This is a genomic window from Streptomyces sp. NPDC012835 (assembly GCF_042900885.1).
GTDB lineage: Bacteria > Actinomycetota > Actinomycetes > Streptomycetales > Streptomycetaceae > Streptomyces.
Genome location: NZ_JBIBBW010000008.1, coordinates 172,304 through 228,837, shown reverse-complemented (window position 1 = coordinate 228,837; position 56,534 = coordinate 172,304). Strand labels below are relative to the sequence as shown.

The 56,534-nt window shown below is 71.4% G+C and carries 52 protein-coding genes and 5 tRNA genes (2 of these 57 running past the window's edge); 20 read left to right on the top strand and 37 right to left on the bottom strand.

Annotated elements, in window-relative coordinates; translation table 11 throughout:
- Positions 1 to 132, top strand: partial view of a purine-cytosine permease family protein gene (locus tag ACFY6S_RS28265; RefSeq protein WP_388814578.1) — the 3' end only. 1,335 nt of this gene lie to the left of the window's left edge; 132 of the gene's 1,467 nt are visible here — the last part of the coding sequence; the start codon falls outside the window, past its left edge; it ends in the stop codon at positions 130 to 132.
- A gap of 4 nt (positions 133 to 136) precedes the next feature.
- On the opposite strand, the gene ACFY6S_RS28260 is transcribed toward ACFY6S_RS28265, so the two are convergent.
- From ACFY6S_RS28260 to ACFY6S_RS28245, 4 genes are all read right to left on the bottom strand, one after another.
- Complete coding sequence (locus ACFY6S_RS28260; protein WP_388814579.1) at positions 137 to 1,558, bottom strand: sugar porter family MFS transporter; 1,422 nt, start codon at positions 1,556 to 1,558, stop codon at positions 137 to 139.
- A gap of 262 nt (positions 1,559 to 1,820) precedes the next feature.
- A complete protein-coding gene (locus tag ACFY6S_RS28255; RefSeq protein WP_388814580.1) occupies positions 1,821 to 5,525 on the bottom strand; it encodes an AAA family ATPase in 3,705 nt (1,234 codons plus the stop codon).
- A gap of 199 nt (positions 5,526 to 5,724) precedes the next feature.
- Positions 5,725 to 5,943, bottom strand: coding sequence for a hypothetical protein (locus ACFY6S_RS28250; RefSeq protein WP_388814582.1), 219 nt, complete (start codon positions 5,941 to 5,943; stop codon positions 5,725 to 5,727).
- A gap of 381 nt (positions 5,944 to 6,324) precedes the next feature.
- Positions 6,325 to 6,606 (bottom strand): acylphosphatase, encoded by a 282-nt coding sequence (locus tag ACFY6S_RS28245; protein ID WP_388814583.1) that lies wholly within the window; start codon positions 6,604 to 6,606, stop codon positions 6,325 to 6,327.
- Positions 6,607 to 6,753: 147 nt separating this feature from the next.
- Between ACFY6S_RS28245 and ACFY6S_RS28240 the strand changes: the two genes are divergently transcribed.
- Complete coding sequence (locus ACFY6S_RS28240; RefSeq protein ID WP_388814585.1) at positions 6,754 to 7,719, top strand: CAP domain-containing protein; 966 nt, start codon at positions 6,754 to 6,756, stop codon at positions 7,717 to 7,719.
- Between the two features lie 117 nt (positions 7,720 to 7,836).
- On the top strand, positions 7,837 to 8,244 hold the full coding sequence (locus ACFY6S_RS28235) for a winged helix-turn-helix transcriptional regulator (protein WP_388814587.1): 408 nt from the start codon (positions 7,837 to 7,839) through the stop codon (positions 8,242 to 8,244).
- Here the strand turns inward: ACFY6S_RS28235 and mutM are convergent.
- From mutM to ACFY6S_RS28190, 9 genes are all read right to left on the bottom strand, one after another.
- Positions 8,234 to 9,094 carry a bifunctional DNA-formamidopyrimidine glycosylase/DNA-(apurinic or apyrimidinic site) lyase gene (gene mutM / locus ACFY6S_RS28230; protein WP_388814589.1) on the bottom strand — a complete coding sequence of 287 codons (861 nt, stop codon included), beginning with the start codon at positions 9,092 to 9,094 and terminating at the stop codon, positions 8,234 to 8,236. The two genes, ACFY6S_RS28235 and mutM, sit on opposite strands and share 11 nt — an antisense overlap.
- Before the next feature lie 94 nt (positions 9,095 to 9,188).
- A complete protein-coding gene (gene rnc / locus ACFY6S_RS28225; RefSeq protein ID WP_388814591.1) occupies positions 9,189 to 10,064 on the bottom strand; it encodes a ribonuclease III in 876 nt (291 codons plus the stop codon).
- 19 nt (positions 10,065 to 10,083) lie between these two features.
- On the bottom strand, positions 10,084 to 10,257 hold the full coding sequence (gene rpmF / locus ACFY6S_RS28220; protein ID WP_053675094.1) for a 50S ribosomal protein L32: 174 nt from the start codon (positions 10,255 to 10,257) through the stop codon (positions 10,084 to 10,086).
- A 2-nt stretch (positions 10,258 to 10,259) separates the two neighbouring features.
- The gene (locus ACFY6S_RS28215; RefSeq protein ID WP_388817791.1) at positions 10,260 to 10,895 is read right to left on the bottom strand and encodes a YceD family protein; all 636 of its coding nucleotides are present in this window, start codon (positions 10,893 to 10,895) and stop codon (positions 10,260 to 10,262) included.
- 194 nt (positions 10,896 to 11,089) lie between these two features.
- Positions 11,090 to 12,292 (bottom strand): ATP synthase F0 subunit B, encoded by a 1,203-nt coding sequence (locus ACFY6S_RS28210; protein WP_388814593.1) that lies wholly within the window; start codon positions 12,290 to 12,292, stop codon positions 11,090 to 11,092.
- Positions 12,293 to 12,392: 100 nt separating this feature from the next.
- Positions 12,393 to 12,872, bottom strand: coding sequence for a pantetheine-phosphate adenylyltransferase (coaD, locus tag ACFY6S_RS28205; RefSeq protein ID WP_388817794.1), 480 nt, complete (start codon positions 12,870 to 12,872; stop codon positions 12,393 to 12,395).
- Positions 12,873 to 12,898: 26 nt separating this feature from the next.
- Complete coding sequence (gene rsmD, locus ACFY6S_RS28200) at positions 12,899 to 13,483, bottom strand: 16S rRNA (guanine(966)-N(2))-methyltransferase RsmD (protein WP_388814595.1); 585 nt, start codon at positions 13,481 to 13,483, stop codon at positions 12,899 to 12,901.
- Between the two features lie 218 nt (positions 13,484 to 13,701).
- On the bottom strand, positions 13,702 to 15,891 hold the full coding sequence (recG, locus tag ACFY6S_RS28195; RefSeq protein WP_388814597.1) for an ATP-dependent DNA helicase RecG: 2,190 nt from the start codon (positions 15,889 to 15,891) through the stop codon (positions 13,702 to 13,704).
- A gap of 36 nt (positions 15,892 to 15,927) precedes the next feature.
- Complete coding sequence (locus tag ACFY6S_RS28190) at positions 15,928 to 17,625, bottom strand: DAK2 domain-containing protein (RefSeq protein WP_388814598.1); 1,698 nt, start codon at positions 17,623 to 17,625, stop codon at positions 15,928 to 15,930.
- 324 nt (positions 17,626 to 17,949) lie between these two features.
- On the opposite strand from ACFY6S_RS28190, the gene rpmB reads away from it, so the two are divergent.
- Positions 17,950 to 18,135, top strand: coding sequence for a 50S ribosomal protein L28 (gene rpmB / locus ACFY6S_RS28185; RefSeq protein ID WP_078877327.1), 186 nt, complete (start codon positions 17,950 to 17,952; stop codon positions 18,133 to 18,135).
- 113 nt (positions 18,136 to 18,248) lie between these two features.
- Here rpmB and thiD read toward each other — a convergent pair whose 3' ends face one another.
- Both thiD and ACFY6S_RS28175 read right to left on the bottom strand, forming a co-directional pair.
- Complete coding sequence (thiD, locus tag ACFY6S_RS28180) at positions 18,249 to 19,088, bottom strand: bifunctional hydroxymethylpyrimidine kinase/phosphomethylpyrimidine kinase (RefSeq protein WP_388814600.1); 840 nt, start codon at positions 19,086 to 19,088, stop codon at positions 18,249 to 18,251.
- A 58-nt stretch (positions 19,089 to 19,146) separates the two neighbouring features.
- A complete protein-coding gene (locus ACFY6S_RS28175; protein WP_388814602.1) occupies positions 19,147 to 20,118 on the bottom strand; it encodes a thiamine-phosphate kinase in 972 nt (323 codons plus the stop codon).
- A gap of 205 nt (positions 20,119 to 20,323) precedes the next feature.
- Here ACFY6S_RS28175 and ACFY6S_RS28170 point away from each other — a divergent pair, with 205 nt between their 5' ends.
- Together ACFY6S_RS28170 and ACFY6S_RS28165 are read left to right on the top strand one after the other, a co-directional pair.
- A complete protein-coding gene (locus ACFY6S_RS28170; RefSeq protein WP_388814604.1) occupies positions 20,324 to 20,557 on the top strand; it encodes an Lrp/AsnC family transcriptional regulator in 234 nt (77 codons plus the stop codon).
- Between the two features lie 144 nt (positions 20,558 to 20,701).
- Positions 20,702 to 21,187 carry a DUF3515 domain-containing protein gene (locus ACFY6S_RS28165; RefSeq protein ID WP_388814606.1) on the top strand — a complete coding sequence of 162 codons (486 nt, stop codon included), beginning with the start codon at positions 20,702 to 20,704 and terminating at the stop codon, positions 21,185 to 21,187.
- Positions 21,188 to 21,241: 54 nt separating this feature from the next.
- Here the strand turns inward: ACFY6S_RS28165 and ACFY6S_RS28160 are convergent, their stop codons facing one another.
- Genes ACFY6S_RS28160 through ACFY6S_RS28150 form a run of 3 tightly spaced genes read right to left on the bottom strand, consistent with a single transcriptional unit; the run spans position 21,242 to position 24,209 of the window.
- Entirely contained in the window at positions 21,242 to 22,408 is a 1,167-nt protein-coding gene (locus tag ACFY6S_RS28160) for a D-alanine--D-alanine ligase family protein (protein ID WP_388814607.1), read from the bottom strand.
- A 56-nt stretch (positions 22,409 to 22,464) separates the two neighbouring features.
- A complete protein-coding gene (locus ACFY6S_RS28155) occupies positions 22,465 to 23,466 on the bottom strand; it encodes an NAD(P)H-dependent glycerol-3-phosphate dehydrogenase (RefSeq protein WP_388814609.1) in 1,002 nt (333 codons plus the stop codon).
- Positions 23,463 to 24,209 carry a lysophospholipid acyltransferase family protein gene (locus ACFY6S_RS28150; RefSeq protein WP_388814610.1) on the bottom strand — a complete coding sequence of 249 codons (747 nt, stop codon included), beginning with the start codon at positions 24,207 to 24,209 and terminating at the stop codon, positions 23,463 to 23,465. The genes ACFY6S_RS28155 and ACFY6S_RS28150 overlap by 4 nt, the downstream gene beginning before the upstream one ends.
- Positions 24,210 to 24,378: 169 nt before the next feature.
- Between ACFY6S_RS28150 and cofC the strand changes: the two genes are divergently transcribed.
- Together cofC and ACFY6S_RS28140 are read left to right on the top strand one after the other, a co-directional pair.
- Positions 24,379 to 25,068, top strand: a complete 690-nt coding sequence (gene cofC / locus ACFY6S_RS28145) for a 2-phospho-L-lactate guanylyltransferase (RefSeq protein WP_388814612.1) — start codon at positions 24,379 to 24,381, stop codon at positions 25,066 to 25,068.
- A 42-nt stretch (positions 25,069 to 25,110) separates the two neighbouring features.
- Positions 25,111 to 25,314 carry a hypothetical protein gene (locus ACFY6S_RS28140; RefSeq protein ID WP_388814614.1) on the top strand — a complete coding sequence of 68 codons (204 nt, stop codon included), beginning with the start codon at positions 25,111 to 25,113 and terminating at the stop codon, positions 25,312 to 25,314.
- Between the two features lie 122 nt (positions 25,315 to 25,436).
- On the opposite strand, the gene ACFY6S_RS28135 is transcribed toward ACFY6S_RS28140, so the two are convergent.
- The 4 genes from ACFY6S_RS28135 to leuC form a co-directional block, all read right to left on the bottom strand.
- Positions 25,437 to 26,081, bottom strand: a complete 645-nt coding sequence (locus ACFY6S_RS28135) for an HU family DNA-binding protein (protein WP_388814616.1) — start codon at positions 26,079 to 26,081, stop codon at positions 25,437 to 25,439.
- 143 nt (positions 26,082 to 26,224) lie between these two features.
- Positions 26,225 to 26,452 (bottom strand): hypothetical protein, encoded by a 228-nt coding sequence (locus ACFY6S_RS28130; RefSeq protein ID WP_388814618.1) that lies wholly within the window; start codon positions 26,450 to 26,452, stop codon positions 26,225 to 26,227.
- A gap of 104 nt (positions 26,453 to 26,556) precedes the next feature.
- A complete protein-coding gene (gene leuD, locus ACFY6S_RS28125) occupies positions 26,557 to 27,165 on the bottom strand; it encodes a 3-isopropylmalate dehydratase small subunit (RefSeq protein WP_388814620.1) in 609 nt (202 codons plus the stop codon).
- Positions 27,166 to 27,167: 2 nt separating this feature from the next.
- A complete protein-coding gene (gene leuC / locus ACFY6S_RS28120; RefSeq protein WP_388814622.1) occupies positions 27,168 to 28,607 on the bottom strand; it encodes a 3-isopropylmalate dehydratase large subunit in 1,440 nt (479 codons plus the stop codon).
- A 181-nt stretch (positions 28,608 to 28,788) separates the two neighbouring features.
- Between leuC and ndgR the strand changes: the two genes are divergently transcribed.
- Complete coding sequence (gene ndgR, locus ACFY6S_RS28115; protein WP_388814624.1) at positions 28,789 to 29,505, top strand: IclR family transcriptional regulator NdgR; 717 nt, start codon at positions 28,789 to 28,791, stop codon at positions 29,503 to 29,505.
- Positions 29,506 to 29,602: 97 nt separating this feature from the next.
- Here the strand turns inward: ndgR and ACFY6S_RS28110 are convergent, their stop codons facing one another.
- Positions 29,603 to 30,091 (bottom strand): DUF4188 domain-containing protein, encoded by a 489-nt coding sequence (locus ACFY6S_RS28110; protein WP_388814626.1) that lies wholly within the window; start codon positions 30,089 to 30,091, stop codon positions 29,603 to 29,605.
- 94 nt (positions 30,092 to 30,185) lie between these two features.
- Here ACFY6S_RS28110 and ACFY6S_RS28105 point away from each other — a divergent pair, with 94 nt between their 5' ends.
- Positions 30,186 to 30,845, top strand: a complete 660-nt coding sequence (locus ACFY6S_RS28105; protein ID WP_388814628.1) for a MerR family transcriptional regulator — start codon at positions 30,186 to 30,188, stop codon at positions 30,843 to 30,845.
- Positions 30,846 to 30,910: 65 nt separating this feature from the next.
- Here the strand turns inward: ACFY6S_RS28105 and ACFY6S_RS28100 are convergent.
- The 8 genes from ACFY6S_RS28100 to ACFY6S_RS28065 form a co-directional block, all read right to left on the bottom strand.
- Positions 30,911 to 30,983, bottom strand: a tRNA-Glu gene (locus tag ACFY6S_RS28100).
- An 18-nt stretch (positions 30,984 to 31,001) separates the two neighbouring features.
- Positions 31,002 to 31,073 (bottom strand) — tRNA-Gln (locus ACFY6S_RS28095).
- Positions 31,074 to 31,089: 16 nt separating this feature from the next.
- A tRNA-Glu gene (locus tag ACFY6S_RS28090) sits at positions 31,090 to 31,162 on the bottom strand.
- A gap of 61 nt (positions 31,163 to 31,223) precedes the next feature.
- A tRNA-Glu gene (locus ACFY6S_RS28085) sits at positions 31,224 to 31,296 on the bottom strand.
- Between the two features lie 18 nt (positions 31,297 to 31,314).
- A tRNA-Gln gene (locus tag ACFY6S_RS28080) sits at positions 31,315 to 31,386 on the bottom strand.
- Between the two features lie 216 nt (positions 31,387 to 31,602).
- Complete coding sequence (gene gltX / locus ACFY6S_RS28075; protein WP_388814630.1) at positions 31,603 to 33,093, bottom strand: glutamate--tRNA ligase; 1,491 nt, start codon at positions 33,091 to 33,093, stop codon at positions 31,603 to 31,605.
- Positions 33,086 to 33,871 (bottom strand): fumarylacetoacetate hydrolase family protein, encoded by a 786-nt coding sequence (locus tag ACFY6S_RS28070; RefSeq protein ID WP_388814632.1) that lies wholly within the window; start codon positions 33,869 to 33,871, stop codon positions 33,086 to 33,088. Before ACFY6S_RS28070 ends, gltX begins: the two co-directional genes overlap by 8 nt.
- A 196-nt stretch (positions 33,872 to 34,067) precedes the next feature.
- On the bottom strand, positions 34,068 to 34,244 hold the full coding sequence (locus ACFY6S_RS28065) for a hypothetical protein (protein ID WP_388814634.1): 177 nt from the start codon (positions 34,242 to 34,244) through the stop codon (positions 34,068 to 34,070).
- A gap of 573 nt (positions 34,245 to 34,817) precedes the next feature.
- Between ACFY6S_RS28065 and ACFY6S_RS28060 the strand changes: the two genes are divergently transcribed.
- From ACFY6S_RS28060 to ACFY6S_RS28025, 8 genes are all read left to right on the top strand, one after another.
- On the top strand, positions 34,818 to 38,843 hold the full coding sequence (locus ACFY6S_RS28060; RefSeq protein WP_388814636.1) for a nitrate- and nitrite sensing domain-containing protein: 4,026 nt from the start codon (positions 34,818 to 34,820) through the stop codon (positions 38,841 to 38,843).
- A 9-nt stretch (positions 38,844 to 38,852) separates the two neighbouring features.
- Positions 38,853 to 39,266: a roadblock/LC7 domain-containing protein gene (locus tag ACFY6S_RS28055; protein ID WP_030351794.1), complete on the top strand. Its 414-nt coding sequence runs from the start codon at positions 38,853 to 38,855 to the stop codon at positions 39,264 to 39,266.
- A gap of 109 nt (positions 39,267 to 39,375) precedes the next feature.
- Entirely contained in the window at positions 39,376 to 39,783 is a 408-nt protein-coding gene (locus ACFY6S_RS28050; protein ID WP_114621845.1) for a DUF742 domain-containing protein, read from the top strand.
- Complete coding sequence (locus ACFY6S_RS28045) at positions 39,764 to 40,351, top strand: ATP/GTP-binding protein (RefSeq protein ID WP_388814638.1); 588 nt, start codon at positions 39,764 to 39,766, stop codon at positions 40,349 to 40,351. The genes ACFY6S_RS28050 and ACFY6S_RS28045 overlap by 20 nt, the downstream gene beginning before the upstream one ends.
- A gap of 348 nt (positions 40,352 to 40,699) precedes the next feature.
- Positions 40,700 to 43,942, top strand: a complete 3,243-nt coding sequence (locus ACFY6S_RS28040; RefSeq protein ID WP_388814640.1) for a nitrate- and nitrite sensing domain-containing protein — start codon at positions 40,700 to 40,702, stop codon at positions 43,940 to 43,942.
- Positions 43,943 to 43,952: 10 nt separating this feature from the next.
- Positions 43,953 to 44,366, top strand: a complete 414-nt coding sequence (locus ACFY6S_RS28035) for a roadblock/LC7 domain-containing protein (RefSeq protein ID WP_010984131.1) — start codon at positions 43,953 to 43,955, stop codon at positions 44,364 to 44,366.
- Between the two features lie 102 nt (positions 44,367 to 44,468).
- The gene (locus ACFY6S_RS28030; protein ID WP_388814643.1) at positions 44,469 to 45,149 is read left to right on the top strand and encodes a DUF742 domain-containing protein; all 681 of its coding nucleotides are present in this window, start codon (positions 44,469 to 44,471) and stop codon (positions 45,147 to 45,149) included.
- The gene (locus tag ACFY6S_RS28025) at positions 45,130 to 45,711 is read left to right on the top strand and encodes an ATP/GTP-binding protein (RefSeq protein WP_388814645.1); all 582 of its coding nucleotides are present in this window, start codon (positions 45,130 to 45,132) and stop codon (positions 45,709 to 45,711) included. Before ACFY6S_RS28030 ends, ACFY6S_RS28025 begins: the two co-directional genes overlap by 20 nt.
- Positions 45,712 to 45,796: 85 nt before the next feature.
- Here the strand turns inward: ACFY6S_RS28025 and ACFY6S_RS28020 are convergent, their stop codons facing one another.
- From ACFY6S_RS28020 to ACFY6S_RS28010, 3 genes are all read right to left on the bottom strand, one after another.
- The gene (locus ACFY6S_RS28020; RefSeq protein WP_388814647.1) at positions 45,797 to 46,009 is read right to left on the bottom strand and encodes an acyl-CoA carboxylase subunit epsilon; all 213 of its coding nucleotides are present in this window, start codon (positions 46,007 to 46,009) and stop codon (positions 45,797 to 45,799) included.
- Between the two features lie 70 nt (positions 46,010 to 46,079).
- On the bottom strand, positions 46,080 to 47,663 hold the full coding sequence (locus ACFY6S_RS28015; protein ID WP_388814649.1) for an acyl-CoA carboxylase subunit beta: 1,584 nt from the start codon (positions 47,661 to 47,663) through the stop codon (positions 46,080 to 46,082).
- Between the two features lie 252 nt (positions 47,664 to 47,915).
- Entirely contained in the window at positions 47,916 to 50,327 is a 2,412-nt protein-coding gene (locus tag ACFY6S_RS28010; protein WP_388817796.1) for a polysaccharide lyase 8 family protein, read from the bottom strand.
- 244 nt (positions 50,328 to 50,571) lie between these two features.
- Here ACFY6S_RS28010 and ACFY6S_RS28005 point away from each other — a divergent pair, with 244 nt between their 5' ends.
- A complete protein-coding gene (locus ACFY6S_RS28005; RefSeq protein WP_388814650.1) occupies positions 50,572 to 51,777 on the top strand; it encodes a glycoside hydrolase family 64 protein in 1,206 nt (401 codons plus the stop codon).
- Between the two features lie 183 nt (positions 51,778 to 51,960).
- On the top strand, positions 51,961 to 52,581 hold the full coding sequence (locus ACFY6S_RS28000; protein ID WP_388814652.1) for a YceI family protein: 621 nt from the start codon (positions 51,961 to 51,963) through the stop codon (positions 52,579 to 52,581).
- Positions 52,582 to 52,647: 66 nt separating this feature from the next.
- Here ACFY6S_RS28000 and ACFY6S_RS27995 read toward each other — a convergent pair whose 3' ends face one another.
- From ACFY6S_RS27995 to ACFY6S_RS27985, 3 genes are all read right to left on the bottom strand, one after another.
- Positions 52,648 to 54,003 carry a hypothetical protein gene (locus tag ACFY6S_RS27995; RefSeq protein ID WP_388814654.1) on the bottom strand — a complete coding sequence of 452 codons (1,356 nt, stop codon included), beginning with the start codon at positions 54,001 to 54,003 and terminating at the stop codon, positions 52,648 to 52,650.
- Between the two features lie 423 nt (positions 54,004 to 54,426).
- Positions 54,427 to 56,034: a citramalate synthase gene (cimA, locus tag ACFY6S_RS27990; RefSeq protein WP_388814656.1), complete on the bottom strand. Its 1,608-nt coding sequence runs from the start codon at positions 56,032 to 56,034 to the stop codon at positions 54,427 to 54,429.
- A gap of 326 nt (positions 56,035 to 56,360) precedes the next feature.
- On the bottom strand, positions 56,361 to 56,534 hold the 3' portion of the coding sequence (locus ACFY6S_RS27985) for a branched-chain amino acid aminotransferase (protein ID WP_388814658.1). The gene runs 918 nt beyond the window's last position; the window shows 174 of its 1,092 coding nt (coding positions 919-1,092); its start codon lies beyond the right edge, outside the window; its stop codon occupies positions 56,361 to 56,363.

Here is a 56,534-nt window from a genome sequence, read left to right as displayed (position 1 = left end):
GCCGTGACGATCCTGGTGGCGGCGGCGCTGTACGCGGTGCTGCCGCGCGAGCGCGCGAAGACCCCGGCGCCCGACGCCGGTTCGGCGGCGGGCGCCGGGGCCGGGGAGGGTACGGAGAGCCTCCCGGTGTGACGGCTCAGCCCATCTCTTCCAGCGTCTTGCCCTTCGTCTCCTTCACGAACAGCAGCACGAAGGGAACGGAGAGCGCGGCGAAGCAGGCGTAGATGACGTACGTCCCCGACAGGTTCCAGTCGGCCAGGCTCGGGAAGCTCGCGGTGATGGCCCAGTTGGCGATCCACTGCGCCGAGGCGGCGACGCCGAGGGCGGCGGCCCGGATCTTGTTGGGGAACATCTCGCCGAGGAAGACCCAGACGATGACGCCCCAGGACAGCGCGAAGAACAGCACGAACACATGGGCGGCGATCAGGGCGACGGTGCCCTCGGTGCTGGGCAGCTTGCCGTCGACCAGCTTCGCCGAGAAGGCCCACGCCTCGCAGGCGAGCGCGACCGCCATACCGAGGGAACCGGTCAGCGCGAGCGGCTTGCGGCCGACCCGGTCCACCAGGACCATCGCGATCACGGTACCGATGATGTTCACGATCGAGGTCGTGAACGAGTAGAAGAACGAGCTGGACGGGTCGATACCGACGGACTGCCAGAGCGTCGCCGAGTAGTAGAAGGCGACGTTGATGCCGACGAGCTGCTGGAAGACCGAGAGCCCGATGCCCACCCAGACGATGGGCAGGAAGAGGAAACCGCCGCCGCCCAGCAGGTCCTTGAAGGTCGACTTGTGCTCCCGGCGCATCGCGTGCTGGATCTCGGCGACCCTGGCGTCCAGGTCGACGCCCTTGCTCTCGACCTCCGCGAGGACCTCCTTGGCGCGGTCCACCCGGCCGACCGAGATCAGGAAGCGCGGCGACTCGGGGATCGCGAGGGAGAGCAGGCCGTACAGCAGCGCCGGGACCACCATCACGCCGAGCATCCACTGCCAGGCTTCCAGCCCGAGCAGCTTGCCGCGCTGGTCGCCGTCGGCCAGCTGGAGGATTCCGTAGTTCACCAGCTGGGAGACGGCGATGCCGACGACGATGGCAGCCTGCTGGAAGGAGCCGAGCCGGCCGCGGTAGGCGGCCGGGGAGACCTCGGCGATATAGGCCGGGCCGATCACCGACGCCATGCCGATCGCGAAGCCGCCGATGACGCGCCAGACCGCGAGGTCGTAGATGTTGAACGGCAGCGCGGAGCCGACCGCGCTGATGGTGAAGAGCACGGCGGAGATCTGCATGCAGCGGATACGGCCGATCCGGTCGGCGATCCGGCCCGCCGTGGCGGCGCCGATCGCACAGCCGATCAGGGCGATGGCGATGACCTGGGCGAGAGCGGCGGAGCCGATGTCGTACCGGCTGCGAATGGCTTCGACAGCGCCGTTGATCACCGAACTGTCGTAGCCGAAGAGGAAACCGCCCATCGCGGCGGCCGCCGTGATGAAGATGACATGGCCGAGATGGTCCGGATGAGCCGCCCGGCCTCCGGGCGGCGGAGCCTGCGCTGTGCTGGTCACGTGTTCTCCTGGGGCCGCCCGGCTGCGTCGCCGGGCGTGGGGGGGCGAGCCCTTCCAGTGGTACATAACTCGCCGTCAGGCACCACCTGAAGGGAAAAGCAACGCGAACGAGGTTATGCCTTCACTTCATGAAGCGATATTCGTGGCCGCCTCGGACATATTTCCCACCACACTCCCCACAGAATGTTCAAGTCTCGGCGGCACGCGCGCTCGACGCGGTGGCTCACGCCCTGGGCGCGACGAAGGCCGACGCGACCCCGGCTCACCGGAGTCGCTGGCTGATGACCTTGGACACTCCGTCACCCTGCATGGATACCCCGTACAGCGCGTCGGCGACCTCCATGGTCCGCTTCTGATGCGTGATCACGATGAGCTGGGAACTCTCCCGCAATTCCCGCATGATGCGGATCAGCCGCTGGAGATTGGTGTCGTCGAGCGCCGCCTCCACCTCGTCCATCACGTAGAACGGGCTCGGCCTGGCCTTGAAGATCGACACCAGCAGTGCGACGGCCGTCAGCGAGCGTTCGCCGCCGGAGAGCAGCGACAGCCGCTTGACCTTCTTCCCCGGCGGCCTGGCCTCCACGTCCACTCCGGTGGTGAGCATGTTCGCCGGGTCGGTCAGGATCAGCCGGCCCTCGCCACCGGGGAAGAGGCGGGAGAAGACGCCCTCGAACTGCTCGGCGGTGTCCCGGAACGCCTCGGTGAAGACCTGCTCGATCCGCTCGTCGACGTCCTTGACGACCAGCAGCAGATCGGCCCTGGTCTTCTTCAGGTCGGCCAGCTGCTCGGAGAGGAACCGGTGCCGCTCCTCCAGCGCCGCGAACTCCTCAAGAGCCAGCGGATTCACCTTTCCGAGCTGCTGATACGCCCGTTCGGCCGCCCGCAGCCGCTTCTCCTGCTCGGACCGGACGTAGGGCACCGGCCGGTGGCGCGGGTCGGCCGGATCGTCCGGCAGCTCCTCGCCCTCGGCGGGCGGAGACGGCGGTACGGGCTGATCGGGGCCGTACTCGGCGATCAGCCCGGCCGGCTCCACGCCGAGTTCCTCCAGGGCCCTGGCCTCCAACTGCTCGATCCGCAACCGCTTCTCGGCGCCGAGCACCTCGCCCCGGTGGACGGAGTCGGTGAGCCGGTCCAGCTCGCTCTTGAGGGCGCGGCCCCGGTCGCGCTCGGCGGTCAGCTCCTGGTCCCGTACGGCCCTGACCTCCTCGGCGGCGGCCCGCTCGGTCGCGGCGCGTACGACCGACACCTCGACGTGCGCCAGCAGTTGCCGGGCGCCGGCCGCGACCGCGCCGGCCACCCGGGCCTCGTGGCGCAGCCGCGCCCGGCGCCGCTCCGCGCGGTCCCGCGCCTCGCGCTCGGCGCGGGCGGCCCGGTCGAGCCCGTCGGCCCGGCCCGCGAGCGCCTTCACCCGCTCCTCGTGGGTGCGCACCTGGAGGCGCGCCTCCATCTCGGTCTGCCGGGCGTTGGCGCCGTCGGCCGCGAGCCGGTCCCGTACGGAGGTGTCGGGCTCGTCGTCGTCCTCCCCGGAGGGGGAGGACTCCTCGGCGTTCAGCAGCCGTTCGGCCAGTTCCTCCGCCTCGGCGGTGGCGCGCTCCAGGGCCTCTTCCGCCCGGGCGACGGCCGCGGCGGTGCGCTCGGCCTCTCCCTCGGCGCCCCTGGCCTGCCCGGAGAGCCGTCCGAGCCGCCCGGAGACCGCGGACCTCTCCCGGTCGGCCGCCCGGCGCAGGGAGTCCAGTTCCTCCGCGTGCGCGGCGCACTCGGCCCGCCGCGCGGTGGCGGTGCGCTGCGCCCCGGCCAGTTCGGCGCATCGTACGTCCAGCTCCGCCAGTTCGGCCGCCGCCTCGTCGACGGAGGCCCGTACCTCCAGCAGACTCGGCGCTCCGGCGGAGCCGCCGTGCGCGAAGTGGGTGCCCAGCACGTCGCCCTCCGCGGTCACGGCGGTCAGCTCCGGGTGGGCGTCGAGCAGTTTCTCGGCGTCTTCGAGCGTCGCGACCACCACCGTGTCGCCCACCAGCCGGGCCACGGCCGCCATCAGCCGGTCCGGCCCCCGGAGGAGGTCGACGACGTACGGCGCGGCGGTCGCGGTGCGTACGGAGCCGGGCGGGTCCTGCGGACGGGGGCCGGTGCGGCCGGCGTCGGGGGCGGCGCTCTGCGGGGGAACCCCGGCCGGGGCGGGCGCTGCGGTGGGGTCGGGCCCGCCCGGCTCCTCGGTGGCCTGGCCGGGAACGCCCGCCACCGGCTCGGCCGGCGGGCCGCCCAGCAGGAGGGCCGCGCGGCCCGCGTCCTGCCGGCGCAGCAGGCGGATGGCGTCGGCGGCGGCCGCGGGGTCCGAGACGGCGATGGCGTCGGCGGCGGCGCCGAGGGCGGCGGCCACCGGGATCTCGTGCCCGGGGGTGACGGTCAGCAGCTCGGCCGCCGGGCCGAGGAGTCCGGTGAGGCGGTCGCGGGCGTCGAGCAGCGCGCCGGTGCCGTCCTTGCGGCGCAGGCCGAGGGCGAGGGCGTCGTGGCGGGCGGTGAGCGCGGCGCGGGCGCGCTCGGCAGTGGTGGCGGCCTCGCGCGCGGCGGTCAGGGCGCTCTCGGCGTCGGACAGGGCGCGCCGGGCCGTCTCGTACCGGCGTGCCAGTTCCTGGTCCTCGGCGTCCAGGCCGGCCACTTCGGCCTTGAGCTGTTCGTACTCCGCCCGCGCGGTGGCGGCGCGGGCGGCCGCGTCGTCGTGGGCGGCGGCGAGGCGCCCGATCTCGGCGCGGGCGGAGGCGGCCCGGCCGCGGGCGGCGGTGACCTGGCCGGAGAGCCGGGCGAGCCCCTCCCGGCGGTCGGCGAGGGCGCGGGCGGCGTCCTTCAGCCGGCGTTCCTCGGCGGCGAGTCGCCGTTCCAGCTCGGCGCGGTGCGCGACGGTGTCCTCGCGCGCGTGCTCGGCGGCCTCCAGTGCGGCGGTCAGCTCGGCCTCCTGCTCGCGGATCCGGGCGGCCTCGCGCTCCAGGTCCTCGGGGTCGCGGCCCCTGGGCTCCTCCGGGGGCGCGGCGGTGGCGCTGGTGACCCGCGCGTCGGCGAGCGAGATCGTGCCGCGGACCCGTTCGGCCAGCTGGGACAGCTCGTACCAGGTCTGCTGGGCGCGCTGGAGCCGCGGCGCGAGCCGCCGTACCTCGTCCTCCAGCTCGGCCTCGCGGATCAGCGCGGCCTTCAGCCTGCTCTCCGCCTCCTCCTTGCGGCGCTTCAGCTCCGCCTCGTCGGCGATCTCGGTGCGCAGAGCGTCACGGAGCGTCACCAGGTCGTCGGCGAGCAGGCGCAGGCGCGCGTCGCGCAGATCGGCCTGGATGACGGCGGCCCGCCGGGCGACCGCGGCCTGCCGTCCGAGCGGTTTGAGCTGACGCCGCAGTTCGTCGGTCAGATCCTGGACGCGGGCGAGATTCGCCTTCATCGCCTCCAGCTTCCGCAGGGCCTTCTCTTTCCGTTTGCGGTGCTTCAGAACTCCCGCGGCCTCCTCGATGAAGGCGCGGCGGCCCATGGGGTCCGCGTGCAGTACGGAGTCGAGCCGCCCCTGGCCGACGATCACGTGCATCTCGCGTCCGATGCCGGAGTCGGAGAGCAGTTCCTGGATATCGAGCAGCCGGCAGGTATCGCCATTGAGCTGGTATTCGCTGCCACCGTTGCGGAACATGATCCGCGTGATGGTGACCTCGGCGTAGTCGATGGGAAGCGCGCCGTCGGAGTTGTCGATGGTGAGGGAGACCTCGGCGCGGCCGAGCGGTGGTCTTCCGGTGGTACCGGCGAAGATCACGTCTTCCATTTTTCCGCCGCGCAGGGATTTCGCGCCCTGCTCCCCCATCACCCAGGAGAGCGCGTCGACGACATTCGACTTGCCGGACCCGTTCGGGCCCACGACGCAGGTGATACCCGGCTCGAAGCGCAGCGTCGTGGCGGCGGCGAAGGATTTGAACCCGCGCAGGGTCATGGCCTTGAGGTGCACGCCGCCGGACTCTACCCGGCGCGGATCGTCCTTCGTCGGTTTCACCGGGGAACGCGCTGGGCACATCAGTCGTTAAGAAAGAGCCCGGGCCGCCAACAATGCTTCGTGGAACGGAAGATGGAAAGAAAGAAGGGACGCCGAAGCGTCCCTTGCATATCTTGCGAAAGTGTCTCTCACCTGACCCCGACGGGGGCTGTCGTCAGGTGAGCGCAGGCTCCGCCTGGGGTACGTCCATGTCGATGCTGTCGAGCAGCGACTCTCCGGGGTGCTGTGCGACGGCGGCGTTCAGTACGTCATTCTCGGACTGAATCCGTACGAGTTCGGATTCGAGGTCCTGGACGCGCTGCTGAAGCCGTCGCATCTCGGCGAGGAGTCGCGGGTCGGAGCCGCCGACATAACCGAGAAGCGCCTTTGCCATGATGAATGGTCCTCCACAATGAGTGACCGACCGGATGCGGTGTGGGTCGTGAGGGAAATCGCACCCGCGGTGCCCGGCAGTGCTTGTTCTTCACTGCGGTTCCTGCTGCCGAACAACTGGGGTGCGCGGGGATTCCAGAGTCTCACCAAAAAGTTTGACGGTCAACACGATCACAGCCCGTGCCGACGGGCGGCCGGGGGCTCGGGGCCGCTCGCGTCGCGGCGCCGGCTCTCTCGCGGGGCCCTGGGGCGCGGAGATCGGGGTGTCCCCGCGAAGCCTGGCACGACCGGCCGTTCCTGGCAACCACCAGGTCATCGCTGACCTGCGGATATGCCAGTGGCATTCCGTGGCCTCCGCACGGCCGGCCGAGCGGTGGACGGATCAGCGGATGGCGAAGCTCTCGTAGCCGCCGCGCGGGGTGTCCCAGATCTCAGTGACTCCGGTTACCCGCCCGGGTGTGTCGGCGGACCTCAGCCACTCCAGCAGGCGGTGGCAATTCTCACGCGGCCCCTCGGCGACGACCTGCACTCTGCCGTCGTCCAGATTGAGGGCGAATCCGGTGAGCCCTCCGATCTCCAGAGCGTTCGCCCTGGTGAACCAGCGAAAGCCGACTCCCTGTACTCGACCGCGCACCCAGGCGGTGAGACGTACCTCTTCATTCATGCCCGCAAGCATGCCCGCAGCCCGACCGGCCGATTGGCCGCGGGGCCCGGCGCCCCCAGGTGCCATGCCGTACAGTCCCCTCGCAATAAGCCTCACTCGTACGGGTGAGTCACGTTGTCGTCGAGATGTATGAGGAAGGCACAACGGATGGGACGCCACCGACGGAACGACGCGTCCGGCGTCTCCCCCGACGCCCCCACGAAGGGCTCGTACGGAGACGCGACCGGGGCCACCGGGCACGGCGGGCAGGGCGCGCGCGGAGCCACGCGCCGCAAGGGGCGGGTGGCCCGGCCGGTCAGGACCGGGCTGCTGGGCGCCTCCGCCGCCATGGCGGTGGGAGCGGTCGCGGTCGCCTCCGGCCTGCTGCCCGGCGGGGGGCAGTTCACCGTCAACGGGGGCGGCGCCACCGGCGAGCAGATCCGCAGCGACGCGGCGCCCGAGCTGGAACAGCAGGGCGGTTCCTCCGAGGAGCCCAGCCGCGACGCCTCGGTCTCCCCGAGCCGCGGTGCCGAGCGGACGAAGGCGCCCACGAAGTCGGCGTCGCCCTCCGCCAAGCCGAGCGCCACCCCCTCGAAGGAGGCCAAGGGCGCCGCGGCGCCGCCGAAGCCGACGGCGACCGAGGCGCCCTCGGGCTCCGGGTCGGGTACGGCCCCGGGCTCCGACGGGAACTCCGCCCCGGCCTCCGGCACGGCGCCCACCACCGACAACGCCACCGAGCACACGACATCCGCGCCCGACTCCTCCACCGCGGCCGCCGTCCTCTCCCTGGTCAACCAGGAGCGGGCCAAGGTGGGGTGCGCGGCGGTGCGTGCCGACGCGAGTCTGGACGCGCTGGCGCAGGCGTTCAGCGACGACATGGCGGCGCGCGGCTTCTTCGACCACACCGACCCGGACGGCAGAACGCCCTGGGACCGGGCCGACGAGGCGGGCGTCAAGAACCTCGGCGGCGAGAACATAGCCAGGGGGCAGGCCACCGCCCAGGCGGTGATGGACTCCTGGATGAACAGCGACGGCCATCGCGCGAACATACTGAACTGCGACTACACCCGGCTCGGCGTCGGGGTGCACACCGGCTCCGGCGGTCCCTGGTGGACCCAGGACTTCGGTTTCTGACCCGTACAGCCACCGGTCCAGCGGCCCGTGCGCCGCGCCGCGCCGCGACCGCTGACCAACCGACTGCGGGAAAGCGCCACCTGTGGGGTGGCGCTTTCCGGTTGTAAGGTGACCGATATGGACGGTCATCCCACCGACGGCGGCCTCCCCGCCTTCGACGTCTTCTCCCGGCGGTGCCCCTCGCGCCCCGCCCTGGAGCATGTGACGGGCCGCTGGGGCTCCCTGACGCTCGGCGCCCTGTCCTGCGGCCGGCTCCGCTTCAACGAGCTGCGCCGCCGGGTGGACGGGGTGAGCGAGAAGATGCTCTCCCAGACACTGCACGCGCTGGAACGGGACGGGCTCGTCCACCGCGAGGCGCAGCCGGTCAACCCCCCGCGCGTGGACTACGAGCTGACCCCGCTGGGCCGGGAGGTCGCCGGGCGGCTGCTGGGGCTGATCGCACTGCTCGAAGGACGGATGCCCGAGGTGCTCTCGGCCCAGGAGCGCTACGACACGGCGCGGGACGCCGTGCGCCCTACGGAGTGACGCGCGGCGCGGGCTGGCAGCGCGGGCAGAAGTAGCTGGACCGGTTCATCCAGGGCCGCCGCCGCATCGGGGTCCCGCAGCGACGGCAGGGCTCGTCCTCCCGCCCGTAGGCGTCCAGTGACCGGTCGAAGTACCCCGACTGGCCGTTCACATTGACGTACAGGCTGTCGAAGCTGGTGCCGCCGGCGTCGAGGGCGGCGTTCATCACGTCCCGCGCGTGTCCCAGCAGCTCCGCCGCGCGGGGCCTGGTGAGGGTCGCGGTGGGGCGTTCGTAGTGGAGCCTGGCGCGCCAGAGCGCCTCGTCCGCGTAGATGTTGCCCACACCGCTGATCAGGGACTGGTCGAGCAGGGCGCGCTTGACGGTGGTACGGCGCAGTCGCAGCGCGGCGAAGAACGCGGCGTCGTCGAACTCCGGGTCCAGCGGGTCGCGGGCGATGTGCGCGATGACGTCCGGTACCCCGTCCGGGGTGTTGTCGTGCACCGAGAGTCCGCCGAAGGTGCGCTGGTCCACGAAGCGCAGCTCGGTGGCGAGGTCGTCGGCGAAGCGGATCCTGATCCGCAGGTGCTTCTCGTCGGGCGCGGACCGGGGCTGGACGAGCAGCTGACCGCTCATCCCCAGGTGCCCGAGGACCGAGGAGTCCGTGTCCGTGAGGGGCAGCCAGAGGTATTTGCCGCGTCTGCGGGCCGCGCCGACGGTGTGCCCCTCCAGCCGGGCGGCGAAATCCGCGCCCCCGGCGAGGTGGCGCCGTACCGCGCGCGGGTGGAGCACCTCGACCCCGGCGACGGTACGGCCGGTGACCCAGCGCGCGAGTCCACGCCGGACGACTTCGACCTCGGGCAGCTCGGGCACGTCGACTGACTCCTCATGGGGCTGGGGGGAACGGGAGACGCCCCTCGCGCCGGGAGGGACGCGAGGGGCGTATCAGGAAGGGGAGCACCCGGGCTCAGGCGTCGGCCGGATCCACCGGGGTCCGGTCCGCGGGACCGGCGTCCGGCGGGGCCTGCTCGGAGGGTACCGAAGAGGTGTCGGCGTCCGCTTCGGTCCCGGGCTTCGCCTCGGACGGGGTTCCGCCCGCGGCCTTCCGCTCGTCCGCGGCGGTCCGGATGGCCCGCCAGGCGGACTCGGCAGCCTGCTGCTCCGCTTCCTTCTTGCTGCGGCCGGTGCCGGTGCCGTACGAGACACCACCGACGCGGGCGGCAGCGGTGAAGGTCTTCTCGTGGTCGGGTCCCGTCTCCGTGACGAGGTACTCGGGCACGCCGAGCCCTTCCGCCGCGGTGAGTTCCTGGAGGCTGGTCTTCCAGTCCAGGCCGGCCCCGAGATTCGAGGACCTGTCGATCAGCGGGTCGAAGAGCCGGTGCACCAGCTCGGACGCCGCGTCGAGGCCCTGATCCAGATAGACGGCGCCGATCACCGCTTCAAGGGTGTCGGCGAGGATGGACGCCTTGTCCCGGCCACCCGTGCCCTCTTCGCCCCGGCCGAGCCGGATGAAGGAGCCGAGTTCGAGGCCGCGGCCCACTTCCGCAAGCGCACGCGAGTTGACCACCGCGGCCCGCAATTTGGCCAGCTGGCCTTCAGGCAGGTCGGGGTGGATCCGGTAGAGCGTGTCCGTGACCACCAGGCCGAGCACCGAATCCCCGAGGAATTCGAGCCGCTCGTTGGTGGGCAGACCGCCGTTCTCGTACGCGAACGAGCGATGGGTCAGCGCACGCACCAGAAGGGCGGTCTCGAGCTGATACCCGAGCCGCCCTTCCAGAAGCGTGTGGGACGAGGCTGTGCTGACATTGTCTGTCTGCTTCTTGGCATGGGACAGTTCAGACATTGAGCCTCTCACCAGCCGCTCAGACCTCGAGGACCTGGCGCTTGTTATAGGTGCCGCAGCTCGGGCACGCGATGTGCTGGAGCTTCGGCTCCTGGCAACGCTCACACGAAACCAGGTTGGGGACCGCAGCCTTCCACTGCGACCGGCGGTGGCGCGTGTTGCTGCGCGACATCTTCCGCTTCGGAACAGCCACGGCTACTTCTCCTGCTTCTCGTCGACGCCCGCTTCGGCGCCGCCCATGTTGTCCTTCTCGCCGTCCTTGACGGTCTCGGCGAGTCCCTGCAGTGCCGCCCAACGGATGTCGACGGCGTCATGGTGATGGTCCGGGTTCTCGTCCAGCCTGATCCCACATGTGGAACACAGACCGGCACAGGTCTCCCGGCACACCGGCTGCATCGGCAGTGCGAGCACCACCGCGTCACGCAGCACAGGTTCGAGGTCGAACAAGCCGTCCTCGATGTAGAGCCTCTCCTCGTCCTCGGCGTCGTCGGCCGGCTCCGCGCGGACGCGGCCCCGGTCGTCGGTGTCGTGGTACGAGAACAGCTCCTGGAAGTCCGCCGCCACTTCTTGGCTGAGCGGCTCCAGACACCTTACGCACTCCCCCTCGGCCGACGCACGGGCGGTGCCCGTGACGAGCACCCCCTCCATGACCGATTCGAGGCGGAGGTCCAGCTCCACGGGCGCGCCCTCGGGCGCGCCGATCACTCCCGCGATACCGAAGTCCTTGGGGGCGGGCACCGAGCGGGTCACCTTCCTGAGCGCACCAGGACGCCGCCCCAGCTCGTGTGTGTCGAACACGAGGGGGTTGAGGTGGTCGAGGCGCGCGTTCAGGGCTGGTTCCCGCTTTCGGATCGTGAGGAAGGGGCCGCCACCGTCGCGAGAGCGAAGCGGGCAGCCTGAGCCGCGGGTATGCACGCGGCCGAAGGACCAGGGTACTGGACCGGTCGCCGTAGGCCCAATCCAGGTGGCCCCCGCCGGGTGGGCCGGGCCGCGGCGACGTGCGCCGGAGCCCGGGGGAACCCGTCTCAGAGACCTTGCTCGTACCGGCGCAGCTGGTCGATGTCGATCATGCTGGTGTCAAAGAGACTGGTCTCGTCCAGCGCGCTCTGCGGGTCGGCTCCCCGGGACGGGACGGCGGGCGGGGCCGGGGGCAGCGCGGGCATCGGGGAGTGCGACGGGACGCCGGGCTGCTGCCAGCCGTAGTCGGGGTCGTAGCCCTGGTTCTGCGCGGGGACCTGGCCGTACTCCTGCTGCTGGTACGCGTACGGGTCCTGCTGCTGGTAGCTGTAGGCGTCCTGCTGCTGGTAGCCGGGGTAGCCGCCGGTGTCGGCGGCGGCGTAGGCGGGGTCCTGGTAGCCGGGCTCCGCCGGGGCGTAGGCGGGGTCCTGGTAACCGGTGTCCTGCTGCGGGTAGCCGGGGTCGGCGTACGGCTGCTGGACGGGCGCCGGGGGCGCCGGGACCTCCTCGGGCGGAGCGGGCGTGCGCGCCGGGGCCGGCGCGCGGAGCGACTCGCGGGGGGTGCCGGCGAGGTCCGCCAGATAGTCCGCGTCGCTGGTGCGCCCCTGCGGTCCCGCCGCGTCCTGGGCCGCCATGTGCGCGCCCAGCTCGTCCGACTCCGTACGGCCGTGCAGCTTCTGCCGGCCGCGGCCGACGGCTTCGAGGGTCTTGGAGAGCACGGCCTCGAAGGCGCCGATCTTGGCGTCGACGTACTCGTCGGCCCGCCGGATCAGGGTCTCGGGGTCCGCGCTGTACTCGGGGGCGTCGTCGTCCTCGCCGCCGCCCTGGGAGCGGCCGAGCAGCTTGTCCCTGCCCCGGTCGACGGAGCCGATGGTCTTGGTGAGGACGACCTCGAAGTTGGCGAGCTTGGAGTCGACGTAGTCGTCGGCCTCCGCGCGGATCTCCTCGGCGTCCCTGCGGGCCTCCGCGAGGATGCGGTCGGCCTCCTCCTGGGACTGGCGGGCGACGGCGGTCCCCGAGATCAGGGTGGAGCGCTCGGCGTGCGCGCTCTCGATGATCCGGTCGGCCTCCCGGCGGGCCTGCTCGGCCAGCTGCTCCTGGCCGCCGAGCAGCTCCTGGGCCTGGGCGAGCGATCCGGGGAGCGCCTCCCGTACCTCTTCGAGCAGCGCGAGCAGCTCGGCGCGGTTCACCACGCAGGACGCCGACATGGGCATGGAACGGGCGCTTCCGACCGTGTCGACGATCTCGTCGAGCTTCTTCTGCACGTCCACCGGGTGCTCGCCACTCTCTACAGCTGGTATGGAGACGGACGCCACGACTGTACGGCCAGTTCGCGCCCCGCCGACACCCGGTGACGGCCCGTCGGGAGCGTCAGCGCTTGCCCAGCCGCTCCGTGACGGCCCGGTGGACCGCCGGGGGGAGCAGGTGGGAGACGTCGCCGCCCCAGGTCGCGACCTCCTTGACCAGCGAGGAGGAGAGGAAGCTGTAGGTGGGGTTGGTGGGCACGAACAGCGTCTCGACGCCCGAGAGCCCGTTGTTCATCTGGGCCATCTGGAGTTCGTAGTCGAAGTCGCTGACGGCGCGCAGTCCCTTGACGATGGCCGGGATGTCGCGCTGCTTGCAGAAGTCGACGAGCAGACCGTGGAAGGACTCGACCTCGACGTTGCCGAACTCGGCCGTCACCTCACGGATCAGCTCGATCCGCTCGTCGATCGAGAACAGCCCCTTCTTGGACTGATTGATCATCACCGCGACGTGTACGACGTCGTACAGCTTGGAGGCACGGGCGATGATGTCGAGATGTCCATTGGTGATGGGGTCGAAGGACCCCGGACAGACGGCGCGGCGCAACTGATTTCCCTCGCTCTCCGGTCCGGTCATCGTGCGTCTTCGCACATAGAGGCGGCGCGACCGTACCAAAGCGTTCCCTCGCCGTAGCGACGTGAGCGCAGTGGTTCGAACCCGGCCGGCCAGCTGAACTCCCCGCCCCTGGTGCTGCGTTCCACGGTGGCGACCGCGTCGGCTCCGAGCCAGCCCCCGGTGCGGAGTGTGAGGAGGATCTCCCGCAGACCGTCGTCGGTGACCGCGTACGGCGGGTCGAGGAAGACCAGGTCGTACGGGTCCCCCGGCGGCGGTCCCGTGACGGTCTGCTCCGCCTTCGCGTGCCGGACCTCCGCACCGGGCAGCCCGAGCGCCCGTACGTTGTCCCGGACGGTACGGGCGGCACGGGCGTCGGCCTCCACCAGGAGCGCGTGCGCGGCGCCGCGCGAGAGCGCCTCCAGGCCGACGGCGCCGGAGCCCGCGTACAGATCGGCGACCCGGCTGCCCTCCAGGGTGCCGAGGAGCGACTCCCAGCTGGAGAAGAGGGCCTCCCGGGCGCGGTCGGAGGTGGGGCGGGTGCCGGTGCCGGGCGGTACGGCGAGACGGCGTCCGCCGGCGGCCCCGGCGATCACGCGGGTCATGGGTGTCGGTCCTCGGTTCGTGGGCGGGGCGGGCGATGCCGCCCGCGTGGGGCGCGGGGGCGGGTGCTGCTCCCACGATATGGCGTACCCGGCGGGCGGGCCCGGCCGGTCACCCCCCTGACTTCGCGTCCCGGCCCCCTACTCCGTACCGGACCCCCGCTGATCCTCCCGGACCATCCGGTTCCGGTTCTCCCGGGAGGCGCTTGCCGAGGGACCGCTCAGCCCTTGTCGAGGAACTGCTCGCGCTCCGCGTCCAGCAGCGCGTCCAGCGCCGTGCGCAGCTCCGGGCTGCCCGTCAGCTCGGGATCGGCGGCGACCACCGCGACGGCCTCCTCGCGGGCGGCGGCGATGATCTCCTCGTCCTCGATGACGGCGAGCATCCGCAGGCTGGAGCGCACCCCCGACTGCGCCTGGCCCAGGACATCACCCTCGCGGCGCTGTTCGAGGTCGATGCGGGACAGCTCGAAGCCGTCCAGGGTGGTGGCGACCGCGCCGAGCCTGGCCCTGGCCGGGCTCGCCTCCGGCGCGTCGGTCACCAGCAGACACAGGCCGGGCGCCGAGCCCCGGCCGACCCGGCCGCGCAGCTGGTGCAGCTGGGAGACGCCGAACCGGTCCGCGTCCATGATCACCATGGCGGTGGCGTTGGGCACGTTCACCCCGACCTCGATGACCGTGGTCGCGACGAGGACATCCACCTCGCCCGCCGCGAAGCGGCGCATCACGGTGTCCTTGTCGTCGGGCTGCATCCGGCCGTGCAGCACCTCGACCCGCAGCCCGGCCAGCGGTCCCGCGGCGAGCTGCTCCGCGACCTCCAGCACCGCGAGCGGCGGGCGCTTCTCCGCGTCGTCCGCCGCCTTGGCCTTCTTCTTGGCCTTCTCGTCCTCGTCGTCACCGATCCGGGGGCAGACGACATACGCCTGGTGGCCCTTGCCGACCTCCTCACGGACCCGCTCCCAGGCGCGGGCGAGGAAGTGCGGCTTGTCCTGGGCCGGGACGACATGGCTGGCGATCGGTGAACGGCCCGCCGGGAGCTGGTCCAGGACGGAGGTCTCCAGATCGCCGAAGACGGTCATCGCGACCGTGCGCGGAATGGGTGTGGCCGTCATGACCAGCAGGTGCGGGGGCTGCTTGCCCTTGGAGCGCAGCGCGTCGCGCTGCTCCACCCCGAAGCGGTGCTGCTCGTCGACGACGACCAGTCCCAGATCGTGGAAGCGCACCTTGTCCTCGATCAGCGCGTGCGTACCGATCACGATCCCGGCCTCGCCGGTGACCAGGTCGAGCAGCGCCTGCCGCCGCGCGGCCGTGCCCATCGAGCCGGTGAGCAGCACGACCTTGGTCGCGTTCCCCGCGCCCCCGAGCATCCCTCCCTCGGCCAGCCGGCCCATCATCTCCGTGATGGACCGGTGGTGCTGCTGGGCGAGGACCTCGGTGGGCGCCAGCATGGCGGCCTGGCCGCCCGCGTCCACGACGGTGAGCATGGCGCGCAGCGCGACGAGCGTCTTCCCGGAGCCGACCTCGCCCTGGAGCAGCCGGTGCATGGGGTGTTCGGTGGCGAGGTCCGCGAAGATCTCGGCGGTGACCTTCCGCTGTCCCTCGGTGAGGGTGAACGGGAGTGTGGCGTCGAAGGCGTCCAGGATGCCGTCCGCCACCGGGGTACGGGCCACGGCGGGCAGCTGCGCGTCCGCGTACCGCCGCCGGGCCAGGGCGACTTGGAGGACGAATGCCTCGTCCCACTTCAGACGGGCTCTGGCGGACTCGATGTCGGCCCTGGTCCCGGGCCGGTGGATCTTGAGCAGCGCCTCGGGCAGCGGGACCAGTGCGCGGCCCTCGCGCAGCGCGGGCGGCAGCGGGTCGACGGCTTCGGCGGCCCGGGGCAGCACCGCGTCGACCGCTTTGGTGATCTTCCAGGACTCCAGCCCCTTGCAGGCGGGGTAGATCGGGATCAGCCGGCCCGCGAAGGAGTCGACGGCGTCCTCCTCGCCGTCCCTGCCCAGCGGGACGTAGGTGGGGTGCGCGAGCTGGAGCTTGCGGTTGAAGACGGAGACCTTGCCCGCGAACATCCCCCGGCTGCCGGGCGGCAGGTCCTTCTGCGGCTTGTGGAGTCCCCTGCCGAAGAAGACCAGTTGGAGCCGGCCGCTGCCGTCGGTGAGGGTGATCTCCAGCCGTTGGCCGCGCCCGTGGTTGAACGTCAGCACGCGGGAGTCCGCGACCTGCGCGACCACGGTGACGTCCTCGTCCAGCGGGAGGTCGGCGAGGGTGGTCAGCTGGCCGCGCTCCTCGTACCGCCGGGGGTAGTGGTGCAGCAGATCGCCGACCGTGTGCAGGTCGAGGTGTTCGGCCATCACCTTCGCGGTGGCGGGGCCGAGCGTCTTCTTGAGAGGTTCATCCAGCGCGGACACGCGGTCCATCTTCGCAGGGACCACCGACAGCGGTGCGGCGCGACGCTACTCGACCCCGACGAGCAGCGGTACGGACTGCCTGCCGCCCCGGTACACGACGGTGTCGACGGCCAGGTGCCCCTCCCGTACGTACCGCTCCAGCCGGTCGGCCAGCGCGTCCCCGTCCGGGACGTCCTCGCCGAGCACCAGGGTGACCAGTTCGCCGCCGGCCGCCAGCATCCGGGTGAGGACCGCCTCGGCGGTGGCGGCGAGGTCCGCGCCGATCACCGCGACATCGCCCTCGATCAGCCCCAGCACGTCCCCGGCCTGGCAGATGCCCGCCATCGTCCAGGACTGCCGTTCGGCGACGGCCAGTTCGGCGTAGCGGGTGGCTCCGGCGGCCGTCGTCATGGCGACCACGTCCTCGTCGAAGCGCCGGTCCGGCTGGTGCACGGCGAGCGCGGCGATGCCCTGGACGGCGGCCCTGGTGGGGATCAGGGCCACCCGCACCCCTTCGGTACGGGCCTGTTCGGCCGCCGCGGCGGCGGTGTGGCGCAGCGCCGCGTCGTTGGGCAGGAGGACCACTTCGCGTGCGTGGGCGCGCCGGATGGCCTCGACCAGCTCCCCGCTGGCGGGCGGTTCGCCGGGGCGCGCGAGGACCGTGGTCGCGCCTGCCTCGGCGCACAGTCCGGCGAGCCCCTCGCCGGGGACCACCGCGACGACGGCCCGCTGGACCTGCTCGGGGGGGTGTTCGGCGGTGGCGCCGAAGTGGGTGATGCGGATGCGGTACGGGCGTCCCGCCTCGACGCCCGCCTCGACGGCCGCGCCCGCGTCGTCGACATGGACGTGGACGTTCCACAGCCCGTCGCCGCCCACCACGACCAGGGAGTCGCCGAGTGCGTCGAGCCGTTCCCGAAGGCGCGTCACGGCGGCGTCCCCGGCCTCCAGCAGGTAGATCACCTCGAAAGCGGGCCCGCCGTCCCGCTCGGCGCCGGGGCCGCTCCCCGGCCCGGGAGCCGCCGGCTCCTCGGGGCGCCGGTGGCCGGCCGGGGGGACCGCGGGCACCTCGCCCGTGAGGGCCCGTACGAGCGCGCCGAGCACGGCCAGCAGCCCGCGCCCGCCCGCGTCCACGACGCCCGCGCGGCCGAGTACGGCGAGCTGGTCCGGGGTGGCGTCGAGCGCGGCGCGCGCGCCGGCGTACGCGGCGCGCACGGTGGCGGCCACGTCGGTCCTCGTACCGTCCGTCCTCGTACCGTCCGTCCTCGTACCGCCGGCCTTCCTGCCGTCCGCCCCGGCGGCCTCCGCCGCGTCCGCCGCCGCCGAGGCGACGGTGAGGATGGTGCCCTCGACGGGGTGGGCGACGGCGGCGCGGGCCAGTTCGGCGGCGCGCCGCAGGGCCGGGGCGAGCCGGGCGGCGTGATCCCCGTCACCGGGTGCGGGCGGCGCGAGCACCTGCGCCATCCCGCGCAGCAACTGCGCCAGGATGGTGCCCGAGTTCCCCCTGGCCCCGATCAGCGCGCCGTGCGCCATGGCCCGCACGGCGTCGGCGGGCGCGGGCTCGGTGGTACCCGTCGCGTGCGCGGCGAAGACGGCCTCCACGGCCTGCGCCGCGGACTCCACGGTCAGATAGAGATTGGTGCCGGTGTCGCCGTCCGCGACCGGATAGACGTTGATCGCGTCGATCTCCTCGCGTTCCCGGCCGAGGGCGTCCAGCGCCAGTGAGCACCAGCTCCGCACCGCTGCGGCATCGAGGGTCTGCGACACCTGGGATTCCTCCTTGAGCGGCCGTGACGCGGGCTGGGAGCGCGGGCTGGGAGCCTGTCGCGGCCTTCGACCGGAGGTCGCCCGGCAGCTCCGAACCGCAGGGTAGCCGCCGGTAACCCCCACCGTCCGAGGCGGGCGGCGGACCACCGCGCGGAACGGGGGCGACGGACGCCATGGTAGTTTTCTTGTACCGAGGCAGGCGTTGTATGCTGCTGCGGTTGCCCGATGAAAATCGGGCCAATCCTCCGGCAACGCGACATCAGTCATTGAATCGAGCCACGCCGGATTTCTCTGTACGAGCATCTGAAGTCTTTGGAGTGACCCGTGGCTGCCAACTGCGACGTCTGCGGCAAGGGGCCGGGCTTCGGCAACAGCATTTCCCACTCGCACCGCCGTACGTCCCGTCGCTGGAACCCGAACATCCAGCGCGTGCGTGCCGTGGTCGGTCGGACGCCGAAGCGGCTCAACGTCTGCACCTCGTGCATCAAGGCCGGCAAGGTCTCGCGCTGACGCCTGCGTCGTAGCGCAGCCCCTGCGGTTGCCTTGAAAAGCCGGTCCACCTCGGTGGACCGGCTTTTTGCCGTGCCCGCGTGCCCGCGGGCGGGCCCGGAAGGCACCAGGCGTCACGGGCCGGTACGGGTACGGGTGCGCCAGGCGTGGTCCACCGGGCCGATGCCGCTCCCCAGCGCGAATCCGCCCGCGATCGCGCCCGTCACGTATTCCTTGGCCGCCACCACCGCCGCCACCACGTCCAGTCCGCCGGCCAGTCCGGCGGCGATCGCCGCGGCGAAGGTGCAGCCCGTGCCGTGGGTGTGCCGGTTGTCGTGACGGGGCGAGCGCAGCCAGTGCTCCTCGGTGCCGTCGTACAGCAGGTCGACCGCGTCGCCCGGCAGATGACCGCCCTTGATCAGCGCCCAGCGGGGGCCGAATTCGAGCACGGCGTGGGCCGCGCGCCGCAGGCCGGCCTCGTCCGTCACCCGTACCCCGGTGAGCTGCGCCACTTCGTCCAGATTGGGGGTGGCGACGGTCGCGACCGGCATCAGCTCGGTCCGCACGGTCTCCAGCGCCGAGGCCGCCAGCAGCGGATCGCCGTGCTTGGAGACACCGACCGGGTCGACGACCACGGGGGCGCCGGTCCCGGCGAGGAGTGCGGAGACGGCGGAGACCAACTCGGCGGAGGAGAGCATTCCGGTCTTCACGGCCTGGACGCCGATGTCGTCCACCACCGCGCGGTACTGGGCCCGTACCGCCTCCACCGGCAGCTCCCAGGCCCCCCGTACCCCCAGTGAGTTCTGCGCGGTGACAGCGGTGAGCACGCTCATGCCGTGCACCCCGAGCGCCAGCATGGTCTTCAGGTCCGCCTGGATGCCCGCACCGCCGCCGGAGTCGGATCCGGCGACGGTGAGGACACGGGGAGGCACCGGCGCGGGGTGCTCTCGTACGGATGGCGCGGATATCGGCATGGAGCGAATCTACAAGCGCTCCGGCAGCGGTCCGCCGGTGCGGTCCCGCACCGTCCGGTCAGCGGTCCTCGTCGGCGTCGCCGAAGTGGTCCCAGCCTCCCTTACTGGTCCAGGGTGCCCCGTCGACCGTCACCCGCGGCGGCGCCGAGGGCTTGAGTACCTCGCCGATCACCTTCCAGCGGGCCGGCAGCTTCGTGTCCGCCGGGAACGTGGCGACGATCGCGTGGTCCTCTCCCCCGGTCAGCACCCACTGGAGCGGGTCGATACCGACGGCCTGCCCGATGTCGTTCATCTGGGAGGGGATGTCGATCAGCCCCGACCGCAGATCTATCCGGACCTTGCTGGCCTCCGCGATATGACCGAGATCCGCGACGAGTCCGTCGCTGACATCCGTCATGGCGGTGGCACCGAGCCCGGCCGCCGCGGGGCCCGCGTGGTACGGCGGCTCCGGTCTGCGGTGTGCCTCGACGAAGGCGCGGGGCGAGCGGAAGCCGCGCGAGAGCACCGCGTGGCCGGCCGCCGACCAGCCCAACCAGCCGGTGTACGCGACGACATCGCCGGGCCTGGCGCCCGACCGGGTCACCGGTTCGTGGTCGCGCAGATCACCGAGCGCGGTGATGGCGATGGTGATGGTGTCACCGCGTACGACATCGCCGCCGACCACCGCCGCCCCCGCGACCTGGCACTCGTCCCTGATGCCGTCCATCAGCTCGGTGGGCCAGGTGACCGGCAATTCGGCCGGCACGACCAGGCCGAGCAGCAGCGCGGTGGGGACGGCGCCCATCGCCGCGATGTCGGCGAGGTTCTGCGCCGCCGCCTTGCGGCCCACGTCGTACGCCGTCGACCAGTCACGCCGGAAGTGCCGTCCCTCCAGCAGCAGATCCGTACTCGCCACGACCCTGCCGTCGGGCGCGGCCACGACCGCGGCGTCGTCGCCCGGCCCGAGCCGGACCGCCGGGGTGGTGGTGAGCCGGGAGGTGAGTTCTCTGATGAGCCCGAACTCCCCCAACTCGCCCACGGTTCCCTTCACCGAGTCTCCTCTCTCCTCACCGGCCGCGCCTGCGGTCGCGGTCCTGCACTGCTGTCGGTAGGTCATGCCCCGCGTCAACTTCGTCCCGCGTACGCCACCCGTCGGACGCCACCGGCCCCGCGGGTCTCCCCGCGGTCCACGGCGACGCGATACCGTGGCGTCTCTTTCCACCCCACATGATCCTCGTGGCCGCCCTGGAGGTTCCGTGGTACAGGCGTACATCCTTATTCAGACCGAGGTGGGCAAGGCGACGGCCGTCGCCGAGACCATCGCGAAGATTCCGGGAGTCATCCAGGCCGAGGACGTCACCGGCCCGTACGACGTGATCGTGCGCGCACAAGCCGACACCGTCGATGAACTGGGGCGCATGGTCGTCGCCAGAATCCAGCGGGTGGAGGGCATCACCCGCACCCTGACCTGCCCGGTGGTGCATCTGTAGCCGACCGGGCGCGGGCACGGCGGCGGCGCGGGGACGGTGCGCGCGGCCCGTCCCACTGTCGTCGCTCACCATGGCTTCGCCGTGCCCCTCTCCCACCCCGCACGCGGCGGCCGGCCCCGGACGGCCGCCGTCTACGCTTGACCGGTGATACGTTCCCGCCGCAGGCTATCCGGCCTTCTCGCCGCCCGTACGACCGCCGTCGTCCTTCTTTCGGCGGTCGTGGGCTGTGCCGCGACGGACGCCGCCCCGTCGGTCGCGGTACCCAGCCCCACCGCGAAGGAAGCCTCGCTCTGCCGCGCGCTGCACAAGGAACTGCCGAAGACCCTCGCCGACCTGGGGAGGAACGATCCGCGGCCGGCGTCGGAACTGACCGCCGGCTGGGGGGACGGCGCGATCGTGCTGCGCTGCGGTGTCCCCCGGCCGGAGCGGATGAGCGACCCGCAGGCGCAGGCGGTGGAGGCGGACGGCGTCAACTGGATGCTGGAGGAAAGGGACTCGGGCCCCCGCTTCACCACGACGTACCGCGAGACCTACGTGGAGGTCACCATGGACGAGCGTTTCACCCATGACTCCACCCCGCTCGCCCCGCTGGCCGTGCCCGTCGGGAAGACGATCCCCGCCGCCCTCTGACCCCGGGCGCCCGTCCGGCCGGTGGCCGGGCCCCCGGCCGGCCGGTGCCGCCGCTCAGCGCAGACCGGTGGGGCGGCGCAGCGCCGCCCGGATGAGGACATCGATCAGCTCCGCGTAGGCGACGCCGCTCTCCTGCCACATCCGCGGGTACATCGAGATGGGCGTGAAGCCCGGCATCGTGTTGATCTCGTTGATGACGAACCCGCCGTCCTCGGTGAGGAAGAAGTCCGCCCTGACCAGCCCCTCGCAGGAGGCCGCTTCGAACGCCTCGACCGCGAGCCGCCGCACCTCGGCCGTCTGCTCCTCGGTGAGCGGCGCGGGGACGAGTCCGGTGGCGGAGTCGATGTACTTGGCCTCGAAGTCGTAGAAGTCGTGGGCCGTGACGGGCGGGATCTCGGCGGGCACACTGGCGCGCGGGCCGTCCTCGAACTCCAGCACACCGCACTCGATCTCGCGACCGCGCAGCAGCGACTCCACGAGGATCTTGGGGTCGTGGCGGCGGGCCTCGGCGATCGCCTCGTCCAGCCCCGCGAGGTCGTCGACCTTGGAGATGCCCACGGAGGAGCCGGCCCGCGCGGGCTTCACGAAGAGCGGCCAGCCGTGCTCGCCCGCGAAGTCGACGATCTTCTTGCGGACGGCGGCGGCCGCGTCCGCTCCCCGCTCCCACTCGCGCGGGCGGATCACCACGTACGGGCCGACGGGCAGCCCGAAGGAGGTGAACACCCGCTTCATGTACTCCTTGTCCTGGCCGACGGCCGAGGCGAGGACGCCCGCGCCGACATACGGGACGCCGGAGAGTTCCAGCAGGCCCTGGAGGGTGCCGTCCTCCCCGTACGGGCCGTGCAGCACGGGGAAGACGACATCGACCTCGCCGAGCGCCTTGGGCACCGAGCCCGGTTCGCTGTAGACGACTTCGCGGTTGCCGGGATCGGCGGAGAGGACGACCGTGCCGTCCGTGGACTCCGCGATCTGCTCGACACTCGGCAGCGTGCGGCCGGCGATGGCCATCCGCTCCGGGTCGTCGGCGGTGAGCGCCCAGCGGCCGTCGGTGGTGATGCCGATGGGCAGGACGTCGTACTTCGTGCGGTCGATGGACCGCAGTACGGCGCCGGCCGTGACCACCGAAATGGCGTGCTCGGAGCTACGTCCGCCGAAGACGACGGCCACGCGCGGCTTGCGGAGCTGCTGCTCAGGGCTCTGGGAGGGGTTCTCGCTGCTCATATCGCGATGAGAGTACCTGTTGGAGGGGGCCCGAGTCAGCGCAGGCGGCGCCGGAGTCAGCGGCGTTCGGGCTTGGCGCTGCGCGACATGAGCTCCTTGAGCGCGACGAGCGGCGGCTTGCCGTTGTGCACGATGTCCACGACGGTCTCGGTGAGGGGCATGTCGACATCGTGGCGCCGGGCCAGATCCAGCACGGACTCGCAGGACTTGACGCCCTCGGCGGTCTGCTTGGTGACCGCGATGGTCTCCTGGAGGGTCATCCCGCGGCCGAGGTTGGTGCCGAAGGTGTGGTTGCGGGAGAGCGGCGAGGAACAGGTGGCGATCAGGTCGCCCATTCCGGCGAGTCCGGAGAAGGTGTGCGGGTCGGCGCCCATGGCCAGTCCGAGCCGGGTCGTCTCGGCCAGCCCCCTGGTCATCAGGGAGGCTTTGGTGTTGTCGCCGAGCCCCATGCCGTCGGCGATGCCGACCGCGAGTCCGATGACGTTCTTGACCGCGCCGCCGAGTTCGCAGCCGACGACGTCGGTGTTGGTGTACGGGCGGAAGTACGGCGTGTGGCACGCGGCCTGGAGCCGCCGCGCGACCGCCTCGTCCCGGCACGCCACGACGGCGGCGGCGGGCATCCGGCCCGCGATCTCCTTGGCGAGGTTGGGTCCGGTGACCACGGCGACCCGGTCGGCGGGCGCCCCGGCGACCTCCTCGATGACCTCGCTCATCCGCTTGGCGGTGCCGAGTTCGACGCCCTTCATCAGCGAGACGAGGACGGTGTCGCGGGGCAGTACGGGCGCCCACGCGGCGAGGTTGGCGCGCAGCGTCTGCGACGGCACGGTCAGTACGGTGAACTCGGCGCCCCTGGCGGCCTCGGCCGCGTCCGTCGTGGCCCGCACGCCGGCGGGCAGTTCGAAGCCCGGCAGATAGTCGGGGTTGGTGTGCGTGGTGTTGATGGACTCCGCGACATCGGCGCGGCGGCCCCAGACCGTCACCTCGCACCCCGCGTCGGCCAGGACCATGGCGAACGCCGTGCCCCATGAACCCGCTCCGAATACGGCGACCCGCGTCACTTGGACCCCTCTTCCGCGGCCCTGCGCCGCTGTTCCGCCCTGGCCTCGCGATGGTCGTACGGGGCCGCGGGCGCCGGCTCCCCGCGTAGCTCGGAGAGCAGTTCCGTGATCGCGGCCATGATGACCTCGGTGACCTCGCGCAGCAATTCGGGGGTGATCTGCTCGTCGTAGTAGCGCGAGATGTCGACGGGCGGACCGACCAGCACCCGGTGCGTCTTGCGCGGGAGGAGATCGGGTTTCCTGGCGTACGGGGCCAGCAGCAGGTTGGCGCCCCACTGCGCGACGGGGATGACCGGGCACCTCGTCTGGAGCGCGACCCTGGCGACACCGGTCTTGGCGGTCATCGGCCACTGCGCCGGGTCGCGGGTGAGCGTGCCCTCGGGGTAGAAGGCGACGCATTCACCGCGCTCGACGGCGTCGATGGCGGCCCGGTAGGCGCTGAGCGCGTTGGTGCTCTCGCGGTAGACGGGGATCTGGCCCGTGCCGCGCATCACCGCGCCGATGAATCCCGAGGTGAATAGGCCGTTCTTCGCGAGGAAGCGCGGAACGCGCCCCGTGTTGTACTGGAAGTGCGCATAGGCGAACGGGTCGATGTGCGAATTGTGGTTCACCGCCGTGATGAATCCGCCGTCGGCCGGGATGTGCTCCGCCCCCTGCCAGTCCCGCTTGAGCAGTACGATCAGCGGCGGTTTCGCGATGACCGCCGCCAGGCGGTACCAGAAGCCGATTCTGCGGCGGGGCACTCGGACACCTTCCTCTTATCGCCCGGCTCACGCCCGGCTGCCGGGGATCAAGTGTGGTCCCGGCCTCCTGCTCTGTCGAGAACACCGTACGCCTCGCTCCGGGGTCCGGGACGGTGGGCCGGGAGGGCGGGGCGCGCCGACGCCGGGCGACAATGGAGAGCCGCTACGCATGGACGGAGAGTTCGCCACGGACACCGACCCGACAGCCCGCTGGTCCCTGGTCGTTCCGCTGAAACCGCTGCGGCTGGCCAAGAGCAGGCTCGCCGCCTCCGCCGGGGAGACGTTGCGCCCCCGGCTGGCCCTCGCGTTCGCGCAGGACACCGTGGCCGCGGCGCTGGCCTGCGCAGCGGTCCGTGATGTGGTGGTCGTCACGGACGATCCGACGGCGGCCGAGGAGCTGACCGCGCTGGGCGCGCGTGTCGTGCCCGACGCCCCCGGCGGCGGGCTCAACGCGGCGCTGGCGCACGGCGTGCGGACCGTCAGGGCGTCCCGGCCGCAGGCGGCGGTGGCCGCGCTCAACGCGGATCTGCCGGCGCTGCGGCCCCGGGAGCTGGGCCGGGTGCTGGCCGCGGCCGCCTCTTTCCGCCGGGCTTTTCTCGCGGACGCCGCCGAAATCGGTACGACATTGCTGGCAGCGGCGCCGGGTACGGAATTGAATCCGGCTTTCGGCGGGCCGTCCCGGCAGCGTCATTTGTTGTCGGGCGCGGTGGAAATAGGGCTGGCCGGGGTGGATTCCGTACGGCGCGATGTCGATACCGGCGACGATCTGACGGCGGCGGCGGAGCTGGGGCTCGGAAGGTTCACGGCGTCCCGGTACACCGGATACGGACGGCCCGCCGCGCGGCCTTCCGGACTCTGAGCGGCCGGTTGCGACCCGCGCGGGGATCGATACGCTGCGGTCATGCAGGCAACCTCGTACACCTATGAATCCGAGACCCGCACCGGAAGTGTGCTGCTGGACGACGGCACCCCGGTGGAATTCGACGCGGCGGCCTTCGACGCCGGCGGGCTGCGGCTGCTCCGGCCGGGTCAGCGGGTACGGATCGAGACGGAGGGGGCGGGCGCTTCGCTGCGCGTCACGCTGGTGACGCTCCAGACGCTCTGAGCGCTCCGACGCTCCGGGGCCCGCCCGGGCCGGGACGGCCGGGGCAACGCCGCGGGCCGGGCTCCCCGAGGGGAGCCCGGCCCGGCGTGTGTGGCCCTGCTGTGACGTCCTCTGCTCTGCCGCTACTTCCTGGCGGCGGTCTTCTTCGCCGTGGTGGTGCGCGCGGTGGCCTTCCTGGCGGGGGCCTTCTTGGCCGTGGTCTTCTTGGCGGGCGCGGTCTTCTTCGCCGTGGCCTTCTTGGCGGTGGTGGTGGCCGTGGCCTTCTTGGCCGTGGTCTTCTTCGCCGCCGGGCTGGTCTTCTTGGCGGTGGTCTTCTTCGCCGCCGTGGTCTTCTTGGCGGCCGTGGTCTTCTTGACCGCCGCCTTCTTCGCCGTGGCCTTCTTGGCGGTGGCCTTCTTGGCCGCGGCCTTCACGGTCGTACGGCTGGAAGATCCGCCCGAGAGGCTGCCCTTGGGGGCCTTCTTGACGGCCACGTCGTTCTTGGGGAGCTTCTTCGAGCCGCTGACCAGGTCCTTGAAGCCCTGTCCCGCGCGGAAGCGCGGCACCGAGGTCTTCTTGACCCGGACGCGCTCACCCGTCTGCGGGTTACGGGCGTAGCGGGCCGGGCGGTCGACCTTCTCGAACGAGCCGAAACCGGTCACCGAGACCCGGTCCCCCGCGACGACCGCGCGGACGATCGCGTCGAGTACCGCGTCGACCGCGTCGGCGGCCTGCTGCCGGCCGCCGACCTTGTCCGCAATCGCTTCTACGAGCTGCGCCTTGTTCACGTCTTCCCCTTCGGAGACATTGCCAGAACGAAAGTGTTCAAGCTTTTTCGCACGTTAGGCAGATATATACCGCAAATCAAACACGAAACGGGCTAATCACCCTAGTGCCGCAACGAAGTCGACCTGGTGGAGTTCCGCGGAGGTCAGTCACCTTCGGGAAAACGACCCTCGTCGAGGTCCTTCATCAAGCGGTCCAGACGCCTTGCCGCGTCCGGGAGATCGTGTTTCGCCGCCGCCGTGATGACGAGCAGCTTCCGGGAGAGCGCCTTGCGCACGCCCTCCGGGACCTGCAGTGCACGCACCGTCGCGTGCGCTTCTTTGAGTTGTTCGGCGACCAACCCGTAAAGCTTGAGTTGGTTGTCGCGTTCCATGCGCCGATTGTGCCATCTAGGGCGAGTTGTCGCCCGACGGGGGCTCAACAAGCAACTGCACCCCCTGCCGGGCGGCAGGGGGTGCAGTAGGGGAAAAGCGCTGATCAGGCGGTAATCGTGCGCGGTTTGAAGGACGGCCTGACGGCCTCGTACGCGGCGATGTCGGCTTCGTTCTGAAGGGTGAGACTGATGTCGTCCAGCCCGTTCAGCAACCTCCAGCGGGCGTTCTCGTCAAGCTCGAAATCGGCCACAAGCGCTGCTCCGTCGGGGGCGGTGGCGCGAACCTGGCGCTTCTCCAGGTCGACGGTGATCTCGGCCCGCGGGTCACTCTCGGCGACCTCCCACAGGGCGTCCACGACCGGCTGCTCCAGCACCACGGTCAGCAGGCCGTTCTTGAGCGAGTTGCCGCGGAAGATGTCGGCGAACCGGGACGAGATCACGGCCTTGAAGCCGTAGTTCTGGAGCGCCCACACGGCGTGTTCGCGCGACGATCCGGTGCCGAAGTCGGGTCCGGCGACCAGCACCGTGGCCCCGGCGTACTCGGGCCGGTTCAGCACGAACGACGCGTCCTTGCGCCACGCCTCGAAGAGTCCGTCCTCGAAGCCGTCGCGAGTGACCTTCTTGAGCCAGTGGGCCGGGATGATCTGGTCGGTGTCGACGTTGCTGCGGCGCAGCGGAACGGCGCGGCCGGTGTGTGTGGTGAAGGCTTCCATGGTTATCGCGCTCCCGCGGGCGTACGGCCGGTGGCATCGGCGTCGGACAGATCGGCGGGCGAGGCCAGATGGCCCAGTACCGCGGTGGCGGCGGCGACCTGCGGCGAGACCAGATGGGTCCGGCCGCCCTTGCCCTGCCTGCCCTCGAAGTTGCGGTTGGAGGTGGACGCCGAGCGCTCGCCGGGCGCGAGTTGGTCGGGGTTCATGCCCAGACACATCGAACAGCCCGCGTGCCGCCATTCGGCGCCGGCGGCGGTGAAGACCTTGTCCAGGCCCTCGGCCACCGCCTGGAGGGCGACCCGTACCGAGCCGGGGACGATCAGCATCCGTACCCCGTCGGCGACTTTGCGGCCGTCCAGCAGCGAGGCCGCCGAGCGCAGGTCCTCGATACGGCCGTTGGTGCAGGAGCCTACGAAGACGGTGTCGACCTTGATGTCGCGCAGCGCCTGTCCGGCGCTCAACCCCATGTATTCCAGGGCCTTTTCGGCGGCGTACCGCTCCGAAGCGTCCTCGTACGAAGCCGGGTCGGGGACCCGCGCGGAGAGCGGCGCGCCCTGGCCGGGGTTGGTGCCCCAGGTGACGAACGGGGCGAGCGCGGAGGCGTCGATGAGCACCTCGGCGTCGAAGACCGCGTCGTCGTCGGTGCGCAGCGTCCGCCAGTAGTCGACCGCCGCGTCCCACTCCTCGCCCGTGGGGGCGTGGTCGCGGCCCTTGAGGTAGTCGAACGTGGTGTCGTCCGGGGCGATCATGCCCGCCCTGGCGCCGGCCTCGATGGACATGTTGCAGATGGTCATCCGGGCCTCCATCGAGAGTTTCTCGATGGCCGGACCCCGGTATTCGAGGATGTAGCCCTGGCCGCCGCCGGTGCCGATCCTGGCGATGACGGCGAGGATCAGGTCCTTGGCGGTGACGTCGTCGGGCAGTTCGCCCTCGACGGTGATGGCCATGGTCCGGGGACGGGCCAGCGGCAGCGTCTGGGTGGCCAGCACGTGCTCGACCTGGCTGGTGCCGATGCCGAACGCCAGCGCGCCGAAGGCGCCGTGGGTGGAGGTGTGGCTGTCGCCGCAGACCACGGTGGTGCCGGGCTGGGTCAGCCCCAGCTGCGGGCCCACGACATGGACGACACCCTGCTCGACGTCGCCCAGCGAGTGCAGCCGTACGCCGAAGTCCGCGCAGTTCTTGCGGAGCGTCTCCAACTGGACCCGGGAGACCGGGTCCGCGATCGGCTTGTCGATGTCGAGGGTCGGGGTGTTGTGGTCCTCGGTCGCGATGGTGAGGTCGAGCCGCCGGACCTCCCGGCCGTCCTTGCGCAGGCCGTCGAACGCCTGGGGGCTGGTGACCTCGTGCAGCAGGTGCAGATCGATGAAGAGGAGGTCGGGCTCGCCCTCGGCGCGCCGGACGACGTGGTCGTCCCAGACCTTCTCCGCGAGTGTCCTACCCATCGCTTTCCCTCCGGCCGGCCTCTGGCGGCCGGCATTCCTAGAGATGTGTGGGCCCACGTCCGTACCCCACGCACCGGACGTCGGCTGGGCCCCGATACTCCGCGAGCCCGTACATACAGGTTGGCAAGTTCCCCGGGAAATTGAACTTGCGTTTCACAGAGTGAGACGCGAGTATCGTTTCATGGACAACTCTAGCGGCGTCGGCGTTCTCGACAAGGCTGCTCTGGTACTGAGCGCCCTGGAGTCCGGACCGGCCACCCTCGCCGGGCTGGTCGCGGCGACCGGGCTCGCACGGCCCACGGCCCACCGACTGGCCGTGGCACTGGAACACCACCGGCTGGTGGCGAGGGACATGCAGGGCCGGTTCATCCTCGGTCCGCGGCTGGCCGAGCTGGCCGCCGCGGCCGGTGAGGACCGCCTGCTGGCCACGGCCGGACCCGTACTCACACATCTGCGGGACCTGACCGGCGAGAGCGCCCAGCTCTATCGCCGCCAGGGCGAGATGCGGATATGCGTGGCGGCGGCGGAACGGCTCTCCGGGCTGCGGGACACCGTGCCGGTGGGCTCCACCCTCACCATGAAGGCCGGTTCCTCCGCGCAGATCCTGATGGCCTGGGAGGAGCCGGAGCGGCTGCACCGCGGCCTGCAGGGCGCCCGTTTCACCGCGACGGCGCTCTCGGGCGTACGGCGCAGGGGCTGGGCGCAGTCGATCGGCGAGCGGGAACCGGGGGTGGCCTCGGTCTCGGCACCGGTGCGCGGGCCGTCGAACCGGGTGGTCGCGGCCGTCTCGGTATCCGGACCGATCGAGCGGCTCTCCCGGCATCCGGGCCGTATGCACGCCCAGGCCGTGATCGACGCGGCGGGCCGGCTGAGCGAGGCCCTGCGCCGTACCGGCTGAGCCGCCCGTCCCCCTCCCGTCCCTTCCGCCCCCACTTCCCCACTCCGCCCAGCACGGACACCGGCGGGCCGCTCCAGCGCCGCAGCGGCCGCACCGGTCATTCCCGCGGGGCGAGCCGCTCGGCGGCGCGCTCTCCGCGCCGGCCCACCGGCATCACACCGGTGGCCTTCCCGAGGCCGAACTCCGGCATGTCGACGTAGACGCTCTCGTACGAGCCCGCCGGCACGACGTAGGTCTCGTGCCAGAACCCGACCCCGCCCTTTCCCGCCCGCATCCTGCGGTTGAAGGCCGCCCAGGCGGGGTGGTGCGCCCCGTCGGCGGCCGAGGCGTACGCGAGCAGCTTCTCCTTCGAGTCCCAGTACTGGACGACGTAGACCAGCCGGGGTCCGCCGATCAGGGTGCGCGCCCCGATCAGCCCGCTGCCCTTCTCCCGCGACAGCTCCCTGAGCATGCGCGGCATCGCCCGGGCCACCGGCCACCAGTCGCGCGGCGAGCGGAACTTGTTGATGCGCATCCCGATGAGAAAGACGGTCGTCTCACCTTCGGCGCGTGCGGTCATCCGTCCCTCGATCGGCTTCGCGGGCATACCGGTCCCCCTTCGTCGGTGCTTCCCTGGCACACTGGATAGTGTCGCTATCCATGCTTGGATAGTGACACTCTCCAGAGGAAGGTGCAAGCGCGTGCGCATGGCGGAGCTGAGTCGACGCAGCGGAGTGGCCACCGCCACGATCAAGTACTACCTGCGCGAGGGGCTGCTGCGGCCCGGCCGCCGGGTGAGCGCCACCCAGGCCGAGTACGACGAGGAGCATCTGCGGCGGCTGCGGCTGGTGCGGGCGCTGATCCAGGTCGGCCGGATGCCGGTGGCCACCGCGCGGGAGGTGCTGGTGGCGGTCGAGGACGAGTCGCTCGACCGCCATATGCGCATCGGCGCGGCGGTCTGGGCGCTGCCCCACGGCGCGCAGGACCCGGCGGGGGACGCCGGCCGGGACGAGGCGCGGGAGGAGGCGACACGGGCCGTGGACGAGGTGCTGGAGCGGGTCGGCTGGGCCTTCGGCCGGGCGGAGGGCGACCGCTCCCCCGCGTACCGCATGCTGGTGGACGCCGTGGCCGGCCTGTCGCGTACCGGCTATCCGTGCGCACCGGCGGATCTGCTGGCGTACGCGCGCTCGGCCGCCGCCCTCGGCACGGTGGACCTGGACATGGTGGAGCGGTACGAGCCGGGCACCGGCCAGGTCGAGGCGGCGGTGGCACTGACGGTGCTGTACGAACCGGTGCTGCTCGGTCTGCGCCGGCTCGCCGAGGCCGAGGAGTCCAACAGGCGCTTCGGCTGCGGTGGTTGAGGGCGGGGCCGGGCACACGGAAGAGGCCCTCCCCGACCGGGAAGGGCCTCTTCTGTGATCTTCTGTACCCCCGACCGGATTCGAACCGGCGCTACTGCCGTGAGAGGGCAGCGTGCTAGGCCGCTACACAACGGGGGCGTTGCAGAAACATCTGCGCTGGGCTACCAGGACTCGAACCTAGAACAACGGAACCAGAAACCGCCGTGTTGCCAATTACACCATAGCCCATGGTCATTCAGTCCAGTACCCCCGACCGGATTCGAACCGGCGCTACTGCCGTGAGAGGGCAGCGTGCTAGGCCGCTACACAACGGGGGCCCTAGCGATCCTGCATCAACGTTTCCGGGTGCGACCCGAAGACGTCGGAGAGAAGGATCTGTACCCCCGACCGGATTCGAACCGGCGCTACTGCCGTGAGAGGGCAGCGTGCTAGGCCGCTACACAACGGGGGCGTTGCAGAAACATCTGCGCTGGGCTACCAGGACTCGAACCTAGACTAACGGAACCAGAAACCGTCGTGCTGCCAATTACACCATAGCCCACCAAAACCGAACCCCTACGGGGATTCCGCTCCGGCTTGCGCTTTCCGATCGGGCCTTTCGGCCTTCTCGGGCGGCGCAGGAAGAACATTACCTGATCGTGGACGGCGCTCCAAAACGAGTAAACGCGCCTGCGTACGGACACTTCCGAAGGCTGACGGCGGGGGCGGATCTCCACCGGGAGAGCCGCCCCCGCCGTCACGCGCGTACGTCAGGTCCTCACGCCGCCAGCTTCGCCAGCGCCGCGTCGATCCGGGACAGCGTGCGCTCGCGGCCCAGGAGTTCCAGGGACTCGAAGAGAGGCAGGCCGACCGTGCGCCCCGTGACCGAGACGCGGACCGGCGCCTGGGCCTTGCCGAGCTTGAGGCCGTGCTCCTCACCGGCCGCGAGGACGGCGTTCTTGAGCGCCTCGGCGTTCCACTCCGCCTCGGCGATCTTCGTCCGCGCGGTGGCCAGCAGCGCGTCGGCGCCCGGCTTCATGGCCTTCGCCCAGGACGCCTCGTCCGTGACCGGCTCGTCGAGGAAGAGGAAGTCGACGTTGGCGGTGATGTCGGAGAGGACCGTGACCCGGGTCTGGGCGAGCGGCGCCAGCTCCGCGAAGGCGGCGGCGTCGAAGGACTCCGGCGCCCACGGGGCGTAAGGGGCCTTCAGCCACGGGCCGCACGCCTCGATGAACGTCGCCACGTCCAGCTGCCGGATGTGGTCGGCGTTGATCGACTCGGCCTTCTTCAGGTCGAAGCGCGCCGGGTTGGCGTTGACGTCCGCGATGTCGAACGCGGCGACCATCTCCTCCATGGAGAAGAGGTCGCGGTCGGCCGAGAGCGACCAGCCCAGCAGGGAGAGGTAGTTGAGCAGCCCCTGCGGCAGGAACCCGCGCTCCCGGTAGAGATTGAGGGACGCCTGCGGGTCCCGCTTGGAGAGCTTCTTGTTGCCCTCGCCCATGACGTACGGGAGGTGGCCGAACGCCGGGATGTCCTTGGCGATCCCCAGCTCGATCAGCGCCTTGTAGAGCGCGACCTGGCGCGGGGTGGAGGACAGGAGGTCCTCGCCGCGCAGGACGTGGGTGATCTCCATCAGCGCGTCGTCGACCGGGTTGACGAGCGTGTAGAGAGGGGCGCCGTTGGCGCGGACGATGCCGTAGTCCGGGACGTTCTCCGGGGTGAAGGTCAGCTCACCGCGGACCAGGTCCGTGAAGGTGATCGGCTCGTCGGGCATGCGGAAGCGGACGATGGCGCTGCGGCCCTCGGCCTCGTACCCGGCCTTCTCCGCCGCGCTCAGGTCACGGCAGTGGCCGTCGTACCCGGAGGGCCGGCCGGCCGCGCGGGCGGCGTCGCGGCGCGCGTCCAGCTCCTCGGTGGTGCAGTAGCAGTGGTACGCGTGACCGGCGGCGAGCAGCCGCTCGGCGGTGTCGCGGTAGATGTCCATCCGCTGGGACTGCCGGTACGGCGCGTGCGGGCCGCCGATCTCGGGGCCCTCGTCCCAGTCGAGCCCCAGCCAGCGCATCGAGTCGAGCAGCTGGCCGTACGACTCCTCGGAGTCGCGCGCCGCGTCGGTGTCCTCTATGCGGAAGACCAGGGTGCCGCCGTGATGGCGGGCGAACGCCCAGTTGAACAGGGCGGTACGGACCAGTCCCACATGGGGGTTGCCGGTCGGGGAGGGACAGAAACGTACCCGGACGCCGGCGTCCGTGCCGGAGTGTGTGCTAGCCACGCTTGATCACCCTGTTGGTGAGAGTGCCGATGCCTTCGATGGTGACGGCGACCTCGTCGCCGACGCTGAGCGGGCCGACCCCCGCGGGGGTGCCCGTGAGGATGACGTCGCCCGGAAGCAGGGTCATGGCCTCGCTGATGTTGACGATCAGGTCCTCGACGGAGTTGACCATCTCGCTGGTGCGGCCCAGCTGTCGCTGTTGGCCGTTGACCGTGCACTGGATCGTCACGTCGGAGGGGTCGAGTTCGGTCTCCACCCAGGGGCCGAGCGGGCACGAGGTGTCGAAGCCCTTCGCGCGGGCCCACTGCTTCTCGGTCTTCTGGGTGTCGCGCGCGGTGACGTCGTTGGCGCAGGTGTAGCCGAAGACGACGTCCTTGACGCGCTCGCGCGGCACCTCGCGGCACATCCGGCCGATGACGACGGCGAGTTCGGCCTCGTAGCTGACGTCGTTCGAGAACGACGGGTACTCGATCGCGTCACCGGAGCCGATCACCGCGGTGGTGGGCTTGAGGAAGGCGAACGGCGCCGGCGGGACCTCGTTGCCCAGCTCCGCCGCGTGCTCCCGGTAGTTGCGGGCATAACCCACGACCTTGTTGGGCAGTACGGGCGGAAGCAGCCGCACCTTGCTCAGCGGGACCTTGGTCCCGGAGAGTTCGAAGTCGGCGTACGGAATGCCCTTGATGATGTCGAGGACGAGGCCGGCGGAGTCGCCGCTGCCTTCGCCCTCGACCGCGCCGAAGGCGACATTGCCGTCGATGGAGAATCTGGCGATGCGCACGGGATGCTGTCGCCCCTCACTTGCTCGCTGGTCTGGAGACTGACGCTCCAGGCTAGCGCGCGGCCGGGGGGCACCTCGTGGTGCGACCGCTCCGGCCCGCGCCGCCGCGAGGGGGCGAGGGGGGCCGCTGGACGCGGGCCGCCGGACTCATGTGATCGGCCGCGCGGGCGACGGGGCCCGTGCGGGGCGGTCGGGCCTACTGGGCGGTGGGGGCGACCATGAGCGTGGTGCGGCGGGGGTTGGCGGTGCGGTTCGGCAGGGTGACGGAGTGCTCCGGGTGCTCCGTGGGTACGAGGTTCTCGGCGTCGTCGAGGTGCGCCAGCGTGGTGCGGCGGGGGTTCGCGGTGGCGCGGAACATCATCGTCGTCTTCATCTCGGTGTCAGACCCTGTCGGAGTACGGGCGCGCGAGCGCCGGTTGTCGGATATGCCATCCCTGTAAAGCGTCAGGCTAGACAGCCAATTCCCCGCCGGAACCGGGATGCATCAGCGATCACCGTGTGAGTTTGCTCACGGATCGGTGGGCATTCCGCGCATTACGGACGGCCGTTGACGGTGGCAGAAACGGACATTGCCCTACTGAACGTTGCATTCCGCTGCTGATCATCAGGACTGGGACACCCCCCACCCGTACGCGGCTCGCCAGTAAAAGTCCGTTTCCTCCGCCAAGACTTTCTACGGGTCGTGTTCCGGTGCTCACGCCGTGTCATTCCGGTCACAGCGCCACCCATCGGCCTTGTTGGAGATCCTGCACTGTGCTGGAATTCCCCCCACCGCCGCGGGTTTCAGGTCCGGCGCGCAAGGGCGCAACGCAGCGCCGTGCGGCGGCGGGGAAGGGGAGCAAGCGCCGGTCACTCACGACCACCATGGGGAGCGTTCTGCGCCCCACGACGCCGACACCGTTCTTCCGTTCGCGGGAGGACGCCTGGTCCAGAGGTTGCGACGCTAGTGCAGGGACGTTTCAAGAGGGATAGCAGCGCTGCGGCGGAGCAGGAGCCCCGCGGCGGAACCGACCGCGGCTCCTCGCCCCAGCACACCCAGAACCCGGGCCCGGCGCCTTCGGGCGAGAGCGGCGGCCGCGGCGGCCCTCCCGGCGCGGCGTCCGCCGGCGGCCACGAGACCTCGGCCGATCAGCCGGGGGCGAAGGCCAAGGACCCCACCGATCCCGGCTCACGCGTCGCCCTGCGCAACTGGCGCATCAGCACCCGACTGGTGGCGCTGCTGACCCTGCCCGTGGTCGCCGCGACCACCCTGGGCGGCCTCCGTATCAACGACTCGTTGAACGAGATGCAGCAGCTGGAGCACATGCAGCTGCTGACCAAGATGACCAAGGAGGCCACCAACCTCGCGCAGGCCCTCCAGGCGGAGCGCGACGAGTCGGCCGGCCCCCTCACCAACGGCGCCGACGCCAAGGACTTCCGGGTCCAGGACCGCCGCACGAAGACCGACCGGGCGAAGAAGGGCTTCCTCGACACCACGGTCGACATCGGCAACACCGACGGCGACCAGGCGCTGGAGAGCATCCGCTCCAACGTCACCCAGATCGCCTCCCAGGTCAACGGCATCAACGACATCCGCAAGGACGCGTACAACTCGGACGCGCACTCGCTGACCGTCGACGCGTACAGCGGGCTGATCGACTCCCTGCTGAGCCTGTCGCAGGACATGGCCCAGGCGACCAGCAACCCGGACATGATCAAGCGGACCCGCGCGCTGGCGGCGTTCTCGTCCGCCAAGGAGTACGCGTCCATCCAGCGGGCCATCATCGCCGCCGCGCTCCCCGCCGACCCGAAGACCAAGGGCAAGCTCAACGAGAACGACCGGCTGTACGGTCTGGCCGCGGCGAAGAAGGAGCGCAACGCGCTCACCTCCTTCCGGGCGCTGTACGAGGCGATGGGCGGCGACGCCGAAGCGCTGATGGCCCCGCTCAACGGTCAGGGCAGCCCCGAGATCCAGGCGTCCGAGAAGTACGCCGACCGGGTGCTCGACCGCTCCGACGGCCTCGCCGCGCAGCCCAACCGCTCGTATCTGGACTGGACCGACCAGGCGTCCACCCGGATCGCGGCGATGAAGAACATCGAGGCCACGCTGCTGGGCGAGATGGAGGCCAAGGCCCGCGAGCTGCGCGCCAGCTCGCAGCGCGACGCGCTCATCAACGGCGCCGTGATCCTCCTCGTCCTCGGCGTCTCGCTGGTCGGCGCTTTCGTGGTGGCCCGCTCCATGATCCGCTCGCTGCGCCGGCTCCAGGACACGGCGACCCGGGTCGCCCAGGACCGGCTGCCCGAGCTGGTCAGGCAGCTCTCCGACTCGGACCCGCAGGACGTCGACACCTCCGTCGAGTCGGTCGGTGTGCACTCCAAGGACGAGATCGGAAAGGTCGCCGCGGCCTTCGACGACGTGCACCGCGAGGCGGTGCGGCTCGCCGCCGAGCAGGCCCTCCTGCGGGGCAACGTCAACGCGATGTTCACCAACCTCTCGCGCCGCAGCCAGGGCCTCATCCAGCGTCAGCTCTCGCTCATCTCCGAACTGGAGTCCCGCGAGGCCGACCCGGACCAGCTGTCCTCCCTCTTCAAGCTCGACCACCTCGCGACCCGTATGCGCCGTAACGGCGAGAACCTCCTCGTCCTCGCGGGCGAGGAGCCGGGCCGCCGCTGGACCAGGCCCGTACCGCTGGTCGACGTGTTGCGCGCCGCGGCGTCCGAGGTGGAGCAGTACGAGCGCATCGAACTGGCCCAGGTCCCCCCGACCGAGGTCGCGGGACGCGTCGTCAACGACCTCGTGCACCTGCTCGCCGAGCTGCTGGAGAACGCCACGTCCTTCTCCTCGCCGCAGACGAAGGTCCGGGTGACCGGACACGCGCTGCCCGACGGACGCGTGCTGGTGGAGATCCACGACACCGGCATCGGCCTGTCGCCCGAGGACCTCGCGGCGATCAACGAGCGGCTCGCCTCGCCGCCCACCGTGGACGTCTCGGTCTCGCGCCGCATGGGTCTGTTCGTGGTCGGCCGGCTCTCCCTGCGCCACGGCATCAGGATCCAGCTGCGCCCCTCCGACTCCGGCGGTACGACCGCGCTGGTCATGCTGCCGGTCGATGTCGCCCACGGCGGCAAGAAGGGCCCGATGGGCCGGCCCGGCCAGAACGGCCCCGGCCAGGGCGGTTCCGGTCAGAACGGCCCCGGCCAGGGCGGACCGGCCGGCGGCCAGCTGCCCGCCGGTGCTCCCGGCGCGGCCGGTGGCGGCCGTCCCGGCCTCGGCGCCGCGCCCGGCGGCTCGCCCGCTCCGGGCCTGCTCGGCTCGGGTGCGCCGCTCGGCCAGGTCGGCCCGGGTGCGAGCCCGCGCGCGGCGCTGCCCGCGCGGGACGGTACGCCGGGCGGATCGCAGGGCGGTCCGCAGGCCGGTCCCCCGCGCTCCGGCGGTCCGCAGGACCCGCAGCGCCAGGGCGGCGGCCAGCCCAGCGTCTTCGCCCAGAACGCCTTCGGCCCGCCGCCGCAGAACCGCGGCGGCCAGGCTCCCGCGCCCCAGGGCCAGAGCCAGGGCGGGCAGAACGGCGGCCAGGGCGGTCAGAGCGGCCAGAACAGCGGCCAGGGCGGTCAGGGCGGCCAGGGCGGTCAGAACGGCTTCAGCGGCCGTGCCCAGAACGCCTTCCAGCAGGGCGGCGCCCCCGCCCCCGGCGGCCGGCAGCTCCCGCCGCCCGGCGGACCGCGCGCCGAACTGCCCGGCGGCAACCCGCAGCCGAAGCGGCCCCAGACCACCAGCTGGGGCGCCGACCAGGCGTCGGGCGCGCAGCGCCCCTCGCTGGACGCCCCGCGCGGCCACGAGGAGCACGAGTCCACCGGTCAGTTCGCCCGGCCCACGGGCGACCAGCAGGGCCCCGCCGCCACGGCGGAGTTCCCGCGCCCGGACTTCACCGCGCCCCGACCCGGTCAGAACGCCCCGCAGGGCAACCCCCAGGACGCCGCGGCCACGGCCCAGTTCCCCCGTCCCGACTTCGGCGCCCCGGCGCCGACGGGCTTCGACGCGGACTACCACGGCAGGCAGGACCGGACCGACGGGTCCGGCTTCCGCCCGCAGACCGACTTCGGTGGCGCCCAGGACTTCAACGCCCCGCGGCCTCCGGCGCCCGCCCCGGTGCCCGGTTCGGAGGGCGGCTACCGTCCGCCGAGCCTGCCGCCGCAGCCGCAGCAGGAGGCGCTGCCTCCGGCCGGTCCGGGGGACGGCAGCACCCCGCTGTACGACAACCTGGAAACCAACTGGTTCCACACCCCGGAGCAGGGCGACCAGCAGCAGGACACCGGGCGCCAGGACGGCCGGCAGCAGTCCGCCGAGCCGGAGCCGCGGTTCCCCGCGCAGCCCTCGTCCGCGTCCTCGTTCGAGCCGCAGCGGTCCGAGCCCTCCGGGTACGAGCCGGCCTCGTTCGAGCCCCGTCGGCAGGAACCGCCGATGCCGCGGCGCGAACCGCTCATGCCCCGGCGGGATTCCTCGAACGGGCCGGGCGCCGACGGGTCCGGTGCCAACGGCTCGGGCGCCAACGGCTCGGGGTCGAACGGCTCCGCCTTCACGGGCTCCAACAGCTTCGGCACCATCGACTCGGGCACCAACAGCTTCGGTGTCCCCTCGGGCGACAACGGCTCGGGGAACAGCGGTTCGGGCGCGAACGGCGTGGGTGCCCATTCCTCCTGGCGCACCTCGCCCAACGACGAGCTGGTACGCCAGGCCGAGCGGGCCAAAAAGCCCCAGGCCGGCGGTCTCACCACCTCCGGTCTGCCCCGCCGGGTACCGCGCGCCAACCTGGTGCCGGGAACCGCGCAGGAACAGAACACCCAGGCCGGTCCGCAGGTCTCTCGTGCACCCGCTGACGTACGCGGCCGGCTGACCAATCTCCGTCGGGGTATCCAGCAAGGTCGTCAGGCGGGCAACACCGGCCCGGCGAACAACGGATTCAACCTCGGCACCTCTCACCAGCAGGAGCGTTAGTTGAGTCCGATGAGTCAGGCTGCGCAGAATCTGAACTGGTTGATCACCAATTTCGTGGACAACACCCCTGGGGTGTCCCACACCGTGGTGGTCTCCGCAGACGGACTTCTGCTGGCCATGTCCGAGGGCTTCCCCCGTGACCGCGCCGATCAGCTCGCGGCCGTGGCGTCCGGTCTGACCTCGCTGACCGCGGGGGCGTCCCGGATCTTCGAAGGCGGCCCGGTCAACCAGACCGTGGTGGAGATGGAGCGCGGCTTCCTCTTCCTCATGTCCGTCTCCGACGGTTCCTCCCTGGCCGTGCTCGCCCACCCCGAGTGCGACATCGGCCTGGTGGGTTACGAGATGGCCCTTCTGGTCGACCGCGCCGGTACGGTCCTCACCCCGGATCTGCGTGCCGAACTCCAGGGAAGTCTCCTGCACTGAGGATTCCAGGTACCGCCCCCAGACCCGACCACCGTCCGGCCGCCCAACCGGCCCCCCACCGGCCAAGTCAGACGGCACAAGGCATCCTGCTGTCACGCCCGGAGGATTCATGACCCCGCCACCCGCCTCACACGATCCGTACGGTGCCTCCATGGACGCGTCCTACGGCTCGGAGGGCGATCAGCCGCTGGTACGTCCGTACGCCATGACCGGCGGCCGGACCCGGCCGCGGTACCAGCTCGCCATCGAGGCACTGGTCAGTACGACGGCAGACCCGGCGCATCTCGCCACCCTGCTCCCCGAGCACCAGCGGATCTGCCACCTGTGCCGTGAGGTCAAGTCCGTGGCGGAGGTGTCGGCGCTGCTCACGATGCCGCTCGGCGTCGCCCGGATCCTGGTGGCCGACCTGGCGGAAGCCGGCATGGTGGCCATCCACCAGCCGGGCAATGGAGAGGCCGGCGGCACGCCGGATGTGACACTGCTCGAAAGGGTGCTCAGTGGACTTCGCAAGCTCTAGCGGCGGGGCAGGGACGGCGCGGTCGACCACCAGCGCGAAGATCGTGGTGGCGGGCGGCTTCGGCGTGGGCAAGACCACGTTCGTCGGCGCCGTCTCGGAGATCAACCCGCTGCGTACCGAAGCCGTCATGACCAGCGCCTCCGCCGGCATCGACGACCTCACCCACACCGGAGACAAGACCACCACCACCGTGGCCATGGACTTCGGCCGCATCACCCTCGACCAAGACCTCATCCTCTACCTCTTCGGCACCCCCGGCCAGGACCGCTTCTGGTTCATGTGGGACGACCTCGTACGCGGCGCCATCGGCGCCATCGTCCTCGTCGACACCCGCCGCCTCGCCGACTGCTTCCCCGCCGTCGACTACTTCGAAAACTCAGGACTCCCCTTCGTCATCGCCCTCAACGGCTTCGACGGACACCAGCCCTACACCCCCGACGAAGTACGCGAAGCACTCCAGATCGGCCCCGACACCCCCATCATCACCACCGACGCCCGCCACCGCGCCGACGCCAAAAGCGGACTCATCACCCTCGTCGAACACGCCCTCATGGCACGACTCAAGTAGACGGCGGGCCAGGGAAGTTGCCGTATACGAAGAAGGAGGTGGGCCATGTCGTTCGACACGGCCCGCCTCCTTGTTCATAACATTTCGACAGAGAATTCACGGGCTGCGGACACCCGACGCACTCGCCCGGTGCCACTGCGCTCACATCAGCCCCGCCTTTTGGCGGGGCTCGTTCTTTATGCCCGTTTTACACGCGGCTTGTACCACTCGGAATGGCTGATTCCTGCTGTTTGGATTGCGGCCCTTCCCCGTGCTGGAATTCAGCGACTCCTGAGAACTACGGCTGGTACGGCCCCTGAAACAAACGCGGCACGACGTAGGTGCCGACGCCGAGAGGTTGTTGGTCGAGTGAGGCGAAGCAAGACGGGCTCCGCGGAGCAGCAGGCGCGGGGCAATTTCACCCCGCCGCCGCGCGCCGCGGCGCCGCCTGCGGTCAAGGCCGCCTCGCCGCCGCCGGGAGGCAGTTCCAGCCGTTTCTCGCCGCGCAACTGGCGGGTGCCCACCCGACTGAACGCCATTCTCCTGATCCCGGTTCTGGTGGGTCTGGTGATGGGCGGCTTCCAGGTGAAGGGGTCCGTCGACACCTGGCAGGAGGCCCAGGACGCCGAGCGCACCGCCCGCGTCGTACGGTCCGCCTCGGAGTACGGCCTGGCCCTGCTCAACGAACGGGACCTCACCGCTCAGCCGCTGCTGACCAACAAGCGCGACGCCCCCGCCGTGGCCCAGGCGTACGCGGCCACGGACACGGCGGCCAAGAACTTCGCGGCCGCGGTCCGCGAGATGCCGCGCACAGCGGGACTGGAGCGCAGACTCGCACTCTTCAGGAGCGTGGAACCCACGCTGGTGAACATCCGCAAGACCGCCTACACCGCGGGGGTGGAGACCCCGGACAAGAGCGGTGACAACGGCGGTCCGGTGGCCACCGAGGAGAGCTACGTACCCCTTGAGCACACGCTCATGGAGTTCTCCAACGAGCTGGGCTACGGAAGCGGCAACAGCAGCAGCTACGGCCGTGCGGTCTACGCGCTTCAACTCGCCAAGGGCGCTGAGTCGCTCCAGCGCTCGATCGGTATGCATCTGCTGGTCAGGCCGAGCCAGAAGGACGACGTCAGGAGCGGTCAGACCATCGCGTTCTCCTCGTACGCCTATCTGGAGGACATCGCCGTCGGCGAGTTCGTCTCCGGCGGGACGGAGGCGGACCTGGCCAAGCTCCAGCAGGTGATGCGGGAGAAGACGGCCGAGGGGGCCAAGAAGCTCGCCTCGGCCCAGCAGCAGGCCATGGCGGCGGGCGAGGACTTCACCGCCCCGCCGAGCAAGGACGGCTCCGTACTCGACGGGATGGTCGCGGCCATCGCGACCGGCGACAACCCCGAGCGGCTCGCCTCGCGCGGGGTGACGCCCCAGGCGTGGCTGGCCGCCACCACCGCCAAGTTCGACGGCTACTCGGAGGTCGAGGAGGATCTGCTCGGCCAGGCGGTCACCGACGCGGCACAGATCTCGCGGGACGCCAGGAACAGCGCGCTCACCAACGGCGCCATCGTGGTGATCTCGCTGCTCGCCGCCTTCGTGCTGGCCGGCATGATGGCGCGGCAGCTGAGCCGCTCGATGCTGTCGCTGCGCACGGCCGCCTTCGGCATAGCGGAGCAGCGGCTGCCGATGCTGGTCGACCAGCTCTCGCGCGCCGAGCCGGGCCGGGTCGACACCCGGGTCAAACCGATCCCCATCGATTCGCGCGACGAGATCGGCGAGGTCGCCCGCGCCTTCGACCAGGTGCACCGCGAAGCCGTCAGGCTCGCCGCCGAGCAGGCCATGCTCCGGGGCAACGTCAACGCGATCTTCACCAACCTCTCGCGCCGCAACCAGTCCCTGATCGAGGGGCAGTTGACCCTCATCTCCGACCTGGAGAACAACGAGGGCGACCCGGACCAGCTACAGAACCTGTTCCGGCTGGACCATCTCGCCACCCGTATGCGCCGCAACGGCGAGAACCTCCTCGTCCTGGCGGGCGAGGAGCCGGGCCGCCGCTGGAACCAGCCGGTGCCGCTGGTCGACGTGTTGCGCGCGGCCTCCTCCGAGGTGGAGTCGTACGAACGCATCGAGCTGACCGGCGTCCCGGAGACGGAGATCCACGGCCAGGCCGTCACCGACCTCGTCCATCTCCTCGCCGAGCTGCTGGAGAACGCCACCACGTTCTCGTCGCCGCAGACCAAGGTCCGGGTCACCGCGACCCGGCTGCCGGACGGCCGGGTGATGATCGAGATCCACGACAAGGGCATCGGCCTCACCGCCGAGGACTTCGCGGACATCAACCACAAGCTGTCCAACCCCCCGGTCGTGGACGCCTCGGTGTCGCAGCGCATGGGCCTGTTCGTGGTCGGCCGGCTCTCGGACCGGCACGGCATCCGCGTACAGCTGCGCCCCTCGGGCGAGCAGGCCGGTACGACCTCGCTGGTCATGCTCCCGGACGCGATCACCCACGGCGGTGGCGGCACCGCGCCCGCCCCGGCCGCCGACTTCGGCACCGCGCAGACCCCGCCCGAGCAGCCCGCCCCGGTGGGCGAGCAGGTCTTCCGCAGCGCTCCGATGCTGACGGCGGCGGAGCTGGGTTTCGACGACTCCCGGTACGAACAGCCCGCGCGGGAGAGCGTCCAGCAGCCCGCCCCGGCCGACCGCTCGCCGAGGCACGAGGAGCGTCGGGCCGCGCTCGACACCCCGCCCGACGTCGCGGGGCCGCTCTTCCAGGACCAGGTGGACGGCCGCTACCGCGACGGGACGGACGGCGCGTTCGGACCGCAGGGGCCCCAGCAGCCCTCCTACGAGCAGAGCTACGCGCCGCAGCCGCCGGCGGCCGGTGCGCAGTACGCTCCGACGGGGTACGGGCAGTTCCCGCGGCAGCCGTATCCGGAAGCGTTCCCTCCGCCTGCCCCGCAGGACGAGTGGGCTGGTCAAGGTACGTACCAAAGCCCATTCGAACCGGAGCGGCGGACCGAACCGGAATCGGTGGACGGCGTTCCCGGGACCGATCGGGAGCGCGTAGGCTTCGACCGTCCTGGACCGTCCCCGAGCACCGTCCACGCGTTGACGGACGCGGGTCTGCCACGTCGGGGCGGCGGCCAGAACACCAGCCAGAACAGCGACAAGGACAACGCCCGGAGCAACGGCCGGAGTACGGGCCCGAGCACCGGCCGGAACCCCGGTCCCCACACCGGCCTCGGCGGGGACCACGGCACCGGTCGGAGCGAAGGCGCCGATGCCGGTATCGGTGCCGGTGCCGGGCAGAGCGAAGCGGCCGATCCGGAGGACTGGCGCTCGAAGAACGACGAGCGCTGGCACCGGGCCGAGAAGCTCCGCGAGCCCAAGGCGGGCGGAGTCACCACGTCGGGGCTGCCCCGGCGCGTACCCAAGGCCAACCTGGTCGAGGGAGCGGCGGAGCAGACCCCGCAGAGCGGCCCCTCCGTCTCCCGCGCGCCGGAGGACATACGCGGCAGGCTGAGCAGCCTGCGGCGGGGTGTCGAACGGGGCCGTTCGGCAGGAACGGACACGAACGGACCGGGCCGAGGCCCGGGCAGTACCTACAACCAGGAGCGTTAGTGTGAGCCCGATGAGCCAGGCGGCGCAGAATCTGAACTGGTTGATCACCAACTTTGTGGACAACACCCCCGGGGTGTCCCACACAGTGGTGGTCTCCGCCGACGGACTCCTGCTGGCGATGTCCGAAGGTTTCCCGCGCGACCGCGCCGATCAGCTCGCTGCCGTCGCGTCCGGTCTGACCTCGCTGACGGCGGGGGCCTCCCGGATCTTCGAGGGCGGTGCCGTGAACCAGACCGTCGTCGAGATGGAGCGCGGTTTCCTCTTCCTCATGTCCATCTCGGACGGCTCGTCGCTGGCCGTGCTCGCCCACCCCGAGGCCGATATCGGCCTGGTGGGTTACGAGATGGCCCTCCTGGTCGACCGCGCCGGCACGGTCCTCACTCCGGACCTGCGCGCCGAACTCCAGGGGAGTCTGCTCAACTGACAGACAGTGCGCCGCTCGCCACCGCACCATTAAAGTGCGGTGGCGCGGGTGACACAGGTCCGTGGAGATCGGGCCCGGCGACCGGCAGTCGGAGGAGGAAACGTGGCTACACCCCCAGACGGGCATCCCTATGACGGCGGCCCGGGGCTTCCGGGTGAGCGTGTCCGGAACCGCTTCAACTTCCCCTCCACGCCGAGCGGTCAGGTCGGCCAGGGAGGCCACGGCGGTCAGGGCGGCGAGGACGGCGGCCCGAGCGGCGGTTACGAACCGCCCCCGCCGTCCTACCGGTCGCCGCAGCCGCCACAGCAGCCCCGGGTGCGGCCCGAGCCCCCGGTTCAGCCCCAACAGCCCTACGATCAACCGCACGAACAGCCGAGGCGCTCCCGCCCCCAGCAGGATCCGCCGACGCGCTCCCGGGAGCCCGCTCCCTCCATGATGGGCACACACAATCCGTTGGTGCGCCCGTACGCCATGACCGGCGGCCGGACCCGGCCGCGGTACCAGCTCGCCATCGAGGCACTGGTCAGTACGACAGCCGATCCGTCACAGCTGCACGGGCAGTTGCCCGAGCATCAGCGGATCTGCCAATTGTGTTTTGAGATCAAATCGGTCGCCGAGATTTCGGCGCTCCTCTCCATCCCCCTGGGTGTCGCCCGAATCCTCGTGGCCGACCTGGCGGAGGCTGGCCTTGTCGCCATCCACCAGCCAGGCGGCGAGGAAACCGGTGACACACCAGACGTGACACTGCTCGAAAGGGTGCTCAGTGGACTTCGCAAGCTCTAGCGGCGGTGCGGCCCGCTCAACCACCAGCGCGAAGATCGTGGTGGCGGGCGGCTTCGGCGTGGGCAAGACCACGTTCGTCGGCGCCGTCTCGGAGATCAACCCGCTGCGTACCGAAGCCGTCATGACCAGCGCCTCCGCCGGCATCGACGACCTCACCCACACCGGAGACAAGACCACCACCACCGTGGCCATGGACTTCGGCCGCATCACCCTCGACCAAGACCTCATCCTCTACCTCTTCGGCACCCCCGGCCAGGACCGCTTCTGGTTCATGTGGGACGACCTCGTACGCGGCGCCATCGGCGCCATCGTCCTCGTCGACACCCGCCGCCTCGCCGACTGCTTCCCCGCCGTCGACTACTTCGAAAACTCAGGACTCCCCTTCGTCATCGCCCTCAACGGCTTCGACGGACACCAGCCCTACACCCCCGACGAAGTACGCGAAGCACTCCAGATCGGCCCCGACACCCCCATCATCACCACCGACGCCCGCCACCGCGCCGACGCCAAAAGCGGACTCATCACCCTCGTCGAACACGCCCTCATGGCACGACTCCGGTAAACGTGGCTCCGGCCAGGACGAAGGCCCCCGCACTCGGTGAGGAGTGCGGGGGCCTTCGTGGTGCGCGGAGTCCGCGGCGGGGAGATCAGCCCTGCCAGCTGTGCGGGGCGCGGAAGCCGGGGGTGCGCTCCAGCCGGCGCCAGCCGGCCATGGAGCGGCCCCGGTGCGCGGCGGCGTCGGCGGTCCGCGGCCGGGAGGCGGCGCGGGCCATCAGGATCGCGGTGATGGCGGCGAGTTCCTCCGGGCCGGCCTGGCCCTTCTCGACGCGCAGCAGGGAGTCGTTCGTGGGTTCGCTCATGGAGGTCTTCTCTCCGTCTTCTCTGCGGGAGGGCGCGGTGATCACTGCCGGGGGCTGCCGTGCGCGGCGATCACTGCGGGGGGTTGCCGTGCTTGCGGGACGGCAGGTCGGCGTGCTTGGTGCGGAGCATCGCGAGCGCGCTCGCGAGCACCTCGCGGGTCTCCGCGGGGTCGATGACGTCATCGACGAGCCCGCGCTCCGCCGCGTAGTAGGGGTGCATCAGCTCGGCCTTGTACTCCTTGACCATGCGGGTGCGCATGGCCTCGGAGTCCTCGGCCTCGGCGATCTGCTTGCGGAAGATGACGTTGGCGGCGCCTTCCGCGCCCATCACCGCGATCTCGTTGGTGGGCCAGGCGAAGGTCAGGTCCGCTCCGATGGACTGCGAGTCCATGACGATGTAGGCGCCTCCGTATGCCTTGCGCAGGATCAGCGAGATCCGGGGCACCGTGGCGTTGCAGTAGGCGTACAGCAGCTTGGCACCGTGCCGGATGATCCCGCCGTGCTCCTGGTCGACGCCCGGCAGGAAGCCGGGCACGTCCAGCAGCGTGACGATCGGGATATTGAAAGCGTCGCACATCTGGACAAAGCGTGCAGCCTTCTCGGATGCCTCGATGTCCAGGACCCCGGCGAGGGACTGCGGCTGGTTGGCCACGATGCCGACGACCTGGCCGTCGATCCGGGCCAGGGCGCAGATGATGTTGCGGGCCCAGCGCTCGTGGACCTCCAGGAAGTCGCCGTCGTCGACGAGTTCCTCGATCACCTTGTGCATGTCGTACGGGCGGTTGCCGTCGGCGGGCACCAGGTCGAGCAGCACGTCGGAGCGGCGGTCGGCCGGGTCCTCGGAGGCGACGGTCGGCGGGTTCTCGCGGTTGTTCTGCGGGAGCATCGACAGGAGGTAGCGCACCTCGGCGATGCAGGTCTCCTCGTCGTCGTACGCGAAGTGCGCGACGCCGGAGGTCTCGGCGTGCACATCGGCGCCGCCGAGGCCGTTCTGGGTGATCTCCTCGCCGGTGACGGCCTTGACCACGTCGGGGCCCGTGATGAACATCTGCGAGGTCTCGCGGACCATGAACACGAAGTCGGTGAGGGCCGGGCTGTAGGCGGCGCCGCCCGCGCACGGGCCGAGCATCACGCTGATCTGCGGGATGACACCGGAGGCGCGGGTGTTGCGCTGGAAGATGCCGCCGTAACCGGCGAGCGCGGAGACGCCCTCCTGGATACGGGCGCCGGCGCCGTCGTTCAGCGAGACCAGCGGGGCACCGGCCGAGATGGCCATGTCCATGATCTTGTGGATCTTGGTGGCGTGGGCCTCGCCCAGCGCGCCGCCGAAGATCCGGAAGTCATGGGCGTAGACGAAGACCGTGCGGCCCTCGACCGTGCCCCAGCCGGTGACGACACCGTCCGTGTACGGTTTCTTGGCCTCCAGGCCGAAGCCGGTCGCGCGGTGCCTGCGCAGCTGCTCGACCTCCTTGAAGGAGCCCTCGTCGAGCAGCAGCTCGATGCGCTCGCGGGCGGTCAGCTTGCCCTTGGCTCGCTGGGCCTCGGTGGCGCGGTCGCTGGGGCCCCGGCGGGCCTCCTCGCGCAGCGCGTGCAGTTCGGCCACCCGGCCCCGGGCGTCGGCGGGCCCGCTCGGCGTCTCGTCCACTACGGTCATGTCCCAACCCTACGAACACCACCGAGGAAAGCGCGCCGTCGACTCCGCACAGTCTCCCGGCGGTATTCCTGGTGGGCCCGGACAGAACCGCACCCGATGCGGGGCCGGCCCACAGCGCGCCACCCCTACGGGTTGTAGGGATTCCCCTAGTTTCCGTGCGGACGATCTCGTCCGGGTGGTCCCGTCCGGGTGGCCCCGTCCCGCGCCGTGTCCGGGCCCAGGGGGGGCGACCGCCCGGACGGGAGCCGGCTCTCAGCGCAGTGTCACGACGCAGCCGTGGCCGGCGCCGGCCGTGCCGGGGGCGATCCTCAGCCGTACCGTACGGCCCGCTTCGAGCACCTCGACCGACGGGTCCCGGCCGGTGACCCCCCGCACCGGGCGGTCCCAGACGATCTCCAGCGGTTCTCCCGAGCGTACGGGCTCGCTCACCCTGAGTGTCGCGGTACGGCCGCGCTCCACGACGAGGACGGCCGCGGGTGCGCTCGTGGTGAGCGGTCCCGCCGTTCCGGGCCGCCAGAAGTTCGCCGCGACATATCCGAGGGAGCGGATGGCGACGGCCTGGCGGTCCGCGCTGTTGCCGAGGATCTCCAGCCAGCGCGGGTCGGCGGCGCGGGCGGCGAGGGCGCGCCGGGAGGCGCCGGGCATCAGGAGGTAGCTGTACGAGGCGTCCACCGGGTCCGTGCCGTGGTCCAGCCAGAGTGTCCGGTAGCGACGGGTCCGCCGTTCGGGTGAGCCCCCGGTGTTGATGTCGCTCCAGGCTCCCGTCCGGTCCTCCTGGAGGGTCCGCAGGTCGGCGCCGCCGGGGAAGACCCAGCCGCCGTGGCCGGCCAGATGGGCCCAGCGGGTCCGCGAACCGCGCGGAGCGTCCGTACCGCCGGGGCCGAGGGTGAGGGGGTGAGCGCCGCTCCCGCCGAGATTCCGGTTGTCCACGACTGTTTCGACGGGGACCCCGTCCGCGCAGCTGATACCGGCGCCCAGGCAGACGACGGCGTCGGCCACGCAGAACCAGGACTTGCGGGCTTCGAGCGTGGAGCCGAGCCCCTTGAGGTGCTGGCCCACGGCGGCGTACGCGCCGTCGGTGACGCCGCCGACCCACCGTACGGCCGGCCGGGGCTCGCCCCACTCGCCGCCGGCCCGGTCGGCCAGCCGCCGGGTGGAGACCGTCGTGCCGGGCAGCCGGTAGGGGTCGACCGTGGGCCAGAACCAGTCCGTGTACTGGTCGTTGCCCGTGTCGGCGCGCCACCAGTAGAGCATTCCCGCGCCGGTGTGCCAGCCGCGCGGGTTCTCGCCGTTGCCGCATTCGTAGTGCGAGATCCGGTCGGAGGCCATGGCGATGTTGGCGGCCCAGCCGGGGCGGCGGTGCACGGCGCGGTCCATCGCGGCGAAGAGCGTGTGGCCGGTCGGCTCCGGGGCCGGGGGCACCGCGCGGGCGGCGACGGCCCGCAGCCGGGCGAGATCGGCCACGTCGAACTGCGGGGCCGTGAGCACGGGCGACACGGTGTCGCGCGCGATCCACCCTTTGACCAGCGCGCTCCACCGCTCCCGTTCGGCCGGGGACGCGGCGCCCGCGAGCAGCGAGACGGCCGCGATCAGGGCCTGTCCGTGGAAGTGGTCGCCGCGCGGCACCGGGTCGTCCCCCCGTGGAACGCCCCGGCTGACGGCCCGTCCGCTGACGCTGTCCATCACCAGACCGTTGTAGATCAGCGGCGCGTAGGCGCGTTCCACGCTGTCGAGGACGAGTTGCCGGTCCGGATCGGTGACGGCCCAGGCGGAGCCGGCGAGCAGGATGAGGAGCCGGCCGATTCCGTCCAGCATGACCTGGCCGTACGTTCCGGAGTAGGCGACCGTGGTGTGCTGGACGAACGAGCCGTCGGCGTAGAGCCCGTCGCCCGTCGTCACGTACGGGAAGACGGGCGAGAGGGCGTCGCGGGCCAGGGCGATCCGCTCGGGGGCGGCGCCGAGGACACCGCGCAGCGCCACCGAGCGGCAGAGGTCGACGCGGTTGGCTCCGGTGCTGGTACCGGAGTAGTCGGTGAGCAGCCGGTCGGGGATGAAGTGGTCGACGGCGGCGTGGGCGGCGGCCCGCCGCTCCTCGGTGAGCCGGTCGTACAGGACCGCGGTGATGTCCATGAGCGGCCGGGGGCTGCCGATCTGCCACTCCCACCAGTTGCCGTAGGGGGTGGTCGAGGGGCGGTAGACCGTGGCGGCGAGGTGGTCGAGGCCGCGCACCACATCGGCCAGCAGCGCGGTGTCGCCGGTGAGTCCGGTACCGGGCTGGGCGTAGGCGCGGGTCATCGTCCAGAGCCTGGTGTAGCTCTGGGTGACGCCGGACGGCGGGTCGAAGGGCCGGTCGGGCCAGAGGTGCGTGGCGGCCGGTGCCATCGCCGTCCGCAGCAGGGCGGCCTGTCGGCCGGTGGCGGCGAGCCGGGAGGCGTAGGGCTCGGCGGCGGGGTCGTAGCCGGTGCCGAGCTGGAGATCCACCCAGCGCAGCCGCAGCTCCTCGAACGGGTCGGCGGCCGGGGACTCGGGAACGGAGGCGGAGGCCGCCGAGGCGGACCGCGCGGGGAGCGACAGGGACAGCGCGCCCGCTCCGGTGGCGGACAGCGCGGCGGCCAGGAAGGCGCGACGGGAACCGGCGGCGACGCGGGGCCGGGCGGGCGGCAGCGGCACGGAAACCTCCAGGATCGGACTCCGACGAGTGTCCGCCCCAACAGCTGTCCGGGGAGCGGCTGTTCACCGGTCCATCACATCGGACCGTGACCGGGGGCACACGCATCCCCGCCGTGAGAGCGCTCTCAGTCCCAACTCTTGACTGGTACCTCATGCGTCGCAAGAGTGGGGGGCCAGCGCAGGGCGCCTCCTCCCACACGCCGCGCCCGGCGTCCCCCCACGTATCAGGAGATCTTCCGTGATATCCCGCCGACTGTTCCTCACCGGCACGGCCGCCGCAGCGACGGCCCTCACCTACCCCGTCTGGGGAAGCGCCCTGAGCCCCCACGCCTCGGCAGCCCCGGAGACCTGCGAAATCGCCCTCCAGAACAAGTCGTTGTCCGGTTCGGTCCACGCCTACGTCACCGGACACGACGCCGCGACCGACGGCTGGGTGCTGCTGCGCGCCGACGGCAGCGTCTACCGCCCGGAGTCGCCCGGCGCTCCGCAGACCCCGCTCCCGGTCGACTGCGCGATCCCGCTGAACCCGGCGGGCGGCGAGCCGGTCGTGCTGACGCTGCCTCAGATGTTCGGCGCGCGCGTCTACTTCGTACGCGACGACAAGCTGGACTTCTTCCTCAACCCCGGCCCCTCGCTGGTCGAGCCGGCGTTCGCGACCGAGGCGGACCCGAACTACGACCGCACCTGGTCCTTCTGCGAGTTCACCTTCAACTCGGACCAGCTCTACTCGAACATCAGTTACGTCGATCTGGTGACGGGGCTGCCCATCGGCATCACCCTGGAGGGCGACGCCACCCACACGGTCGCCCCGCTGCCGGAGGGCGCCCTCCAGAAGATCGCGGACGGGCTCACCGAGCAGGCCGCGGTCGACGGCCATCCGTGGGACAAGCTGGTCCTGCGCGGCGGCGACGGCAAGGTGCTGCGGGTGATCTCGCCGCAGAACCTGGCGGGAGAGACCCCGTTCCAGAACGTCTTCGACAGCTATGTCGACCAGGTCTGGGAGAAGTACCGCTCGACGGATCTGACCATCGACCTCCAGGGCGGCCGGGGCGTCTTCACCGGCCGGGTCAGCGGCGACACCCTCACCTTCAACGGCGGCCACACCTTCGCCAAGCCGACCTCGATGGACATCTTCACCTGCAACAGCGGCCCGTTCGCCAACAACCCCGACGACTCGGACGACAAGAAGGGGCTGCTCGCCCGGCTCGGGGCCGCCTTCAACCGCTCGACGGTCCTCAGCCACGCCGACCAGCCGAACGGCGCCACGGCGGCGGACTACTACCAGGACCCGGTCACCAACCACTTCGCCCGGGTGGTGCACGCCCATACGCCGATCGGCTACGCCTTCCCGTACGACGATGTCCAGCCCGACGGCCAGCCGGACGTCTCGGGCGCGGCCCACGACGGCAATCCGCGCCGCTGGACGGTGACCGTCGGCTCCTGAGCCCCGGCCGCGACGGCAGGCCAGGACCTCGCGCACGGCGCCCCGCTCCCCCGGACCGACCGGTGGGGGCGGGGCGCCCGCGTGTGCGGCCCGGACCGGACGGAGCCATGTTGTTGAAGTTTGAACGAGACTGCGTTACGGTCAATCTCGTTGAAGCTTAAACAATTACTCGCAGGAGGAATCATGGCTCTCTTCGGCCGCAGGAACGACAGCTCCACCACCGCCACCGCCGCCCGTGAGGTGGACCCGGCGCTGGCCGCGCTCACCGGCGAATACACCATCGACGCCGCGCACAGCACGATCGGGTTCACCGTCCGGCACGCGATGGTCACCAATGTGCGGGGCTCGTTCGGGGAACACGAGGGCCGGCTGAACCTGGACGGCGCGAACCCGTCCGCGTCCACGGCCTCCATCGACGTGTCGATCGCCAGCGTCGACACCGGCATCGCGGACCGCGACGGTCATCTGCGCGGCGGTGACTTCTTCGACGCCGACACGTACCCGAAGATGACCTTCCGCTCCACCTCGGTCGAGCAGATCGACCCGGAGACCTACCGGCTCACCGGCGACCTGACGATCAAGGACGTCACCAAGCCGCTCACCATCGACCTGGAGTTCCACGGCTCGGCCACCGACGTGTACGGCAACGAGCGCGTCGGCTTCGAGGGCAGCGCCACCATCCTGCGCTCCGACTGGGGCCTGACCTGGAACGCGGCGCTGGAGACCGGTGGCGTGATGGTGAGCGACAAGGTCAAGCTGGGCTTCGACATCTCCGCGATCAAGAAGGCTGCGGTCGCCGCCTGATCCCCCGGCGGCCGGGGGACGGGCGCACGGGGGCCGGGGGCCGGGGCCCTCCGGCCCGGGACGGCCTCAGAAACCGCCCCCGCCGAAGTCCCCGCCGCCGCCGAAGTCCCCTCCCCCGCCGTCTGAGCCGAAGCCGCCGCCGAAGTCGCCCGGGTCGAAGTCCGCGCCCGAGTAGTCGCCCCCGCCGAAGCCGGAGGCGTCACCGCCGCCGAAGTCCGCGGCGTAGGCCGGGCTGGCCATCATCGAACCGAGCATCGTCCCCACCAGCAGCCCCGGCAGCAGGCCACCGCCGAAGTACCCGCCGGCCCACGGCCCGTACGCCGGACCCGCCTCGTAGTAGGGGCGCGGGCCCTGGTCGGTCGCCACCGTACGCACCGCCGGGTCCTCGCCGTCCGCCAGCCGCGCGGCGTCGGCCGCGCAGACCGGGACGGTGCGCGGCGTCCCGGCGGGCGGGGACCACTGCGCGTCGGTCGTCGAGGGGCCGTGGCGCGGGTCGAAGAAGCACGGCGAGCGCCGCTCGGGAAGCGGGGCGCCCCGCCTGCGCGCGGCCAGCGTGGCGAGGGAGAACCGGCCGTCCTCCAGCGCCCCGGTCACCGCGCGTACGTCGTCGGGCCGCCGGGCGGCGCCCATCAGGGACTTCGCGTTCTCGTACGCGTCCAGGGAGTGGGCGTAGTCCGCGCGCATGGCGTCGTCGGCGCCCGCCTCCGAGGGGTGGAAGTCGAGCCGGTCCAGCTCCTCGCCGAACGCCGTGATGTCCTCGTCCACGACGACCCGCAGCTTCTCCAGAGCCTCCCGCTCCCGCTCCGCCTTCTTCCGGCGGTTCCTGCGCGTGACGGCGTAGACGCCCGCGCCGCCCACCACGGCGATCGAGCCGAGCACGATGAGGCCGGCGGCCGAGTCGCCGCCCGCGTCCGATCCCGACGCGGTGCCCCACGACTCCGGGGCCTTCCCCCGGGCCTGCGGGAGCGCCTGGTCCACGAAGTTGTTCAGCTCGGTCACGGCGTCGACCGGGCCGCCCGACCTGACCGAGTCGGCGAGATTGCCGACGGCCTGCCGCGACATCACCGCGCGGTCGGCGCTGGCGCCGAAGGAATCGCCGAGGCGGATCGCGTACAGCCCGGTCACCCCGGTCCGGGTCCGCACCGACCGCAGCACGCCGTCCTTCGGGAACTCGGCCGTGGCGGGCAGGACGGCCACGAAGACCGGCTTTCCCGCGTCCTTGATCTTCTTCGCCAGGGCCTCGGCGTCGGCCGCCGGGAGCTGGGACGCGGCGCGGGGGTCCACATAGACGGGCCCCTCCTTCAGCGCCGCCCCCACGGCCGCCGGACCGGTGTCGGCCGACGCGCCCGGCGCCGCCGCGACGGCGGTGGCGCACAGGACGAGAAGCAGCCCCGAAAGTGTGGAAATCAGCCTCGACCTCATACCCCGACGCTACCCGAAGCGGCGGCCTACCGGAGGGATGGAGGACGCCCGCGGCCGGCGGAAGACCGGGGGCGCCTCCGGCCGCCGGCTGAAGGCGGAGAACCACGGCACGTACGCGGACTGCTTCGTGAAGTGTCTCCGGGGCTACCGCGACCAGGGCGCCCCGTCGACCACGTCTCGGTGCGGCACGAGCCGACGTGCCGCTCCGGCTACCCGTCGACGAGCTGGAACGGCTCGGGGCTCGCCTACTTCACCAGGGGCGAGCCGCTGCCCGAGCTGCGGAGCGCCCGGACGTGGCCGACAACGCGGCGGTCAACGGGGCGCGCGCCCAGATCTGGACCCGCACCGGAGCCGCCAACCGGAAGTGGCGGCTCCGGAGCCGACCGGCGGGCCCGGGCGGACAGCGCCCCGGGCCGGACCGGTTCACTCCGCCGGTTCGACCCCGGCGCGCAGCAGTCCGTAGGTGTACGCGTCCTCCAGCGCCTGCCAGGACGCCGCGATGACGTTCTCGCCGACACCGACCGTGGACCATTCGCGGCCGCCGTCGCCCGTGGTGATCAGGACCCGGGTGGTGGACTCCGTGCCGTGCCTGCCTTCGAGGATGCGGACCTTGTAGTCCACCAGCTCGAACTTGGCCAGCTGCGGATAGATCCGCTCCAGGCCGATCCGCATGGCCCGGTCCAGCGCGTTGACCGGGCCGTTGCCCTCGGCGGTGGCGACGATGCGCTCGCCCTTGGCCCACAGCTTCACGGTGGCCTCGTTGGCGTGCGTGCCGTCGGGCCGGTCCTCGACGATCGCGCGCCAGGACTCGGTACGGAAGTAGCCGCGTACCCGGCCCTCGACCTCCTCGCGGAGCATCAGCTCGAAGGAGGCGTCGGCCGCCTCGTACGTGTACCCCTTCAGCTCACGCTCCTTGACCCGGCCGACGACCCGGCCGACCAGATCGCGGTCGCCGCCGAGGTCGATGCCCAGCTCCTTGCCCTTCAGCTCGACGGAGGCGCGGCCCGCCATGTCGGAGACGAGCATCCGCATGGTGTTGCCGACCAGTTCGGGGGCGATGTGCTGGTAGAGGTCGGGATCGACCTTGATCGCCGAGGCGTGCAGCCCGCCCTTGTGGGCGAAGGCGGAGATCCCGACGTACGGCTGGTGCGTGGAGGGGGCGAGGTTGACGATCTCGGCGACGGCGTGCGAGATCCGGGTCATCTCGGCGAGGGAGCCCTCGGGCAGGACGCGCTTGTCGTACTTCAGCTCCAGGGCGGCGACCACCGGGAAGAGGTTGGCGTTGCCGACCCGCTCGCCGTATCCGTTGGCGGTGCACTGGACGTGGGTGGCGCCCCCGTCGACCGCCGCGAGGGTGTTGGCGACGGCGCAGCCGGTGTCGTCCTGGGCGTGGATGCCGAGCCGGGCTCCGGTGTCGGCGAGGACGGTGGAGACCACGGCCTGGATCTGCGCGGGCAGCATCCCGCCGTTGGTGTCGCAGAGGACGACCACATCGGCGCCCGCCTCGGCGGCGGCCCGTACGACGGACTTGGCGTACTCCGGGTTGGCGCGGTAGCCGTCGAAGAAGTGCTCGCAGTCGACGAAGACCCGGCGGCCCTGTTCGCGCAGGTGGGCGACGGTGTCGCGGACCATCGCCACGTTCTCGTCGAGGGTGGTGCGCAGCGCGAGTTCGACATGGCGGTCATGGGCCTTGGCGACCAGCGTCACCACCGGGGCGCCGGACTCGACCAATGCCCTGACCTGGGGGTCCTCGGACGCCTTGGCGCCCGGCCGCCGGGTGGAGCCGAAGGCGACGAGCCGGGCGTGCCGGAAGTCGATCTCCTGCTGGGCGCGGGCGAAGAACTCGGTGTCCCGGGGGTTGGCGCCCGGCCAGCCGCCCTCGATGAAGCCCACCCCGAAGTCGTCCAGATGCCGGGCGATGGCCAGCTTGTCGGCCACCGTGAGGTTGATGCCTTCGCGCTGTGCGCCGTCGCGCAGCGTCGTGTCGAAGACATGAAAACTGTCGTCTGTCTCCGGGGACTCTGTGGTCATGGTGGTTTGCTCCTGTCGAGTGGAAGGTCTCGCTCCACTTGCCCCCATCATCGCGTGCCGCCCGTTCCCGGCCGGGGTGGGGCCGGAAAACGAAAAAACCCCTCGCGGGTGCGAGAGGTCTGCGCGCGGGTCTGGGGCACGATGGCCGCGCCGTACGGATGGTACGGAGCGGTCACTGCGGACCGGCGCGCTTGCTGCCGATAATCATGGCGAACGAAAGCACGGGGCGATTTTCGCATGTCTCACGCGTGCCGGTACGACCGTCTCACGATGCGGGCGTACGACCGGGTGGCCCGCACCCCTTCCCGGGTGCGGGCCACCGGGGTTCAGCCCAGTTCGTGCATCCAGCCGTGGGCGTCGGCGGCCCTGCCGGTCTGGATGTCGAGCAGGGCCTCGCGCAGCCGCAGGGTGACCGCGCCGGGCTCGCCGCCCGACTGGGTCCACTCGCCGCTCGCCGACTTGACGTCGCCGACCGGGGTGATCACCGCGGCCGTACCGCA

Excerpts from the sequence above, each read along its gene's own strand:
- ACFY6S_RS28035 (WP_010984131.1), top strand. The coding sequence starts at position 43,953 with ATGAGCCAGGCGGCGCAGAATCTGAACTGGTTGATCACCAACTTTGTG.
- ACFY6S_RS28245 (WP_388814583.1), bottom strand. The coding sequence starts at position 6,606 with ATGAATGAAGAGGTACGTCTCACCGCCTGGGTGCGCGGTCGAGTACAG.
- ACFY6S_RS28240 (WP_388814585.1), top strand. The coding sequence starts at position 6,754 with ATGGGACGCCACCGACGGAACGACGCGTCCGGCGTCTCCCCCGACGCC.
- cofC (WP_388814612.1), top strand. The coding sequence starts at position 24,379 with ATGGACGGAGAGTTCGCCACGGACACCGACCCGACAGCCCGCTGGTCC.
- rsmD (WP_388814595.1), bottom strand. The coding sequence starts at position 13,483 with ATGACCCGCGTGATCGCCGGGGCCGCCGGCGGACGCCGTCTCGCCGTA.
- recG (WP_388814597.1), bottom strand. The coding sequence starts at position 15,891 with ATGGACCGCGTGTCCGCGCTGGATGAACCTCTCAAGAAGACGCTCGGC.
- leuD (WP_388814620.1), bottom strand. The coding sequence starts at position 27,165 with ATGGAAGCCTTCACCACACACACCGGCCGCGCCGTTCCGCTGCGCCGC.
- ACFY6S_RS28000 (WP_388814652.1), top strand. The coding sequence starts at position 51,961 with ATGGCTCTCTTCGGCCGCAGGAACGACAGCTCCACCACCGCCACCGCC.
- leuC (WP_388814622.1), bottom strand. The coding sequence starts at position 28,607 with ATGGGTAGGACACTCGCGGAGAAGGTCTGGGACGACCACGTCGTCCGG.
- ACFY6S_RS28015 (WP_388814649.1), bottom strand. The coding sequence starts at position 47,663 with ATGACCGTAGTGGACGAGACGCCGAGCGGGCCCGCCGACGCCCGGGGC.
- cimA (WP_388814656.1), bottom strand. The coding sequence starts at position 56,034 with ATGACCACAGAGTCCCCGGAGACAGACGACAGTTTTCATGTCTTCGAC.
- ACFY6S_RS28140 (WP_388814614.1), top strand. The coding sequence starts at position 25,111 with ATGCAGGCAACCTCGTACACCTATGAATCCGAGACCCGCACCGGAAGT.
- ACFY6S_RS28110 (WP_388814626.1), bottom strand. The coding sequence starts at position 30,091 with ATGCCCGCGAAGCCGATCGAGGGACGGATGACCGCACGCGCCGAAGGT.
- ndgR (WP_388814624.1), top strand. The coding sequence starts at position 28,789 with ATGGACAACTCTAGCGGCGTCGGCGTTCTCGACAAGGCTGCTCTGGTA.
- thiD (WP_388814600.1), bottom strand. The coding sequence starts at position 19,088 with ATGCCGATATCCGCGCCATCCGTACGAGAGCACCCCGCGCCGGTGCCT.
- ACFY6S_RS28055 (WP_030351794.1), top strand. The coding sequence starts at position 38,853 with ATGAGTCAGGCTGCGCAGAATCTGAACTGGTTGATCACCAATTTCGTG.
- ACFY6S_RS28250 (WP_388814582.1), bottom strand. The coding sequence starts at position 5,943 with ATGGCAAAGGCGCTTCTCGGTTATGTCGGCGGCTCCGACCCGCGACTC.
- ACFY6S_RS28065 (WP_388814634.1), bottom strand. The coding sequence starts at position 34,244 with ATGAAGACGACGATGATGTTCCGCGCCACCGCGAACCCCCGCCGCACC.
- ACFY6S_RS28020 (WP_388814647.1), bottom strand. The coding sequence starts at position 46,009 with ATGAGCGAACCCACGAACGACTCCCTGCTGCGCGTCGAGAAGGGCCAG.
- ACFY6S_RS28050 (WP_114621845.1), top strand. The coding sequence starts at position 39,376 with ATGACCCCGCCACCCGCCTCACACGATCCGTACGGTGCCTCCATGGAC.
- ACFY6S_RS28130 (WP_388814618.1), bottom strand. The coding sequence starts at position 26,452 with ATGGAACGCGACAACCAACTCAAGCTTTACGGGTTGGTCGCCGAACAA.
- ACFY6S_RS28235 (WP_388814587.1), top strand. The coding sequence starts at position 7,837 with ATGGACGGTCATCCCACCGACGGCGGCCTCCCCGCCTTCGACGTCTTC.
- rnc (WP_388814591.1), bottom strand. The coding sequence starts at position 10,064 with ATGTCTGAACTGTCCCATGCCAAGAAGCAGACAGACAATGTCAGCACA.
- ACFY6S_RS27995 (WP_388814654.1), bottom strand. The coding sequence starts at position 54,003 with ATGAGGTCGAGGCTGATTTCCACACTTTCGGGGCTGCTTCTCGTCCTG.
- ACFY6S_RS28160 (WP_388814607.1), bottom strand. The coding sequence starts at position 22,408 with ATGAGCAGCGAGAACCCCTCCCAGAGCCCTGAGCAGCAGCTCCGCAAG.